The organism is Cupriavidus taiwanensis (assembly GCF_900249755.1).
Classification (GTDB): Bacteria; Pseudomonadota; Gammaproteobacteria; order Burkholderiales; family Burkholderiaceae; genus Cupriavidus; species Cupriavidus taiwanensis_D.
In genome coordinates, this window is record NZ_LT976853.1 from 759,299 (window position 1) to 814,057 (window position 54,759).

The window sequence follows — 54,759 nt, forward strand, 5'->3', positions numbered from 1 at the left end:
TGGCATACCGAATGCCCGGACTTCGCGGCTACGCCCGGCCCTCACCCCAACCCTCTCCCAAAGGGAGAGGGAGTACCCAGCCGGTTCGCAGAAACGTTATGCATGTTTTGCATGACCGGATGAACAAACGGCATTGGATTCCGACCGGCCGCCAAGCCTAAGCTTGCGCCCATCTTCCACCCCGGAAACCACCCCGATGTCTTCCGCAGCACCGACCAATATTGCTGGCCAAAAGCACGCACTCCCGTCTTACCTCAACGCCGACAACCTCGGCCCCTGGGGCATCTACCTGCAGCAAGTCGACCGCGTCACGCCCTACCTGGGTTCGCTGGCGCGCTGGGTCGAGACCCTGAAGCGTCCCAAGCGCGCCCTGGTCGTCGACGTCCCCATCGAACTCGATAACGGCACCATCGCCCACTTCGAGGGCTACCGGGTGCAGCACAACCTGTCGCGCGGCCCGGGCAAGGGCGGCGTGCGCTTCCACCAGGACGTGACCCTGTCCGAGGTGATGGCGCTGTCGGCCTGGATGTCGGTGAAGAACGCCGCGGTCAACGTGCCGTACGGCGGTGCCAAGGGCGGCATCCGCGTCGACCCGCGCACGCTGTCGCACGCCGAGCTGGAGCGCCTGACGCGCCGCTACACCAGCGAGATCAACATCATCATCGGGCCGAGCAAGGACATTCCGGCGCCGGACGTCAACACCAACGCGCAGGTGATGGCGTGGATGATGGACACCTATTCGATGAACTCGGGCAGCACCGCGACCGGCGTCGTGACCGGCAAGCCGATTTCGCTGGGCGGCTCGCTGGGCCGCCACGAGGCCACCGGCCGCGGCGTGTTCGTGGTCGGCTCCGAGGCCGCGCGCAATATCGGCCTCGAGGTCAAGGGCGCGCGCGTGGCGGTGCAGGGCTTCGGCAATGTCGGCGCGGTGGCCGCCAAGCTGTTCCATGAGGCCGGCGCCAAGGTAGTGGCGGTGCAGGACCACCGCACCACGCTGTTCGACCCGGCCGGCCTGGACGTGCCGGCGATGATGGAATATGCCTCGCACAGCGGCACCATCGACGGCTTCCGCGGCGAAGTCCTGCGTACCGAGCAGTTCTGGGAAGTCGACTGCGACATCCTGATCCCGGCCGCGCTGGAAGGCCAGATTACCGTCGACAACGCGCCGAAGATCACGGCAAAGCTGGTGATCGAGGGCGCCAACGGCCCGACCACGCCGCAGGCCGATGACATCCTGCGCGAGCGCAATATCCTGGTCTGCCCGGACGTGATCGCCAACGCCGGCGGCGTGACCGTGTCCTACTTCGAATGGGTGCAGGATTTCTCGAGCTTCTTCTGGACCGAGGAAGAGATCAACCAGCGCCTGGTACGGATCATGCAAGAAGCCTTCCGGGCAATCTGGCAGGTGGCACAGGAAAACAAGGTGACGCTGCGCACGGCGGCGTTTATCGTGGCCTGTACGCGGATCCTGCAGGCGCGCGAAATGCGCGGCCTGTACCCCTGAACGGGGCAGGCAGGGCCGGGGCGAGGCACTCGTATGGTGCGGTGCAATAATCGCCGCGGCCCCGTTTTCATGACCGTCAGACGCGGTCTCCGGCAAGCGCCGGAGACCGCGTTGTCGTATCCGGACGCGCTGCGCACGGATTGCCCCGAAGTGGGGTTCTAGGAGAAAACCCAGTTGTATTGCGGCGGATGCTGCGCAATACTGTTTCACCAGTGGGGGTTTTATTCTTAGAATCCCGCTTTCTCTTCATGGTCAAGGAGATGTTATGAATTTCGCCAAGTTGGCTGCCCTGATGATTGCCGGGGGTGTTATGTGCGGGACGGCACAGGCAGCCGAACAACTGACGGGCACGCTGAAGAAGATCAAGGACACCGGCGTCATCACGCTCGGCGTGCGCGAGTCGTCGATTCCGTTCAACTACAACCTGGGCGGCGTGCGCCAGGTCGGCTATTCCTACGATATCAACATGAAGATCGTGGAAGCCATCAAGGACCAGCTGAAGCTGCCCAACCTGCAGGTCAAGGAAATCCCGATCACCTCGCAGAACCGCATCACGCTGCTGCAGAACGGCACCATCGACATCGAGTGCGGTTCCACCACCAACAACCTGGAACGCCAGAAGCAGGTCGCGTTCACCAACTCCATCTTCATCATCGGCACCCGCATCATGGTGAAGAAGGACGCCGGCATCAAGGACTGGGCCGACCTGAAGGGCAAGAATGTCGTCACCACCGCCGGCACCACGTCGGAGCGCCTGCTGCGCAAGATGAACGACGAGCAGAAGCTGGGCGTGAACATCATCAGCACCAAGGACCATGGCCAGTCGTTCCTGACGCTGGAATCGGGCCGCGCGGTCGCGTTCATGATGGATGACGCGCTGCTGTACGGCGAGCGCGCCAAGGCCAAGAACCCGGCCGACTGGATCGTGGTGGGCAAGCCGCAATCGCGCGAGTCCTACGGCTGCATGATCCGCAAGGACGACCCGCAGTTCAAGAAGCTGTCCGACACCGTGATCTCCGGCATGATGAAGGACGGCTCGATCAACACCCTGTACACCAAGTGGTTCATGCAACCGGTTCCGCCCAAGGGCCTGAACCTGGACTTCCCGCTGTCCGAAGACATGAAGGCGCTGATCAAGGCGCCTAACGACAAGGCGCTGGACTGACCTGCCGTTGACAGCATTGCGAAACGGAAGGCTCGTCCTTCCGTTTCTTTTTGAGGACGCAACATGAACTACAACTGGCATTGGGGAGTTTTCCTCGAACAGGCCGCCCAGAACGAGACCTACCTGGACTGGATGATCTCCGGCCTGAAGGTAACGCTCGCGCTGGGGCTTTCGTCCTGGGTCATTGCCCTGGTCATCGGCTCGGTGCTCGGCGTGCTGCGAACGGTGCCGAACAAATGGCTGGCGGGCATTGCCGCCACCTATGTCGAGATTTTCCGCAACATCCCGCTGCTGGTGCAGCTGTTCATCTGGTACTTCGTCGCGCCCGAGCTGCTGCCCGGCGGCGAGGCGATCAAGCAGATGAACCCGTTCGCGCAGCAGTTCCTGGCCGCCATGCTGTGCCTGGGCACGTTCACCGCCGCGCGGGTCTGCGAGCAGGTGCGCTCGGGCATCAACTCGCTCGCGCGCGGACAGAAGAACGCCGGCCTGGCGATGGGCTTCACGCTGCCGCAGACCTACCGCCACGTGCTGCTGCCGATGGCGTTCCGCGTGATCGTGCCGCCGCTGACCTCCGAATTCCTGAACATCTTCAAGAACTCGGCGGTGGCGTCGACCATCGGCCTGCTGGAACTGGCCGCGCAGGGGCGCCAGCTGGTGGACTACACCGCGCGTCCGTATGAATCGTTCATCGCGGTCACGCTGATGTACGCGCTGATCAACGTGACGGTGATGCTGATCATGCGCTGGGTGGAAGCCCGCACGCGCGTGCCCGGCTTTATCGGCGGCAAGTAAGGGGGCGCCATGGCTTATTCCTTCGATTTCACCTCGATCAACCCGAGCACGCTGCATGTGCTGGGCGAGGGCATGATGGTCTCGCTGAAGATCACCGTCACCGCGGTGGTGGTCGGCATCGTCTGGGGCACCATCCTCGCGATGATGCGGCTGTCGTCGTTCCGGCTGCTGAACTGGTTCGCGCAGGGCTACGTGACCGTATTCCGCTCCATCCCGCTGGTGATGGTGCTGCTGTGGTTCTTCCTGATCATCCCGCAGGTGTTGCAGGGCCTGTTCAACCTGTCGCCGGCGACCGACCTGCGCATGACCTCGGCGCTGGTGGCGTTCGCGCTGTTCGAGGCGGCGTACTACTCCGAGATCATCCGCGCCGGCATCCAGAGCGTGTCGCGCGGGCAGATGTTCGCCGCGCAGGCGCTGGGCATGACCTACGGGCAGTCGATGCGGCTGGTGATTCTGCCGCAGGCGTTCCGCAACATGGTGCCGCTGCTGCTGACCCAGGGCATCATCCTGTTCCAGGATACGTCGCTGGTGTACGTCAGCGCGCTGGCCGACTTCTTCGGCCAGGCCTACGGCATCGGCGAGCGCGACGGGCGCATCGTCGAGATGCTGCTGTTCGCCGGCCTGGTGTACTTCATCATTTGTTTCTCCGCTTCGCTGCTGGTCAAGCGTTACCAGAAAAAGGTGGCTGTATGATCGAAATCAATAACGTTTCCAAGTGGTATGGCTCCTTCCAGGTGCTGACCGATTGCACGACCAAGGTCGCCAAGGGTGAAGTGGTGGTGGTGTGCGGCCCGTCGGGCTCGGGCAAGTCCACGCTGATCAAGACCGTCAACGCGCTCGAGCCGTTCCAGAAGGGCGACATCCTGGTCGACGGCACCTCGGTGGGCAACCCCAAGACCAACCTGCCCAAGCTGCGTTCGCGCGTGGGCATGGTGTTCCAGAACTTCGAGCTGTTCCCGCACCTGTCGATCACCGAGAACCTGACCATCGCGCAAGTGAAGGTGCTGGGCCGCTCCAGGGATGAAGCGATGGCCAAGGGCCTGAAGTACCTGGATCGCGTCGGCCTGCGGAATCAGGCCGACAAATACCCCGGCCAGTTGTCGGGCGGCCAGCAGCAGCGCGTGGCGATTGCCCGCGCGCTGTCGATGGACCCGATCTGCATGCTGTTCGACGAACCCACTTCGGCGCTGGACCCGGAAATGGTCAACGAAGTGCTGGACGTGATGGTGCAGCTGGCGCACGAAGGCATGACCATGATGTGCGTGACCCACGAAATGGGCTTCGCGCGCAAGGTGGCCAACCGCGTGATCTTCATGGACCAGGGCAAGATCGTCGAAGACGCCGACAAGGAAGAGTTCTTCGGCAATATCGACGCCCGTTCGGAACGCGCGCGCCAGTTCCTGTCGAAGATCCTGCATCACTGAGCGGATCGCCGCCCCATGGAAAAGGGACGCCGAGGCGTCCCTTTTTCTTTGTGCCGCAAGCGCTCAGGTGCAGGCAGTATTGGCTGCGTTCTTGGCCTGGACCTCGGGCGGGATCGGCACCGTCAGCGTCATGGTCGGGCGCCCGTGCTCGAACATGATCAGTTCGCCCGGGGCGAACTGGGTCCAGGTCTCGTTGTCGGTCAGCGGCGCGGTGGCGATCACGGCGACGCGGTCGTCCGGCGTGGTCACCTGCGCGAAGTCGATCGACAGGTCGGCGTCGATCAGGTGCGCGGTCGAGAACGGCCATTGCCGCACGATGTAGTAGAGGCGGGTCGAGCAGTGCGCGAACAGCGCCTGCCCGTTGCACAGCAGGTAGTTGAACACGCCGTGCAGCGTGATTTCGCGGGTGATGTCGGCCAGCGCGTGGCCCAGCTCGTTCAGCGGCGGCTGCGAGCCCGGGAAGCGCTTGCGCAGGCCCTGCATCAACGTGCAGAAGGCCAGTTCGCTGTCGGTGTCGCCCACCGGCTGGTAGACGCCGGACAGGAACGGGGTGAAGCCGTGCAGGTCGCCGTTATGGGCAAAGATCCAGTGCCGGCCCCACAGCTCGCGCATGAAGGGGTGGCAGTTCTCCAGCAGCACGGTGCCTTGCGTGGCCTTGCGGATATGCGAGATGACGTTCTTGGACTTGATCGGGTAGCGCTTGATCAGGTCCGCCACCGGCGAGGTGCCGGCGGACTGGTTGTCGATGAACAGGCGGCAGGCCTTGTCCTCGAAGAAGGCGACACCGAAGCCGTCGGCGTGGTGGTCGGTCAGGCCGCCGCGCGCGGCAAAGCCGGTGAAGGAGAACGTCACGTCGGTCGGCGTGGCGCAGTTCATGCCTAGCAGCTGGCACATGTCGGGGCACCGGTCGGCAGCGGGCTGCCGCTTTGCAATAGAATGCAGGCATTATCCCGCGCGCCCGCGCCGCTGCCAAGCAAGCCGCGGGCGCCCCGGCGCCACCCTACCTGCTAGCAATCCCGAGAACGATGAGCCAATACAAGATTGCCGTGATTCCCGGAGACGGAATCGGCACGGAAGTCATGCCCGAGGGCATCCGCGTGATGGACGCCGCGGCGCGCCGCTTCGGCATCGACTTCCAGTGGGATCACTTCGATTTTTCCAGCTGCGACTACTACGCCCGCCACGGCAAGATGCTGCCGGACGACTGGTTCGACACGCTGGTCAAGTACGACGCCATCTATTTCGGCGCGGTCGGCTGGCCGGATGCGGTGCCTGACCATGTCTCGCTGTGGGGCTCGCTGCTGCAGTTCCGCCGGTCGTTCGACCAGTACGTGAACCTGCGCCCGGTGCGGCTGATGCCGGGCATCAAAAGCCCGCTGGCCGGCCGCCAGCCGGGTGACATCGATTTCTACGTGGTGCGCGAGAACACCGAGGGCGAGTACTCCAGCATCGGCGGGCGCATGTTCCCCGGCACCGAGCGCGAGATCGTGGTGCAGGAAACCGTGATGAGCCGCACCGGCGTCGACCGCATCCTGAAGTTCGCCTTCGAGCTGGCCCAGAAGCGCCCGAAGAAGCACCTGACCTCGGCCACCAAATCCAACGGCATCTCGATCACGATGCCGTACTGGGACGAGCGTGTCGAGGCGATGGCGGCGAACTACCCCGGCATCAAAGTCGACAAGTACCACATCGACATCCTGACCGCGCATTTCGTCCAGCATCCGGACTGGTTCGACGTGGTGGTCGCCAGCAACCTGTTCGGCGACATCCTGTCCGACCTGGGCCCGGCCTGCACCGGCACCATCGGCATCGCGCCGTCGGGCAATATCAATCCGGACCGGACCTTCCCCAGCCTGTTCGAGCCGGTGCACGGCTCGGCCCCGGACATCGCCGGGCGCGGCGTGGCCAACCCGATCGGGCAGATCTGGTGCGGCGCCATGATGCTCGAGCACCTCGGCCATGACGAGGCCGGCGCCGCCGTGCTGGGCGCGATCGAGCAGGTGCTGGCCGCCGGGCCCGAACACGCGCCGCTGACGCGCGACATCGGCGGCAAGGCCGGCACCGCGGAGCTGGGGCGCGCCATCGCGGAGGCGCTGTGAGCGCCGCGTTTGCGGGCGACGCCCGCGCATTGCTGCTGGAGACCTTCCACGCCGCCGTGGCCGCGGCCGATCCGCTGCGGATCGTCGCACAGCACCTGCCGCCGCCGTACGCCGGCGGCCGCACGCTGGTCGTTGGCGCGGGCAAGGCCGCGGCATCGATGGCCGCGGCGGTCGAGCGCGCCTACGCCGGCAAGGCGACGCTGGAAGGGCTGGTGGTCACGCGCTATGCGCACGGGCTGCCGACCGAACAGATCCGCGTGATCGAGGCAGGCCATCCGGTGCCCGACGAGTCGGGCGAGCAGGCCGCGGCGCAGATCCTGGCCGCGGTGCAGTCGCTGACGCCGCAGGACCGGCTGCTGGTGCTGGTCTCGGGCGGCGGCTCGAGCCTGTTGTCGCTGCCGGCCGAGGGCATCCCGATGGCCGACCTGAAGGCGACCACCCGCGAATTGCTGCGCTGTGGCGCGCCGATCACCGACATGAACATCGTGCGCAAGCACATCTCGCGCATCCAGGGCGGCCGGCTGGCGCAGTCGAGCCAGGCGCCGGTGACCACGCTGATCGTCTCGGACGTGGCCGGCGACGATCCCAGCGCGATCGCCTCGGGCCCGACCGTGGCCGACCCGAGCACGTTCGATGATGCGCTGCAGATCCTGCGCCGCTACGGCGCCCGGGTGCCGGCCAGCGTGCAGTCGCACCTGGAGCGCGGCGCGCGCGGCGAGGTGCCCGAGACCCCCAAGCCCGGCGATCCGTTGTTCGAACGTGTCGACAACCTGATGATCGCCACCGCCCACGGCAGCCTCGAAGCCGCCGCCGCGCTGTTCCGCCAGCGCGGCGTCACGCCGGTGGTGCTGGGTGACACGGTGACCGGCGAGGCGCGCGAGGTGGCGCGGGTCTATGCCGCGCTGGTGCGCGAGATTCGCGCGTACAATGCGCCGTTTGCCGCGCCCGTGGCGCTGATCTCCGGAGGTGAGTGCACGGTCACTTTGCCGGCCGGCGGCGGCGCGAGCAAGGCGCGTGGCGGGCGCTGCTCGGAGTTCCTGCTGTCGCTGGCGGTCGAACTGGCAGGCATGCCCGATGTGTACGCGATCGCCGCCGACACCGACGGCATCGACGGCTCGGAAGACAATGCCGGCGCGCTGGCCGACCCGACCACGCTGGCGCGCGCCGAGGCCGCCGGCATGCCCGGCCAGCACCAGCTGGACGCGCACGACGCGTGGGGCCTGTTCGATGCCATCGGCGACCTGGTCGTCACCGGCCCGACGCGCACCAACGTCAACGACTACCGCGCCATCCTGATTCTCTGATTCCGACGAACGCCGGCCGCCGCCCGCGGCCGGCCCCAAGCTAGCCATGACCCAGAAGCTCACCATCACCCGCCCGGACGACTGGCACCTGCACCTGCGCGACGGCGCGGCGCTGGCTGCCGTGCTGCCCGACACCGCCCGCCAGTTTGCCCGCGCCATCGTCATGCCCAACCTGAAGCCGCCGGTCACCACGGTGGCGCAGGCGCAGGCCTATCGCGCCCGCATCCTGGCGGCGCTGCCGGCCGGCATGCAGTTCGAGCCGCTGATGACGCTGTACCTGACCGACAACACCAGCGCCGAGGAAATCGCGGCGGCCAAGGCCAGCGGCTTCGTGCACGGCGTCAAGCTCTATCCGGCGGGCGCAACCACCAACAGCGACGCCGGCGTGACCGATATCCGCCGCTGCTACCCGGCGCTGGAAGCGATGCAGCGCGCCGGCCTGCCGCTGCTGGTGCACGGCGAAGTCACCGACCCGGCCATCGACATCTTCGACCGCGAGGCCGTCTTCATCGAGCAGGTGATGAGCCCGCTGCGCCGCGACATGCCCGAGCTGAAGGTGGTGTTCGAGCACATCACCACCAAGGATGCGGCGCAGTACGTGCGCGACGCCAGCGGCCCGGTCGGCGCCACCATCACCGCGCACCACCTGCTCTACAACCGCAACGCCATCTTCACGGGCGGCATCCGCCCGCACTACTACTGCCTGCCGGTGCTCAAGCGCGAAACCCACCGCGAGGCGTTGGTGGCGGCCGCCACCTCGGGCAGCGAGCGCTTCTTCCTGGGCACCGACAGCGCCCCGCACGCGCGCGGCCTGAAAGAGCACGCCTGCGGCTGCGCCGGCTGCTATACCGCGCTGCATGCGATGGAGCTGTACGCCGAGGCCTTCGACGCCGCCGGCGCGCTCGACAAGCTGGAAGCCTTTGCCAGCTTCAACGGCCCGGCCTTTTACGGCCTGCCGCGCAACACCGGCACGCTGACGCTGGAGCGCGAAGACTGGGAACTGCCGGCCGAACTGCCCTACGGCGACACCACGCTGGTGCCGCTGCGCGGCGGCGAGACGCTGCGCTGGAAGGCACGCTGAAGCCTTGCGCACGCAGCAGACGGCGGCCGGCGCGCAGTTCGCCGCCGCACTGGCCGGGATCGACTGGTCCCGGCCGTGGTTCCAGCCTTTTGCCGCACAAGGCGCCGCGCTGGCCGCGGCAGTGCAGGACGGAGCCGACCTTCGCAGCGCGCTCGACGCACATGCCGCGGCACTGGACTTGCGCAATGCGCGCGGCCTGCCGCTGCGCTTCGTCGCCCAGCACGCCTTGCCGCACGGCAGCGCCTACGAAGCCCATATCCACGCCACCGGCGAAGTTCCCACCCGCGACAATCTCCACGATTTCTTCAACGCGCTGATCTGGCTGCATTTCCCGCAGGCCAAGCGCGCGCTCAACCAGATCCAGGCCGCGGTCATCGCCCGCGAGGGCGTGCAGACCGCCCGCGGCGGCGTGCGCGATGCGGCCACGCTGTTCGATGAGAACGCCGTGCTGTTCCTCAGCACCGACGCTAGCCTGGCCGCGGCGCTCAGGGGGTTTGCCTGGAAGCCGCTGTTCGTCGACGCCCGGGCCGCATGGGGAACGGACTGCGCGGTGGTGCCGTTCGGCCACGCCTTGCTCGAAAAACTGGTGCAGCCGTACAAGTCGGTGACGGCGCATGCATGGCCACTGCCGCGCGTGCCCGGCGACCCCGCGCTCGACACGGTGCTTGCCGGATCACTGCAAGCCGCGGCCGATGCCGGCGCCTTGCGCGGCGGACGCAGCTTTGCGCCGCTGCCGGTGATGGGCATCCCGGGCTGGTGCGACGACAACGCGCACTCGGACTTTTATGCCGATGCCACCGTGTTCCGTCCCGGCCGGCGCCGCGACCCGGATGCCGGCTGAAGCCCCGGCATCGGCAAGCAATCGGTGTTAGACTGCGGGCCGCAAAGCAGGCCAGGCAACCGCTGCCTGCACCGCAAGGTGCAGGGGGAGGAAAGTCCGGACTCCACAGGGCAGGGTGTTGGCTAACAGCCATCCACGGCAACGTGCGGAATAGGGCCACAGAGACGAGTCTTGCCACCGGGTTCGCCCGGCGGCAAGGGTGAAACGCGGTAACCTCCACCTGGAGCAATCCCAAATAGGCAGGCGATGAAGCGGCCCGCTGAGTCTGCGGGTAGGGAGCTGGAGCCGGCTGGTAACAGCCGGCCTAGAGGAATGGTTGTCACGCACTGCTCGCCGCAAGGCGGGCGGGGCGCACAGAATCCGGCTTATCGGCCTGCTTTGCTTCAGTCTTCGGCACGGCCCGGCGCCCGCGCGGCACACCGGGCCGGCCCATCTTCCCTCAGCCTTCGACGATTTCCAGCGTGTGCGTGATCTCGGCCGTCCTGGCCAGCATGATCGACGCCGAGCAGTATTTCTCGTGCGACAGCTTGATGGCGCGCTCGACCGTGGCGGGGTTGAGATTCTTGCCGGTCACCACAAAATGGAAGTTGATGCGGGTGAACACCTTGGGGTCTTCGCCGGCGCGCTCGGCCTGCAGCTGCACGCTGCAGCCGGTGACGTCCTGGCGGCCGCGCTTGAGGATCAGCACCACGTCATAGGCGGTGCAGCCGCCGGTGCCCAGCAGCACCATTTCCATGGGTCGCGGCGCCAGGTTGTGGCCGCCGCCCTCCGGGGCACCGTCCATCGCCACGATATGGCCGCTGCCGGTCTGGGCCACGAAGCTCATGCCGTCGGCGCCCATCCATGTTACTTTGCATTCCATTTTGTTCGTTCCTGTACCTTGTATTGTCGGTTTGCGATCACAAGCGAGTGATCTCGAATCTTGCATTTCCCAGTATATGGCAACGCCGGAGTGGGGACATCGGGGCCGATAACCCTAGGAAATCTGAGGGTTTCCTCTAGTATGACGGTTTGGTGACATGCCTGTCCCTTCTTCAAGTATTTGATTTTTAATGGAAATATGGAGATTTGTCCGTGTCCGTTAACGTTCCGTAATGCGAAATCACATTTCGCACTGCAAATTTCCCTTGCATCCGGGCAAACCCTAGGTATAATTCCAATCATTGAACGACGGCGCTGACAGCGCGCCAGAGTGCGAAAGCGAAGCCCCAGGCCAAGCCCCTCCGCACCGCCCGCAGGTTCCTCCGTCGATCTCCAAGTGTCTCCTCCACCCTCCTCCTTTGGTGGATTCAAACCCAAGCTCAAACGCTTGGGTTTTTTTTCGCCCCTGCATATTGCGCTGGCGCCAGGTGGCCGGGTGCCTCGATCGGCCCATAGCCGCGGCAATTTCGCGGCAATCCGCGGTGATCTTGACGAAAACCGCAGTCTTTGCTTGTGCGCTCGCCACGGTCCCCAGTATAATCGAGGGCTTTTCCGTCATGCCCGCGGAAGAAGAAATGCAGGACCCGGCCACCCATCTCGGGCAGCCACAAGACTTGCAGGGGCGAGCACAAGCCTTCGCGAGTCGGATTACGGGCACGAACTCATAGTCAGGAAAAATCATGAAGACCTTTTCCGCCAAGCCTCACGAGGTAAAGCGCGACTGGTACGTGATTGACGCGACGGACAAAGTCCTCGGCCGTGTCGCCAGCGAAGTGGCACGCCGTCTGCGCGGCAAGCACAAGCCGGAATTCACTCCGCACGTCGACACGGGTGATTACATCATCATCGTCAATGCAGCCAAGCTGCGTGTCACGGGTACCAAGGAAACGGACAAGAAGTACTATCGCCATTCGGGCTACCCGGGCGGTATCTACGAAACGACGTTCGGCAAGATGCAGCAGCGTTTCCCGGGCCGTGCCCTGGAAAAGGCTGTCAAGGGCATGCTGCCGAAGGGTCCGCTGGGCTACGCGATGATCAAGAAGCTGAAGGTGTACGCCGAAGCCGAGCATCCGCACGAAGCGCAGCAGCCCAAGGCGCTGGAAATCTAAGGAGGCCAATCCATGATCGGTAACTGGAATTACGGTACTGGCCGCCGCAAGAGCGCTGTGGCACGTGTCTTCATCAAGTCGGGCAAGGGCGACATCGTCGTCAACGGCAAGCCCATCAAAGAGTATTTCGCTCGCGAAACCTCGCTGATGATCGTGCGCCAGCCGCTGGAACTGACCGCTCACGCTGAAACGTTCGACATCAAGGTCAACGTCACCGGCGGCGGCGAAACCGGCCAGGCCGGCGCAGTGCGCCACGGCATCACCCGCGCCCTGATCGACTACGATGCGACTCTGAAGTCGGCCCTGTCGAAGGCTGGCTACGTCACGCGCGATGCACGTGAAGTCGAGCGTAAGAAGGTCGGCTTCCACAAGGCGCGTCGTCGCAAGCAGTTCTCGAAGCGCTGATGCGTTGTCGCGGGTCCGGCCCGGCCGGATCTGGCGAGACCAGAAAAACCGCACGCTGGCCGTGCGGTTTTTTTTCGTGTGCGGGCTACGGAAGCGGCGGGGTGTTGCCGTCATAGCGGGCAGGCCGCCATACTTTTGTGGGGTATCCGGCCGCGCGCGGCTACAATCACGCCCTGTCGCCGACGGCAAGTCCGGCTTGCCGTCGCGGTTGCGCCACGGGCAGGCCAGCCTGGCACGAACGAGAGAGGAGTGAGAGTCATGCTGTTTTCCAAGAAGAAAGGCCTTTCGATCGATACGCTGATTGGCGAAGACACCGCCATCGACGGCGACCTGGTGTTTGCCGGCGGCCTGCGCCTGGATGGCCGCGTGCGCGGCAACGTGACCGCGGCGCCGGGCAAGCCCAGCATGCTGGTGGTCAGCGAGAAGGGCATGGTCGAGGGCGAGATCAGCGTCGGCCACCTGGTGCTGAACGGCACCGTCAAGGGCCCGGTGCAGGCCGCCGACCTGCTCGAGCTGCAGCCGCAGGCGCGCGTGCTGGGCGACGTGCGCTATGCCGCGCTCGAAATGCACCAGGGCGCGCTGGTCGAGGGCCGCCTGATGCCAATGGTGCAGGGCGAGGTCAAGGCGCTGCCGAACCTGGTCGAGGCCGCGCCGGCGCAGCAAGTGACGGAGGCGGCCGATAACGACCCGGCACCCGCCGGGGAAACTCCCGCTGCCGAAGCCAGTCCCACCGAAAAGGCCGCATAGCGGCGACCCCCGCTGCCGGAAGCCCTTGAAAACACAAGGTTTCGGCACGATTTTCCAGTAGCGCTTAGAATACAGGCGTATCTAAACAGGAGAACACCCCATGAACGCAGTCGCAGAGGCACCCGTTACCGAGGACGTGCCGGCACCGTTCGTCTTTACCGACAGCGCCGCCGACAAGGTCAAGCAGTTGATCGAGGAAGAGGGCAATGCCGAGCTGAAACTGCGCGTGTTCGTGCAGGGCGGCGGCTGCTCCGGCTTCCAGTACGGCTTCACCTTCGACGAGGAAGTCAACGAAGACGACACCACCATGGTCAAGAACGGCGTCACCCTGCTGATCGACTCGATGAGCTACCAGTACCTGGTCGGCGCCGAGATCGACTACAAGGAAGACATCAACGGCGCGCAGTTCGTGATCAAGAACCCGAATGCCTCGACCACCTGCGGTTGCGGCTCGTCGTTCTCGGTCTGAGCGGTCCCGGACTCAACAAGAAACGCACCTTCGGGTGCGTTTTTTGTTGCCTGCGCCGGCTTACTGCGCGGCGCGCCAGACCACCGGAAACCAGTCTTCGCGCAGGCGCTCGCCGGTCTGCTGGCCGATGCCGGGGAACGGCGGCGAAGTCCGCCCGGGCCGCTGCATGAAGCGCACGTCGTCGCCCAGGAACCGGGCCGAAAACGCCCGCCGCCTGCCGGTGCCGGTATTGCCGGCGGCACCATGCACGGTGCGGAAGTCGAACACCACCGCATCGCCCGGTTCCAGTTCCGGGGCGAGCAGTGTGTGGCTGCCGTCTTCCACGTCCGGCATCTCCATGAAGGCATCGTCGCCGCCATAGAAGTTCTCGTTGCTGGCCCAGCGCTTGGGCCGAACCAGCCGCGGCCAGCGATGCGAGCCGGCCACCACGCGCAGCGTATTGGCCTGCGTGACCGGGTCCAGCGGAATCCAGTAGCTCGCGGTCTGGGTGCCGTCGACGCAGTAGTAGGGCAGGTCCTGGTGCCACGGCGTGGGCTTGGCGGTGCCGGGCTCCTTGACCAGGATGTGCTCGTGGAACACCTGCACCGCCTGCGACTGCATGATCTGCCCGGCGATCCCGGCCGCCGCCGACTCGCGGATAAAGGCGGCGAACGCGTCGATGCGCTGCCAGTTGCAATAGTCCTCGAAAAACCGCCCGCCTTCGCCGGCGCGGACGTTCTCGATGGCAAAGGGGCCCGGCTCGGCAAGGTTCTGCGCAAAGCCCTCGCGCAGGCGCTCGACCCAGTCGGTGAAGACGCCGCGCAGGACCAGCACGCCGTCGCGTTGATAGGTGTCGATCTGTTCCCGGGTGATGTCCATGGCGATGTCTGTGGGGGGCGATGGGCCAAGTATCCCCATGCGTCCGGGATAGGGAAAGCTTAGCTTTCCCCATGTTGCGATATGGGTACACGCAAAGCGCCGAGATCTGGCGCGGACGGGGAGCTCAGCGCGGGTAGATCGCGCCCAGTACGCGCGGCCCGGCGGCGCCGGTCACGGTGGGCACGTTGCCGGGCAGGCGCAGCAGGCACTGGCGCGCCAGCCAGGCAAAGGCGATGGCCTCGACCTGCGATACCGGCACGCCGTAGTCTTCGGATGTTTCGATGGCGACACCGGGCAGGGCTTGCGCCAGCCGCGCCATCACGAAGGCATTGCGCGCGCCGCCGCCGCAGACGATCAGCCGCCGCGCAGCGGGCGCGCCGGTGCGCACGTCGCGCGCGATGGCCTCGGCGGTCAGCGCGGCCAGGGTGGCCTGCACGTCGGCCGGCGCAAGCTGCGGCAACGCCGCCAGTTGCGCTTCCAGCCAGCCGGGATGGAACAGGTCGCGCCCGGTGCTCTTGGGCGGCGCGGCGCTGAAATAGGGCTCGGCCAGGCACTGCGCCAGCAGCGCGGCGTTGACGCGCCCGCTGGCGGCCCAGTCGCCGTTGCTGTCGAAGGCCAGGCCGCGGTGGCGGCCGATCCAGTAGTCGAGCAGCGCATTGCCCGGCCCGCAGTCGAAGCCGCTGACGGGTCCGCCTGCCGCCGGCAGGATGCTGATGTTGGAAATGCCGCCGATATTGCAGGCGACGCGGGTTTCGGTGTCGCTGCCGAACAGCGCGTGGTGCAGCGCCGGCACCAGCGGCGCGCCCTGTCCGCCGGCGGCGAGGTCGCGGCTGCGGAAGTCCGCCACCACGTCGATGCCGGCCAGTTCTGCCAGCCGCGCGGGATGCTGGCTCTGGCGGGTATAGCCGATGCCGTCGTAGAGGCCGGGCCGGTGGCGGATGGTCTGGCCGTGGGCGCCGATGGCGGCGACCGCGGCGGCGTCGACGCGGGCCTCGCGCAGCAGCGCGGCGACGCAGTCCGCGTACACCTGCGCCAGCGCGTTGGCCGCCAGCGCCTCGCGGTGGATCTCGTCGTCGCCCGGCTGCTGCAATGCGCCGAAGGCCGCGCGCAGCGTGTCGGGGAAGGGCTGGCTGGCAGCGGCCAGCACCGCCGGCCGTGCGCCGCTGAAATCGACCAGCACCGCGTCGGCACCGTCCATGCTGGTGCCGGACATGATGCCGATATAGCGTTCGCTGCCGGGCGCGGGGATCACGGTGGACGCGTTCAGTTGGCGGCGGTCAGCACGTTGTAGGTGCGCAGCGCGTTGATGCGGCTGAGTAGCCCGCTGGTGTAGGTCAGGAATTCCTGGCGCGACTTGCCGGTCAGCGGCGGCGATTCCATCAGCGTGACGGTCAGCGGGTTCTGCGGCACGTCGTTGAAGCGGAACTCGTAGTGCAGGTGCGGGCCGGTGGCCCAGCCGGTCGCGCCGACATAGCCGATCAGCTGGCCCTGGCGCACGGTCTGCCCCTGGCGCATGCCAGCAAAGCCGGACAGGTGCGCGTAGTAGGTGGAGTAGCCGTTGGGGTGCGACAGGATGACGATGTTGCCGTAGCCGTTCTGCTGGCCGACGAACTCGACCATGCCGTCGCCGGTGGCGAGCACCTTGGTGCCGGTCGGGGCGGCGAAGTCGACGCCCTTGTGCTGGGCCCAGTCGTGATGCAGCGGATGCTCGCGGCCGCCGAAGCCCGAGGACACGCGCGAGAACTCAACCGGGGAACGCAGGAACGGCCGCTTCATGCTGCGCCCGTCGAAGGTGTAGTAGGCGCCGCCGTCCTTGCTGCCCTCGGGCGCGAACCACAGCGCCTGGTGCAGCTGGTTGCGGTTGATCAGCTCCACCGCGACCACGCGGCCATTGCGCACGAAGGTGCCGTCGCGGAAGCCCGCTTCATAGATGATGCGGAAGCGGTCGCCGCCGGCGATGTCGTGGTGGAAGTCGATCACGCCGGAGAAGATCGACAGCATCTGCTGCACCACTTCGTCGGGCACGTGGGCCGCGTCCATGGCCTTGAAGAAGCCGCCCGCGGAAATCGCGCCCGAGGCCATCTCGTAGTGGACGTCGTTGTCGACGCGCTGGACCTTGGCCTTGTACGCGGCGGCGGTGTCGCCGCTGGCGGCGCGCACGCGCTCGATCACCAGCTCGCGCGAGGCCGCCGCGTCGCCGCCCAGGTTGGCCTGCAGCGACACCAGCGTGTTGCTCTCGTCGATTTCCGCCTGCACCGCCTGGCCCGGGTTCAGGTTGAACAGGCCGCGCGCGGTGGGGTTCTTGACGATGAACGCCTGCGCGTCGGCATCGTCCACGCCCAGCCGCTTGAGCAGGCTGGCAATGGTGTCGCCGCGCTGCATGCGCTCTTCGCGCACGTACACGGCCTGGCTGTCGGTGAGCTGTTCGAGCTGTTCGCGCACGTCGGGCATGCGCAGCGCCTGCTGCGTGCGCGGGGCGCGCGGATCATCGTAGGCGCTGCGCGGCGCGACACCCATGGCCGCGGCCATGCCGAGCGTGAAGATCGCACCGACCGAGGCCGTCAGTTGTTTGCGCCGCCGCGCATGCTGGGGGCTGGTCGGATCGACCAGCACCACCAGCTCACGCGCGAAAACTTCGCGGAGTCTGGACCACATCACGTAAAATTCAACCTTGGTCTGAGCCCGCTGCCGGGGACGATGTGTCTCGTCTGCCTTCCTCCCCCGAGGTGCGGCGCGTGCTGTTCAGTATTCAGTTATTTTGGTCGCCTGCCTTGCTGTGCAAACTGCTGCGCAAAGTGGCGGGTGGCGCACCGGAAAGGCTTCCGCAGGCGCCCGGAAACGCGGATTATACCAAAATCCGGCCCTGGCGGCTGTCGGCAGATTTCCTAAAATTTCAAGTATTTCAAAGACTTACGTGATGACTGAAGTTGCCTCGGCCCCACCGGCCAAATACCCCCTGACGCCCTCGGTGATGCAGGCCCTGGAGGTCTCCAAGCGCGGCTGCGACGAACTGCTGATCGAAGCGGAGTGGGCGCAGAAGCTGGCGCGCAGCGAGGCCACCGGCGTGCCGCTGCGCATCAAGCTGGGGCTGGACCCGACCGCGCCCGACATCCATATCGGCCACACCGTGGTGCTGAACAAGCTGCGCCAGCTGCAGGACCTCGGCCACCAGGTGATCTTCCTGATCGGCGACTTCACCTCGACCATCGGCGACCCGTCGGGCCGCAACAGCACGCGCCCCCCGCTCACGCGCGAGCAGATCGAGGCCAACGCCCAGACCTACTATCGCCAGGCCAGCCTGGTGCTCGACCCGGCCCGCACCGAGATCCGCTACAACAGCGAGTGGTGCGATCCGCTCGGCGCGCGCGGCATGATCCAGCTGGCGGCCAAGTACACCGTGGCGCGCATGATGGAGCGCGACGACTTCACCAAGCGCTTCCGCTCCGGCATTCCGATTTCCGTGCACGAGTTCCTCTACCCGCTGATGCAGGGTTACGACTCGGTGGCGCTGAAGTCCGACCTGGAGCTGGGCGGCACCGACCAGAAGTTCAACCTGCTGGTCGGGCGCGAGCTGCAGAAGGAGTACGGGCAGGAGCCGCAGTGCATCCTGACCATGCCGCTGCTGGTGGGCCTGGACGGCGTCGAGAAAATGTCCAAGTCCAAGGGCAACTACGTTGGCGTGACCGAGGCGCCCAACGAGATGTTCGGCAAGCTGATGAGCATCTCGGACGACCTGATGTGGCAGTACTTCACGCTGCTGTCGTTCCGCCCGATGAGCGAGATCGACCTGATGAAGCAGGAGATCGCCGCCGGCCGCAACCCGCGCGACTGCAAGGTGCTGCTGGCGCAGGAGATCGTGGCGCGCTTCCACAGCCAGGCCGATGCCGAGAAGGCGCTGGAAGACTTCAACCACCGCGCCCGCGGCGGCGTGCCGGACGATATCCCGGCAGTGAGCCTGGCCGGCGCGCCGCTGGGCATCGCGCAGCTGCTCAAGCAGGCCAACCTGGTGCCGTCGACCTCGGAAGCCAACCGCAATATCGAGCAGGGCGGCGTCAAGATCGACGGCGCCACCGTGAGCGACAAGGCCACCAAGGTGGCCGCGGGCACCTACGTCGTGCAGGTCGGCAAGCGCCGCTTCGCGCGCGTGACGCTGGCCTGAGGCGGCGATGATCGCGCTGATCCAGCGGGTGGCCCAGGCCCGTGTCACGGTCGAAGGCCGCACCACCGGCGAAATCGGTGCCGGCCTGCTGGCGCTGGTCTGCGCCGAGCGTGGCGACACCGAGGCGCAGGCCGAGCGGCTGCTGGCCAAGATGCTGTCGTACCGCGTGTTTTCCGATGCCGCGGGCAAGATGAACCTGCCGGTGCAGAACATCGATGGCAACGGCAATCCGGGCGGGCTGCTGGTGGTGTCGCAGTTCACGCTGGCGGCCGATACCAACAGCGGCACGCGGCCCAGCTTCACCCCCGCGGCGTCGCCCGAGGACGGCCGGCGCCTGTACGAGCATTTCGTCGCGCGCGCCCGCGCCGCGCATCCGCAGGTGCAGACCGGCGAGTTCGGCGCGATGATGCAGGTCAGCCTGGTCAACGACGGTCCGGTCACCTTCTGGCTGCGCGTGCCGCCGGCCTGAACCGATTCCAAGCTGCCGCGCCCCCGGCGCGGCACCAAGACAGGAGAGACAAATGAAACTCTGGAGCAAGTCCTTCCAAGACAACGCGCCGATCCCCGGCGAGTTCGCCTTCTGCGTGCCCGACGCCGCCGCCCACGTGGCCCTGTCGAACAACCGCAATCCCGACCTGCACTGGGAAGACGCGCCGGCCGAGACGCGCTCGTTCGTGCTGATCTGCCATGACCGCGACGTGCCCAGCCGGGGCGACGACGTCAACCAGGAAGGCCGCGAAGTGCCGGCCGCGCTGCCGCGCGTCGATTTCTTCCACTGGGTGCTGGTCGACATCCCGCCCGGCCTGACCTCGATCGCCGCGGGCTCGCACAGCGACGGCGTGATCGCGCGCGGCAAGCCGGGACCGGAAGCCACCGGCGGCACCGCCACCGCGGGCGGCCTGCGCCACGGCATCAACGACTACACCGGCTGGTTCGCCGGCGATGCCGACATGAAGGGCGACTACTACGGCTATGACGGCCCGTGCCCGCCGTGGAACGACGCGCTGCTGCACCACTACGTGTTCACGCTGTATGCGCTGGACCTCGACCGTCTGCCGCTGGAAGGCACCTTCACCGGCACCCAGGTGCGCGAGGCGATCCAGGGCCACGTGCTGGCGCAGGCCAGCCTGACCGGCACCTATACGCTGAACCCGAAGCTGGCCAAGTCATCGGCGGCCTGACGCCCGGCCGGTGCCGCGTTTTGCGCGGTGCCGGGCCGGCACGGCACCACACGGCCCCACGCAAGCCCCCGCAGCAACCCCGAAGGAAACGGCATGTCGCAAAGCCCCGGGCCGCATTCGCTGGCCTTTACCCACCTGATCGTGATCCGCCACGGCGAAACGGCCTGGAACCGGGAGCGCCGGCTGCAAGGCCAGCTCGATATTCCGCTGAACGAGACCGGCCATGCCCAGGCCCGCGCGCTGGCCCATGCGCTGGCGGGCGAACCGATCGATGCGGTGTATTCGAGCGACCTGTCGCGCGCGCTGGCAACGGCCCGGCCGCTGGCCGACGCGCTGGGGCTGCAGGTGCGCGCCGATGCGCGGCTGCGCGAGCGCAGCTACGGCTCGCTGCAGGGCAAGACCTACGCCGAGGTGGCCGAGCACCTGCCGGAAGACTTTGCCCGCTGGCAGGCGCGCGTGCCCGATTACGCGCCGCCCGAGGGCGAGTCGCTGCTGGGCTTCCACGAGCGCGCGGTCGATGCGGTGCTGGCGCTGTCGCGCCGGCATCCGGGCGAGCGCATCGCGCTGGTGGCGCACGGCGGCGTGCTCGATTGCCTCTACCGCGAAGCCACCGGCATGACGCTGGAAGCGCCGCGCCAGCACGAGCTGCTCAATGCCAGCGTCAACCGCCTGCGCAGCGACAGCACCCACCTGACGCTGGCGCAGTGGGGCGACGTCAGCCACCTGGACAACCTGGCGCTCGATGAAGTCGATCGCCGCGTGCCGTAGCGCCAGCGCTAGACCCTGACGCGGAACGGCGTGAAGTTGGTGTGCCGGTCGAAGTAGTCCTCGTTCTCGGCCCGCTTCAGGAAGCCCACCACCTTGTACGTTACCGGCGTCATCACCACTTCCCACCCGGTCTTCAGCACATACTGCGCCACCGCCACCTGGATCACCTGCTCCAGCGGCCAGATGCCGTAGAAGGCAATGACGTAGAACAGCGACGAGTCCACCAGCTCGCCGGCCAGCGTCGAGCCGATGGTGCGCGTCCACAGCCACCGGCCCGCCGTCCACAGCTTCATCTTGGCCAGCACGTAGCTGTTGGTAAAGCTGCCGCAGCAGAACGCAATGAGCGAGCCGAGCGCGATGCGCCAGGTGTTGCCGAACACGTCCTGCAGGCTCTTCTGGTAGTCCGCCATGAACGGCGCCACCGGCATGTTCAGCACCACCACGCTCATGAAGGTGGCGAAGGCCAGCGCGGCGAAGCCCGCCCAGACCACGCGGCGGTCGCGCCCGTAGCCGTAGACCTCGGTCAGCACGTCGCCGAAGATGTAGGAGATCGGGAAGAACAGCACGCCCGCGCCGAAGGTGACCGTGCCGATCAGCGGCAGCGTCACCTGCGCCGCCTTGGCCGCGCCGATCAGGTTCGAGCACAGCAGCACGGTGACGAACGCCACCATGACGAAGTCGTAGTAGCGGTAGACGCGGCCGGCCTGGGGTGCGCTGGCGGGGCTGGCGGGGATGGCGGACATGGGGGCTCCCGGTTCTGGGGCGCTGGCGCGCAATGTTTTGCGCGCGATTATGCCAGCGGGCCCGGCAATCCGCCGCGCCAGGCTGGCCGCCGGCAGCCCGAAATAAAAATTCCCGGCCGAAGCCGGGAATCCTGAGCAGTGCGGAAGGGACGGGCGCAACGGCCGCGTCAGATGTCCAGCTTGGTAATCTTGGAGCCGTTCACGGAGACGTCGAACATCAGCCCGGCATTGGTCTGCACGAAGCCCACCACCGGCTGCTGCGTGGTCAGCGTATCGAGCTGGCCGTTGGCGCCGACCTTGGCGATCGCCACGTTGGCGTCGGCGCCGGCGGTCCAGCCCTTGCTGGAAACAAACTTGTTGTAGGCCTCCGGGGTCATGAACATGATGATGACCGCCTTGGACTGGCCGCCGGCGGTCAGGCCGACCGAGGCCTGCGCGGTGCTGTAGTAGCCCACCGTCGAGCCCTTCGCGCGCAGCGCGCCTTCGCCATACTCGCCGCCGACCACCAGGCCGGCCGCGATCACGCGCGGGAACACCAGGATGCCCTGCGCGCGCTGGGCCAGCTCGCGCGAGCCGTTGACCGACGTGTACAACCGGTTCAGCGCGCCATCGACGCCGGCGTCGATTTCCTTGCGCTTGGCGGCCGGATCGCTCGAGGCGCTGGTGCCGGTGGTGGTGCAGCCCGCGGCCATCACGGTGGCGACGAGCAGGCCCGATCCGGCGACCCGGGTAACAAAGTGGCGACGATTCATAGGTAACCTCCTGATGGGAAAAGTACCGCGCCTGATTCAGTGGCTCAGTTTGCTGCGGCTGCCGCTGGCGCCTTGACCGTAATGGCCACGACTTCACGGTAGACGATCTTGGCCATCTGGCCTTGCTTGATGCCCTTCAGGTCGATGGCCGGGTCCTGGACCTTGACCGTGCGCAGCGTCTCGCGCGGGCCGCGGAAGGTGAGCTGGCGCTTGGCCGGGTCGACCTTGGTGATCTGTGCGGTCACCGTGGTGGTGATCTCGCGCATGATGCCGGGCTTGCCGCCTTCGGCTGCGCGCGTGGTGCGCTCGACCGATTCGCCCAGTGCCGTCGCCTTGCTGTCGACCGGCTCCAGCGCCGCGACCAGTGCGGCGCCGCGCGCCACGGTGAGGATGTCGCCCTTGCGGATCTGGCCGAAATTGCGGACTTCGTCGCCACCCACCAGTTCCACCACGTTGCCGCGCGGGCCCTGCACCAGCACCGCCTTGGTGTCCGGATCGATATCGATGATCTTGCCGCTGATGACGGCTTCCTCGGCCACGCCGACCGGTGCGGGCGGGCGCTGGGCGTTGGCGGTGCCAGCGGTGAACGCGGTCAGGGCGAAAAGTGCGGCGAGCAGGCTGGAGCACTGGCGGATCATGGCTTTCCTTGACAGGTTTGCGAAGGAGCCGTGCCCCGGCGGACACAGCCGTCGCGGCACCAGGCAGGTGCCGATGAAGCCATTGTGGACATTCGGCCACCAGCCAGCAATCCACTTCGAAAAAATTTGGGGTGGGAATCTAAAACGCTTAATTGAACGCGGCGTGTGCGCCATGGCGCACGTCGTGCAGCCGGGTCAGGCGTCGCCGAACAGTTCGCCGGCGCCGCCCGCCATGCCTTGCGGGCTGGCCAGGCCGAAATGCCGGTAGGCCGCGGCGGTCGCCACGCGCCCGCGCGGGGTGCGCTGCAGGTAGCCCTGCTGGATCAGGTAGGGTTCCAGCACGTCCTCGATGGTGTCGCGCTCTTCGCCGATGGCCGCGGCCAGGTTGTCCACGCCGACCGGGCCGCCGCCGAACTTGTGCAGCACGGCCTCGAGCAGCTTGCGGTCCATCAGGTCGAAGCCGACGCGGTCCACATCCAGCATTGCCAGCGCGGCATCCGCCATCTCGCGCGTGATGGTGCCGTCGCCCTTGACTTCGGCATAGTCGCGCACCCGGCGCAGCAGCCGGTTGGCGATGCGCGGCGTGCCGCGCGCGCGCCGGGCGATTTCCAGCGCGCCCTGCGGATCGATGCGGGCCTGCAGCAACTGGGCCGAGCGGCTGACGATGCGGGCCAGTTCGTCGGCGGTATAGAACTCCAGCCGCGCGACGATGCCGAAGCGGTCGCGCAGCGGGTTGGTCAGCATGCCGGCGCGCGTGGTGGCGCCCACCAGCGTGAACGGCTGCAGGTCCAGCTTGACCGAGCGCGCCGCCGGGCCTTCGCCGATCATGATGTCGATCTGGTAGTCCTCGAGCGCCGGGTACAGGATTTCCTCGACGACCGGCGAGAGCCGGTGGATCTCGTCGATGAAGAGGACGTCGTTGGCTTCCAGGTTGGTCAGCAGCGCGGCCAGGTCGCCCGGGCGCTCGAGCACGGGGCCGGAGGTCTGGCGCAGGTTGACGCCCATCTCGCGCGCGATGATGTGGGCCAGCGTGGTCTTGCCCAGCCCGGGCGGGCCGAACAGCAGCACGTGGTCGAGCGCCTCGCGCCGGTTGCGCGCGGCGTGCATGAAGATATCGAGCTGCCCGCGCACCTTTTCCTGGCCGACATACTCGTCCAGCAGCTTGGGCCGCAGGGCGCGCTCGAACGCCTCCTCGTGCGACGAGGCGGGGGTCGCGGCGATCACGCGGGCGGGGGCGGCAAGCTTGTCTGTTTCGATCATGGTGGTCAGGGGCCCGGACAGCGGCAACAATGCGCCATTCTACGCGCCTATGCCGGACTCAAGCCTTGGACAGCGCCTTCAGCGCCAGCTTGATGCCCTCGGACACGCCGGTGCCGGCCGGCACCTGCTTGATCGCCGCGGCGGCTTCCTTCTCCGAGTAGCCCAGCGCCAGCAGCGCATTGAGCACGTCGACGGCGCTGTCGGGCACCGCCGGCGTGCCCGGCGCATGGCCCAGTTCCGCGCCGAGCTTGCCCTTGAGCTCCAGCAGCAGCCGCTCGGCGGTCTTCTTGCCGATGCCGGGAATGCGCGTCAGGCGCCCGGCTTCCTGCAGCGTGATCGCCTGCGCCAGCTCGGGCACGGACATGCCCGACAGCACCGCCAGCGCCATGCGCGCGCCGATGCCGGTGATCTTGATCAGTTCGCGAAAGGTGTTGCGCTCGGCCGCGCTGCCGAAGCCGTACAGCAGGTGCGCATCCTCGCGCACGATCAGCTGCGTCAGCAGCGTCACCGGCTGGCCCACCGCGGGCAGGTTGTAAAACGTGCTCATCGGCACGTCGACCTCGTAGCCGACGCCGTGGCAGTCGACCAGCAGGTGCGGGGGGTTCTTCTCGATGAGGGTGCCGGCAATGCGTCCGATCATGGTGCGGGGGGAGGGAACAGGAAGTCAGGAAAGAGGCGGCCGCCAGTGTAGCGCGGCGGCCGCACGGCTCAGCGCACCGGGGTATCGACGGCGCGCCGGCCCAGCGCCGGGTCGTCGGTAAAGAAGCCGTCGATGCCGGCCGCGACGAAGGCCTGCACCTCGCGCTCCATGCCCGCCGGGCTGCGCGTGGCATCGTCGCCGCCGGTCTGCAGCGCCCTGGGCAGGAAGCTGTTTTCCGGGCGGAAGGTGTAAGGGTGGACAAACAGGCCGGCGGCATGGGCCTGCTGCACGACTGCCGTCGGCGCGGCCAGCGCGCCGTTCGCGTCGCGCGGCACCACGCTGCTTTTTTCAGGGCCGATGCCGTCGGCGTAGGCCGCGATTTCGCGCAGGCCGGTCGCGCTCAGCATATCGCCGAAGGTGCGGCCGTCGCCGGCCAGCTTCCAGTCGGCCGGGCCCTTGCGCGGGTTGCCGATCAGCTGCACCAGCCTGACGTTGTCCAGTCCCTTGCCCAGCGTGCGCCGCAGCGTGCGCAGGCTGCCGCTCTCGAAGCACTGGATAAACACCGGCGCATTGCGCAGGTACGGCTGCGCCCGCAACGCCGCGGCCAGCTTGTCCTCCAGCGGCAAGCCGATGCCGCGGAAGTAGCTGGGGTGCTTCAGCTCGGCATAGATGCCGACGGGTTTGCCGGTGCGCAGCGCGGCCTGCTCGGCCAGGCGCACGATCTCGTCGAAGGCCGGCACCTCGAACTGGTCGTTCAGGCGCGCATTGGCCGGGCGCAGGCGCGGGATCCGTTCGCGCGCGCGCAGCGTCTTCAGTTCGGCCAGCGTGAAATCCTCGGTGAACCATCCGGTCAGGCGTTCGCCGTCGATCACCTTGGTGCGCTTGCGCTCGGCAAACTGCGGCAGTTCGGCGACGTTGGTGGTGCCGGTGATGTCGTTCTCGTGGCGCGCCACCAGCACGCCGTCGCGCGTGATGACCAGGTCGGGCTCGATCGCGTCGGCGCCGTCCTCGATCGCCTTGGCATAGGCGGCCAGCGTATGTTCGGGGCGCAGCGCGCTGGCACCGCGATGCGCGATCACCAGCGGCTTGGGCTGCGGGGCCGCAGCGGCCGCAGCGCTGGCGGCAGGCGCCGGCGCCGGCGCAGCCGGCGGCGCGGCGCGCTTGGCGCGCGGCGCCGTGGCGCAGCCCGCGGCCAGCACGGCGCACGCCGCGGCGGCGGCGGCCGGCAACAGCCAGCGCCGGCAGGCGGCAACAACATGGGCGAGGCTGGCGCGCGGGCGCGGCGCGCGCAGTCGGGACTGGCTAGGCATGCAGCGTTCCTGTGGTGGGACCAAGGCCCGATTGTAAAAGACGCGACAGCGCGCCGCGCTGCGCAGCGGGCGCGCTCAGCCGACCAGGCGCCCGCGCCGCACGCGCATGCCCTTGCGCACCAGGTCCGGCGCCAGGCCGGCGAGCGTGCCCAGGGTATCGCCGCCGTTGGCATGGCAGATCGCCACGCCCAGCGCATCGGCCGCATCGCTGCCGGGCTGGCCCGGCAGCATCAGCAGCCGCGTGACCATTTCCTGCACCTGCGCCTTGTTGGCGCGGCCATAGCCGACCACCGCCACCTTCAGCTGCAGCGCGGTGTATTCGAACACCGGCAGCCCGTAGCCGACCAGCCCGCAGATCGCCGCGCCGCGGGCCTGGCCGAGCAGCAGCGTCGATTGCGGGTTGACGTTGACGAAGACCTTCTCGATCGCCGCGCAGTCGGGCGCATAGGTCCGCGACACTTCGCTGATGCCGTCGTACAGCGTTTTCAGCCGCTCCGGCAGGTTGGCATTGCCGTCGCTCTTGATCGTGCCCGAGGCGATGTAGGCAAGCTTGTTGCCCTGCTTCTCGATCACGCCGAAGCCGGTGGTGCGCAGGCCGGGGTCGATGCCTAGGATTCGCATGGGGATGGGGTAGGGAGGACGCCGACTAGTGTATTGCTTTTTGCGCGGAGGGTCGCGCGAGGCGTCGCTGCAAAGGCGGGAAAGGCAGGATTTGTCCGCTGGCGTTTGCACGACCATTTGCGTGCTCCCTCTCCCGCTTGCGGGAGAGGGTTGGGGAGAGGGCCGGAATGTCCACGAAGTACGGCTTGTGGTATACCGGCGCCTGCCCTCACCCCCGGCCCCTCTCCCGCGCGCGGGAGAGGGGAGCAAACCGATGGGATCGGACGTGCTTAATGCCGGAAATGCCGCGTGCCCGTCAGCACCATCGCAATGCCGCGCTCGTCGGCGGCTGCGATCACTTCATCATCGCGCACCGAGCCACCCGGCTGGATCACGCAGGTCGCGCCCGCATCGACCACCACGTCGAGCCCGTCGCGGAACGGGAAGAACGCGTCCGATGCCACGGCCGAGCCGGCCAGCGTCAGGCCGGCGTTCTGCGCCTTGATGCTGGCGATGCGAGCCGAATCGACGCGGCTCATCTGGCCGGCGCCGACGCCCAGCGTCATGCCGCCGCCGCAGAACACGATGGCGTTGGACTTGACGAACTTGGCCACGCGCCAGGCGAACATCAGGTCGTCCATTTCCTTCGGGGTCGGGTGGCGGCGCGTCACCACGCGCAGCTCGGACGGCTGCACGTTTTTGGCGTCCGGGCTCTGCACCAGCAGGCCGCCGCCGACGCGCTTGAAGTCATGCTGGTTGATGCCCTTGCCCAGCGGGATCTCGAGCAGGCGCACGTTCTGCTTGGCCGCGAACACCGCGCGCGCGGCGGCGCTGAACGACGGCGCGATCAGCACTTCGACGAACTGCTTGGCAACCGCCTGTGCGGCGGCCTCGTCCAGCTCGACGTTGAAGGCGATGATGCCGCCGAAGGCCGAGGTGGAATCGGTCTTGAACGCCTTGTCATACGCTTCGAGCGCATTGGCGCCCAGCGCCACGCCGCACGGGTTGGCGTGCTTGATGATGACGCAGGCGGCGCCGGCGGCGGCGTCGAACGACTTGACGCACTCCCACGCGGCGTCGGCGTCGGCGATGTTGTTGTACGACAGTTCCTTGCCCTGCAGCTGCACATAGTTGGCGAGCGCGCCGTCGACGGCTTTCAGGTCGCGGTAGAACGCCGCCGACTGGTGCGGGTTCTCGCCGTAGCGCATTTCCTGCACCTTGTCGAAGGCCAGGTTCAGCGTCTGCGGGTAGGCGCTGCGGGCCTGGTGCGACTTGTCGGCACCGAGGCTGGTCAGGTAGTTGGTGATGGCGCCGTCGTACTGCGCGGTGTGCGCGAACACCTTGGTGGCCAGGCGGAAATTGGTGTCGTAGCCGACGCTGTTGCCGTTGGCGCGCATTTCATTCAGCACCACGGCGTAGTCGGCCGGGTCGACGATCACGGTCACGTCGCGGTGGTTCTTGGCCGCCGAGCGCAGCATGGTCGGGCCGCCGATGTCGATGTTCTCGATCGCGTCGGGCAGGGTGCAGTCATCCTTGGCCACGGTCTGCTGGAACGGGTACAGGTTCACCACCAGCAGGTCGATGGTCGGGATATTGTGTTCGGCCAGCGCGGCCATGTGCTCGGGCAGGTCGCGGCGCGCCAGGATGCCGCCGTGCACCTTGGGGTGCAGCGTCTTGACGCGGCCGTCGAGCATTTCCGGGAAGCCGGTGTAGTCGGCCACCTCCGTCACGGGCAGGCCGCTGTCGGCCAGCAGCTTGGCGGTGCCGCCGGTGGAAAGCAGCGTGACGCCGAGCGCGTTCAGTTCGCGCGCGAAATCGACGATGCCGGTCTTGTCGGAAACGGAGAGTAGGGCTTGCTTGATCATGGCAGTGGGAAACGCTTCAAATTCAAAGTAAACCGTGCTGCTGCAGCTTCTTGCGCAGCGTATTGCGATTGATGCCCAGGTAGGCGGCCGCCAGCGACTGGTTGCGCTCGGCGCGCACCATCACGGCTTCCAGCAGCGGCCGTTCGACCGCCTCGAGCACCATGTTGTACATGTTCGACGGCTCTTCGCCGTCCAGGTCGCGAAAGTACGTATCCAGGCTTTCCCGGATGCACTGGTCGATAGCGTTGCGGCTCATGCGGCAAGCAACTCCCCGTCTTTGTTGTTGTTCGCTTCGTCCCGGTCTTGCCCCGCGTCGTCGACATACACCAGCCGGTCGGAAATCTGCGCCTGCTCGTCGAAGAACGCGTTGACCGCCGCCAGCTGCTCGGCGGTGCTTTCCAGCGTGTTCATGCGGTGGCGGAACAGGTTGGCGCCGCGCAGCCCGCGCGTGTACCAGGCAATGTGCTTGCGCGCGGTGCGCACGCCGGTGAACTCGCCGTAGAAGGCGTAGTGGTCTTCCAGGTGCGCATTCATGATGGCGCGGATCTCGGCCACTTCCGGCGACGGCAGCATCTCGCCGGTCTTCAGGAAGTGCTCGATCTCGCGGAACAGCCACGGCCGGCCCTGCGCCGCGCGGCCGATCATGATCGCGTCGGCGCCGGTCAGTGCCAGCACCTCTTTGGCCTTCTGCGGCGTGGTGATATCGCCGTTGGCGACCACCGGGATCGACACCGCTGCCTTGACCGCGGCAATGGTCTCGTACTCGGCGTCGCCGTGGTACAGGTCGGCGCGGGTGCGGCCGTGGATGGTCAGCATGCTGATGCCGGCGTCCTCGACCATGCGCGCGACGCGCAGCGCATTGCGGTTTTCGCGGTTCCAGCCGGTGCGGATCTTCAGCGTGACCGGCACGCGGTCACCGACCGCGCCAACCACCGCCTCGACGATGCGCACCACCAGCGGCTCGTTCTGCAGCAGCGCCGAGCCGGCGGCGACGTTGCACACCTTCTTGGCCGGACAGCCCATGTTGATGTCGATGATCTGCGCGCCGCGGTCGACGTTGTAGCGTGCGGCCTCGGCCATCATCGCCGGCTCGGCGCCGGCGATCTGCACCGCGATGGGCTCGACCTCGCCGGCGTGGTTGGCGCGGCGCATGGTCTTCTCGCTCTTCCACAGCTGGGCATTGGACGCAACCATCTCCGACACCGCGTAGCCCGCGCCCAGCTGCTTGCACAGCTGGCGGAAGGGCCGGTCGGTCACGCCCGCCATCGGGGCGACAAACAGGTTGTTGCGGAGTTGGTGAGGTCCGATCTGCACGGCGGTGGTGGCGGTTGCTGGCGGTGAAGCGGCGGTCCTGGTGGCCCGGTCCCGGCGGCCCCGGCTGCGCCGCACGCCATTGCGCCGCGACGGACCGGGGCAGCCTGCTCAAGGGCTGGAGGGGAAACAGAGACGAAACGGAAAAACATGCCCCTGCCGAAACTGCTGCCGGCGGTGGATCGGGACATGTGCGAGGGCAGGATTCTACCGCCAAATCGGTCGCCGTTGCCCAAGATTTGAGCATCCGCGGCGCAGGGCGCCACCGGCCGTGGCGCGATGCGGCGCTGCCAGTGGCGCAAGCGCCACTGGCAGCGGCAGGCCGGCCGTTCAGCGGCGCATGCCGAACATCATGTGGCGCGCCAGCGCGTGGCGCAGCGGCGGCAGGCATGCCAGCGCCGCCAGCGACGCGCCGCGGGCATGGGCGGCGAGCGGGAAGCCGACGCCGAACACGCGCGGCAGCAGGTCGGTCACGCCGATGGTGACGGCGCGGTCCAGCCGGTGCCGGCCGGCAAACGCCTGCAGCGCCTGCGGGGTGCAGGCGCCGCGCAGCGAGTCGGCCAGCGCAAAGGCATCGCGCAGGCCCAGGTTCAGCCCCTGTCCGGCCACCGGATGCAGCGTCTGCGCGGCATTGCCGACCGCCACCACGCGCCCGTTGACCGTCACCGGGGCGGCGTTCAGCCCCAGCGGGAAGGCGTGGCGCTTGCCCGCCAGCGTGAACTGGCCCATGCGGTCGCCGAAGGCGCGGCCCAGCTCGGCCGCGAATTCGGCTTCCGGCAGCGCCAGCCGGCGCGCCGCCTGCTCCGGCGGGCAGCACCACACCAGCGCGTAGCCGGGCGTGCCGTGCTCCTCGTGCGGCAGCAGCGCCAGCGGGCCTTCCTCGGTAAAGCGCTCCCAGGCCCAGCCGGGCTGCGGGCGCGAGCACGTTACGTGGGCGATCACCGCGGTCTGGCGGTAGTCGCGCGTGCGCGCGCCGCGGCCCTGGTGCGCGGCCTGTTCATGGAACAGCCCGCCCTCGGCCTGCACCGCCAGGCGCGCGGCAAACCGTGCCGCCTGGCCGTCCGGGCCCGTGCCCTCGAGCTGCACGATGCCGGCATCCGCCACGTCCGCGCCGCGCGGCACCGGATCCTGTTCGATCCGCTCGATGCGGGTTTCGAACACGCGCCGCAGCCGGCCCGCGCCGGGTGCCTGCGCGGCCTGCGCCAGCGCGCGCTCCAGCACGTTGCACAGTTCGCCGTAGCGCACCACGTAGCCGAGCGCCGGCACGCCGTAGTCGTCATGGTGCAGCCGGACATGGCCGAAGCGGCCGCGCTGCGACACATGGATATGCTCGATCGGGCTGCCCGGCACCGGCCAGGCGCCGATCTGCTCCAGCAGCTGGCGGCTGCCGTGCGACAGCGCGATCGCGCGCGGGTCGCGCGCCGCGCGCGCCGGCGTGGCGGCGTCGATCAGCACGATGCGCCAGCCGGTGGTGCGCAACAGCTGGCACGCCAGCGCCAGCCCGACCGGCCCGCCGCCAACGATGGCGAGATCGGCGGGGCCGTCGAAATCAGGCTGCGCGGCCGGCATCGTCACTGCCTCCTGCATGGTCGGCATCGGTTCCGGGCTGGGCTTCGGCGCCGCGTTTCCAGCAGATTGCGTCCGAGCGCGACTTGCCTGCCGCGGCATCGCGCAGCGCGTTGTCGAGCTTCTGCTGGTTGAAGCCCGGCAGCGCGCGCAGCTGTTCCAGCAGCGCGGCATGATTGGCGGCATCGAACGGGACCACGCAGCCCTGGCGCGAGTCCGGCTCGCCGATCAGGATCAGCCACGCGGTGCCGGCCCATGGCGCGCGGTCGGACACGCGCACCACCACGCGCTCGAGCACGTTCCACGCGATCTCTTCACGCTGGCCGTCGGGGCGATGCACCACCACGCGGTCGTCGTACAGGTTGACGATAAACGGTTCGGATGGATCGGGTCGCCGGGCGCTGCCGGCCTGGTCGCGGGCGCCATCCTGGCCCGGCAGGATCCTGCGCAGCCAGCCGATCATCGCTGGCCCCCCGCGCTGGCGCGGTCGCGCATCAGCGCCTCGATCTCGTCGGCGAGCACCGGCACGCCGCGCGTGATCAGCTCGCAGTCGCCGTCGGTGACCACGGCGTCGTCCTCGATGCGGATGCCGATGTGCCAGTAGCGCTCGGGCACGTCCTCGGCCGGGCGCACGTAGATGCCGGGTTCGATGGTCAGCACCATGCCCGGCTGCAGCGGCCGCCACGGGCGCTCGCCTTCGCCGCTGTGGCCGGCGACGCGGTATTCGCCCACGTCATGCACGTCCATGCCCAGCCAGTGGCCGGTGCGGTGCATGTAGAAGCGGCGGTAGCTGCCGCTGGCCAGCACGTCGTCGAGCGTGCCTTCCTTGTTGCGGTCGAGCAGGCCGGTATCGAGCATGCCCTGCGCCAGCACGCGCACGGCGGCGTCATGCGGCACGTTGTAGGGCACGCCGGCGCGGGTCTCGGCGATGGCGGCCTGCTGCGCGGCCACGACCAGGTCATACAGCTCGCGCTGCGCCGGCGAGAAGCGGCCCGAGACCGGGAAGGTGCGTGTGATATCCGACGCGTAGCCATCCAGCTCGCAGCCGGCGTCGATCAGGCACAGGTCGCCGTCCTTCAGCTCGGCCGGGCCGGCGCGGTAGTGCAGCACGCAGGCGTTGGGGCCGGCGGCGACGATCGAGTTGTAGGCCACGCTCTGCGCGCCATGGCGGCGGAATTCATAGAGCAGCTCGGCTTCCAGGTGGTACTCGCGCAGGCCGGCGCGGGTGGCCTGCATCGCGCGCACATGCGCGCCCGCGGAAATCGCCGCGGCGCGGCGCATGGTGGCCAGCTCGCCGGCATCCTTGAACAGGCGCATTTCATCGAGCAGGGTGCGGATATCGAGCGCCACCGACGGTGCGGCCACGCCGGCGCGGCTTTGCATGCGCACCGCGTCGAGCCAGCGGCGCATCTGCATGTCGGTGCGGATCGAATCGGCCAGCGGGTAGGCCAGCTGCGCGCGGTTGGCGAGCAGCGGCGGCAGCGTGGCGTCGATCTCTTCGACCGAATACGCTTCGTCGAAGCCGAACGCGGCGCGCGCGCCTTCGGGGCCGAAGCGGAAACCGTCCCAGATCTCGCGCTCTTCATGCCTGGGGCGGCAGAACAGGATGCTGCGGTCGGCTTCGGCCGGGTCGCCGGGCGCGCCGGCGACCAGCACCAGCACCGCTTCGGGCTCGGTAAAGCCGCTCAGGTAATAGAAATAGCTGTCGTGCCGGTACGGATAGTCGCTGTCGCGGTTGCGCATGGCTTCCGGCGCGGTGGGCAGGATCGCCACGCCGCCGCCGCCGGCGCGCAGTTGCTGCAGCACTCGGGCGCGGCGTTCGCGGCAGGCGGCGAGGAGGGCAGTGTCGGGTACGGACATGGTCTGGCCTGATAAGAAGGATCAGACCGATTCTACCGCCGCCGGCGGCGCCGCTGCGCCAGTGGCGCCAAAGTCGCGCGCTAGCGCCCTTGCGCGGCCGACAGCATGGCGTCCAGCTCGGCCAGCTGCGCCGGCGTGCCCACGTTCTCCCAGCGCCCGTCGAAGCGCTCGCCGGTGGCGGTGCCGGCGGCGATGCCGGCGTGGTAGATCGGCGTCATCGCCACCCGCGTGCCCGGCACGATATCGGTGAACAGCCGCGTGTCATACAGCCCGATATTGCCGAACGTGAGCCGCGTGCCGTTGGCCGGCTCGGCCTCGAGCGACAGCCGTCCGTGCGCGTCCAGCGCGAAATCGCCGCGCGGGTGGAACGGGGGGTTCGGCACCATCACCAGGTGCATGCGGGGTGCGGCGGCGCCCGCCAGCGCCTGCGCGCGCGGCAGCAGAGCGCGGAAATCGTAGTCGCAGAAGATGTCGCCGGACACCGCCAGGAAGATCTCGCCGCGGACCGGGTCCTGCGACAGCAGGGGCAGGGCCCTGGCGATGCCGCCTGCCGTTTCCAGCGCCTCGCCTTCGGCTGAATACGCAATGCGCACGCCGAAACGGCTGCCGTCGCCCAGCGCGGCTTCGATCTGCGCGCCGAGCCAGGCGTGGTTGATGACGATGTCGCGCAGCCCCGCGCGCGCCAGCGCTTCGATCTTCCAGGCGATCAGCGGCTTGCCGCCCACCGCCAGCAGCGGCTTGGGGCAGGCATCGGTCAGCGGACGCATGCGCTCGCCGCGGCCGGCGGCAAAGATCATCACCTTCATCGGAACAGGGCCTCCAGGGCAAGCAGCGTGGCCATGCCGCCGGCAATGGTCCAGCCCACGCTGCGGGTTCGTGCGGCAATCAGGATGGCGACCACGCCGGCCACCAGCCTGGCGTTGGTCGGGGTCAGGGCAAGCTCGCCCTGCTGCATCAGCAGGTCAGGGGCGATCAGCGCCGACAGCATCGCGGCCGGCACGAACTGCAGCGCGGTGCGAAACCACGACGGCAGCCGCACCCGGCCTTCGACGGCGATGAACGACAGGCGGATCAGGAAGGTGGCCAGGCCCGCGGCCAGGAACACCCACAGCAGCGTCAGCGCGCTCATGCGGCCTCCTTGCCGGTGGTGCCGCTGGTGCCAGAATCAGCGGCGTGGCTGGCGGCGCGCGGCCCGGGCCGGTTGCCGCGTCCCAGCACCAGCATGCCCACGGCAATGCCGCCGAGCGCGGCCACCATCAGGCCCAGCTTGTGCGGCAGGCTGTAGCACGCCACCGCCAGCACACTGGCCGCCAGCGCCGCGGCGACATGCGAGCGGTGCTTCAGGCCCGGCACGATGATGCCGATGAAGGTCAGCGGCAGGAAAAAGTCCAGCGGCCAGTCGCGCGGCACCTGCGCGCCGACCAGCACCCCGGCCAGCGTCGACAGCTGCCAGCTCGCCCACAGCGCGAAGCCGCCGCCGAAGTAGTACCAGTGGCGGTAGCGCGCGCGCGGGCCGGTATCGCCCAGCCGGTGCGTCATCGCGGCAAAGGCCTCGTCGGTCAGCAGGTAGGCGATCAGCGCCTTCCAGCGCCGCGGCAGGTGCGCCAGCGTCGGCGCGATGGTGGCCGAATACAGCGCGTGGCGCAGGTTGACCATGGCCACCGTCAGCGTGATCACCACCGCCGGGGTGCCGGCGCTCCACAGCTGGGTCAGGATCATCTGCGAGGCGCCGCCGAACACGATCGCGCTCATCGCGCAGGCCAGCCATGCGGGCATGCCGGCGCCGACCGCCAGCACGCCGTAGATCAGCCCGAACGGCACCACGCCCAGCAGCATCGGCGCGAGCGCGCGCGCCCCGGCCAGCCATTCGCCGGCGGCGGTGATGGCGGGCGCAGCGCTGTCGTCCGGACCGGAGGCGTGATCGGGCATGGCGTCAGAAGGTATAGCCGGCCGGGCTGGCCACGCCTTCGAGCGCGTCCAGCAGGCGGATCAGCTTGCGCAGTTCGGTATAGCGCCCGGCCACCTGGCGGGTGTACTTCATCACCAGCGGCAGGTTGGCCAGGTAGCCGTCCTTGCCGTCGCGGTGGTACAGGCGCGCGAAGATCCCCAGCACCTTCAGATGGCGCTGCAGCCCCATCCATTCGAAGTCGCGGTAGAACTCGCCGAAGTCGGCATTGACCGGCAGCGCGGCCTTGCGCGCGCGTTCCCAGTAGCGGATCAGCCAGTCGAGCTGCTGCTCTTCATCCCATTCGATATAGGCGTCGCGCCACAGCGAGACCGCGTCGTAGGTGATCGGGCCGGTCACGGCGTCCTGGAAGTCCAGCACGCCCGGGTTGGCGCTGCCGTCGAGCACCATCAGGTTGCGCGAGTGGAAGTCGCGGTGCACGTAGACCTGGGGCTGGGCGAGGTTGTTGGCAAGCAGCGCCTCGGTCACTTCGCGCCAGTCGGCCTGCTGCGCGTCGGACAGCGTCGCGCCGAGATGCCTGGCCACGTACCACTGCGGGAACAGGTCCAGCTCGCGCTGCAGCAGCGCGCGGTCGTAGGCGGGCAGTTCGCCGGGGCGGGTGGCGGCCTGGATGCGCACCAGCGCGGCGGCCGCGTCGGCGTACAGGCCGGGCGCGGAGGACTCGTCCAGCTTCGACAGGTAGGTCTGGCTGCCCAGGTCGGCCAGCAGCAGGAAACCCTGGTCCAGGTCCTGCGCCAGCACCGTCGGCACGTTCACGCCGGCGGCGCCGAACAGCTGGCAGACATGGATGAACGGGCGGCAGTCCTCGTGCGCGGGCGGGGCGTCCATCACGATCGCGGTGGGATGCGCGGGATGGCCGGTGCGGACGCGGAAATAGCGCCGGAAGCTGGCATCGGCCGAGGCCGGGACGCAGGAAGCGGGATCGGCGGACCATGCCGGTCCGAGTCCGGCCACCCAGGCCTTGAGCTGGTCCAGGCGCGGGTCGTGGGGAAGAGCTGCCATACAGGTACTTGTCGGAGGCACGTGTGGGGATGGGGGCGCGGGGCGGAGCGAAAGGGAAAGCCCTCGATGACGCCGCAAATGAAACCGGAAGTAAGCGGCAAGAGCACCCCGGGTTGCCCCGTATAATACCCGACCAGACCGGGGCGCCGGTGGCCTCCGGGAGGGGCCGCGTTGCCCCGCAGCCTGCCCCGGCGGGGCCTGGCGGCCTGCAGGCGAGCCGCTGTCCGTGCCGAGACTGACCACCCGTGCGAATGACCGAACCACAACGATCACCGAACAACAGGGCCTTGCCTGCGCCTGCTTCCCCCCGCGCCCCGGCCCGCGCCAGGCGCGCCGGCGGCCTGCATGCGGGCGCGCTGCGCCCGCTGGTGCTGGCCATGGCCGGCCTGTCGGCCGGTGCCCATGGCCAGATGACCGGCTCGGCGATCCCCGACCTCGACCAGGTCGAGCCGGTGTTCGAAGCCGCCCCCCCGGCGCCGCCATTGCCGGTCGAGTCCGGCGAACTGGTGCCGCGCCTGGCCGAGCCGGCCGCCCGGGGCGAGTCCGACCCCGACGCCCCCACCTTTATCGAAGCCGACCGCATGACCGGCTACAGCGAGCGCGGCGTCGCGCTGGAGGGCCATGCCGAACTGCGCCGCGACGGCGGCGTGGTCAAGGGCGACAAGCTGACCTACGACCAGGACACCGACGAGGCCTTCGCGCAGGGCAATGTGCGCATGTCGCGCGGCGGCACGCTGGCGGTCGGCCCGGAGGCGCGGCTCAAGGTCGAGGCCAACGAAGGCTATATGCTGTCGCCGGACTACTACTTCCAGCAGACCGGCGGCACCGGCAAGGCCGAGCGCATCGACTTCCTCGACCAGAACCGCAGCACGGCCCGGCAGGCGTCGTACACCACCTGTTCGCCCGACAACGCCGACTGGTATTTCAGCGCCAACCGGATCGACCTGGACAGCGACCGCCAGGTGGGCGTGGCCTACGGCGGCGTGCTGAACTTCTTCGGCGTGCCGATCGCGGCCGCGCCCGCGTTCAGCTTCCCGCTCAACGACGACCGCCGCAGCGGCTTCCTGCCGCCGCTGATGGGCTACAGCTCGAAATCGGGTTTCGACCTGACCGCGCCGTACTACGTCAATATCGCGCCCAACCGCGACCTGACCCTCTACCCGCGGCTGATGACCGAGCGCGGCCTGCAGCTCGGGGGCGAGTACCGCTACCTGAGCGAAACCTATTCCGGACGCGTGCGCGCCGAGTTCCTGCCGGACGACCGGAAGACCAACTCGAACCGCTGGGCCTACTCGCTGCAGCACACCCAGACGCTGGCGCCGGGGCTCGGCGCCTACCTGAACCTGAACCGGGTATCCGATGACCGCTACCCGGACGACTTCAACCGCAGCGTTTCGCAATCGACGCTGCGGCAGTACACGCAGGAAGGCGGCGTCACCTACAACTGGCAGGACTTCACCCTGCTGGCGCGGGTGCAGAAGTTCCAGACGCTGCGTCCCAGCGAGCCATCCTACGAGCGCGTGCCGCAGCTCAACGGCAAGTACCTGCGCTATGACCTGGGCGGCTTCGACGTGCAGATGGAAGCCGACTACACGCGCTTCCGCATTCCGCTGACGTCCACCGGCTTCCAGCAGCCGCAGGGCGAGCGCATGTATTTCCAGCCGAGCATCAGCTACCCGATCGTGCGCGCCGGCTGGTACGTGACGCCCAAGGTCTCGTTCAACGCCGCGCAGTACCAGATGGAAGCGGCCACCAACACGCCGACCGCGCAGAACAATCTGTCGCGCGCGATCCCGACCGTCAGCCTGGACTCGGGCATGACCTTCGAGCGCGATGCGCCGACCATCAGCCGCCTGTTCGGGGTCAACTATGTGCAGACGCTGGAGCCGCGCCTGTTCTACGTCTACACGCCGTTCCGCGACCAGAGCCAGTTCCCGCTGTTCGATACGGTGCAGTCCGACTTCGGCTACGGGCAGATCTTCAGCGAGAACCCGTTCACCGGTTACGACCGCATCGCCGACAACAACAAGCTGACCGGCGGCGTGACCACGCGACTGATCGAGTCCGATACCGGCATCGAGCGCTTCCGCGGCACGCTGGCGCAGCGCTATGACTTCAGCGGCCAGCGCGTGCAGCTCAACGGCACGCTGACCGATCCCAAGGCGGGCTCGTCGGACCTGCTGGCCGCCACCACCATCCAGCTGTTCCGCGGCTATTACCTGGATGCGGGGGTGCAGTTCAACCCGGATTCGGACCGGATCAACTACGGCAACGTAGCGTTCACGTACCGGCCCGAGTCGCGCAAGGTGTTCAACGCCGGCTACCGCTACCGCCGGCCCACCTCGGTGACCGACAACACTGCGATCGACCAGTTCGAGGTGTCGAGCCAGTGGCCGATCACGCGCCGCGCCTACGGCATCGCGCGCTTCGCCTTCGACCTGACCGCCAGCCAGATGGTCGATGCGCTGGCCGGGGTCGAGTACGCTGCCGACTGCTGGGTCGGGCGCGTGGTCTACCAGCGTTTCCGCAATACCACCCAGGGCTACACCGGGCGGGTCTTCCTGCAGGTGGAGTTCCGTGGCCTTTCCAAGATCGGGTCCAACCCGTTGAACATCCTGCGCCTGAACGTGCCGGGCTACGAGCCGGTCTCGGCCAAGCCGGTGCCGACGACCCAGTTCGATCACTATGAATGACGGATTACGATGAAACGTCAAGAATTCGCCGTGTTTTCCTTTTTGCTGACGTCCTGGCACCGCCTGCTGCTGCCGGCCGTGCTGGCCGCGATGGCGCTGCCCGCCGCCGCGCAACTGAAGGCACCCGGGTCGCGCGCCAGCGGCATCTTCGTGCCGCAGTCGTCCGATGTCACCGCCCCGTCCAGCCAGCCCAAGCTCGGCGTGCCGCAGGCCGGCGGGCAGAAGCGCTCGCAGCTGATCGACGAAGTGGTGGCGGTGGTCAACAACAGCGTGATCACGCGGCGCGAACTGCTTGACCGCGCCGACGAGATCGAGGGCCAGCTGCGCGCCGCCGGCCGGCCGGTGCCCGCGCGTGCCGACCTGCTGGGCGAGGTGCTCGAGCGCCTGGTGATGGAGCGCGTGCAGGCCCAGGCAGCGCAGGACGCCGGCATCCGCGTGACCGACCAGGAAGTCGACCGCGCCATCGAATCGGTGGCGCAGCAGAACCAGATGAACGCGGCCGAGCTGCGCCGCCGGGTCGAGGGCAGCGGCATGACCTGGACCAAGTACCGCGACGAGCTGCGCAAGCAGGTGCAGGTGATCCGCCTGCGCGAGCGCGAAGTCGATTCCAAGGTGCAGGTCTACGACGGCGAGATCGACAACTACCTGGCGGCGCGCGGCGGCCAGGGCGCGGCCGGCGGCCCGACCGAATACAACATGGCGCAGATTCTCGTGCGCGTGCCCGAGAATGCCTCGGACGCGCAGAAGCAGGCGCTGCGCGCCAAGGCCGAGGGGCTGCTCAAGCAGGCCGCGGACGGCGCCGACTTCGCGCAACTGGCGCAGGCCAACTCCGAAGGCCCCGAAGCGGCCCAGGGCGGCGCCATGGGCTTCCGCGAGATCGGCCGCCTGCCGGCGCTGTTCGCCAATGCCGTGGTCGACCTGCAGCCCGGCGCGGTGGCGCCGCAGGTGATCGAGAGCGCCGCCGGCTTCCATGTGGTCAAGCTGGTGGCCAAGCGCGCGGCGCCGGCCTCGGGCCCGGCCGCGGCGGGCAAGATCACGCAGACCCAGGTGCGCCATATCCTGATCCGCACCGGCCCCAACATGCCCGAGGCCGAGGCGCGCCGCCAGCTCGGCACGCTGCGCGACCGCATCACCCACGGCGGCGACTTCGCCGACGCCGCCAAACGCTTCTCGCAGGACGGTTCGGCGCAGAACGGCGGCGATCTCGGCTGGGTCTCGCCGGGCGAGCTGGTGCCCGAATTCGAGCAGGCCATGAGCCGGCTGCGCCCGAACGAGATCTCCGAGCCGGTGGTCACGCAGTTCGGCGTGCACCTGATCCAGGTGCTGAACCGCCGCGAAACCGAGCTGTCGCCCGAGAAGCAGCGCGACTTTGCCCGCGCCGAAGTCCGCGAACAGAAGCTGCGCGCCGCCTATGATGACTGGGTGCGCCAGCTGCGCTCGCAGGCGTACGTGGAGTACCGGGTCAACCGGCAGCGCTGACGCGCCGGTCCCCGTCCGTCCGACGACAAGCGCCGACCCGACATGCCCGACCCGCTAGCCCTGGCCATCACCACCGGAGAACCCGCCGGCATCGGCCCCGATATCACCATCGGGGCCTTGCTGCAGCTGGCGGGCGCCAACCATGGCGCCGACGGCGGGGCGTACCGCTTCCATGTGCTGGGCGATGCCCGCCTGCTGGCCGAACGCGCCGAGGCGCTGGGCGCGACCCATGCCTGGGAGCGGCGCATTGCCGACGGCGGCGTGGTGATCGAGGACATCCCGCTGGCGGTGGCGTGCGAGGCCGGACGGCTCGACGCGCGCAACGGCCCCTATGTGCTGAAGCTGCTCGATGCCGCCATCGACGGCTGCCGCGCGCACGGCGGCGCCGCGCCCCGGTATGCCGCGATGGTCACGGCACCGGTGCAGAAGAGCACCATCAACGACGCCGGCGTGCCCTTCACCGGCCATACCGAGTACCTCGCCGACCGCGCCGGCGTGGCGCGCGTGGTGATGATGCTGGCCGGCCCCCAGCCCGCGCACGACCACGCCATGCTGCGCGTCGCGCTGGCCACCACCCACCTGCCGCTGCGCGCGGTGCCCGACGCGCTGTCGGTGCCGCTGCTGGTGCAGACGCTGACGATCATCGATGCCGACCTGCGCCGCGGCTTCGGCATCGCGCGGCCGCGCATCCTGGTCACTGGCCTGAACCCGCACGCCGGCGAAAGCGGCCACATGGGCCGCGAAGAGATCGACATCATCACGCCCGCGCTGGCGCAGGCCAAGGATGCCGGCATCGACGCGCGCGGGCCGTTCCCGGCCGACACGCTGTTCCAGCCGCGCCACCTGCGCGATGCCGACTGCGTGCTGGCGATGTACCATGACCAGGGGCTGGCGCCGCTCAAGTACGGCACCTTCGGCCACGGCGTGAATATCACGCTGGGGCTGCCCTTCATCCGCACGTCGGTGGACCATGGCACCGCGCTCGACCTCGCCGGCACCGGCCAGGCCGAACACGGCAGCATGATCGAGGCCATCCGCACCGCGGTTATCATGTCTGGCCACGCCAATGGCCGCCGGCCCGGCAGCGCCGGCGCCACCGGCCACACCCCTACCGGCACGCAGCCGCCATGCTGAAGCCGGACTAAACCATCATGCGTTCTAACGTGCACCAGGGCCATGTGGCCCGCAAACGATTCGGGCAGAACTTCCTGGTCGACGACACCATCATTCACGGCATCGTCAATGCCATCAGCCCGCAGCCCGGCGACGTGCTGGTCGAGATCGGCCCGGGCCTGGGCGCGCTGACCGCGCCGCTGCTAGAGCGGATCGCGCAGATGCAGGTGGTCGAGCTGGACCGCGACCTGGTCGAGCGGCTGCGCCGCCGCTATGGCGACCGCCTGCAGATCCACGCCGGCGACGCGCTCGACTTCGACTTCGACAAGCTCGCCGTGCCGGGCCGTCCGCTGCGCATCGTCGGCAACCTGCCGTACAACATTTCCAGCCCGCTGCTGTTCCACCTGATGGAGTTCGCCGACCACGTCCACGACCAGCACTTCATGCTGCAGAAGGAGGTGGTCGAGCGCATGGTTGCCGAGCCCGGCAGCAAGGCCTTCGGGCGGCTGTCGATCATGCTGCAGGTGCGCTATTACATGGAGCACGTGCTGGATGTGCCGCCGGGCGCCTTCAACCCGCCGCCCAAGGTGGACTCGGCCGTGGTCCGCATGATCCCGTGGCCGCGCCACGGCGACGGCCGGCTGCGTTCGCCGCATGCCGATTGCGACATCACCGTGCTCGGCGACGTGGTCACGGCGGCGTTCTCGCAGCGGCGCAAGGTGCTGCGCAACACGCTGTCGTTCCTGCGCGACCAGGTCGACTTCGATGCCATGGGCTTCGACCTGGGCCGGCGCGCCGAGGAAGTGCCGGTCGGCGAGTATGTCGAGCTGGCCCGGCGCCTGGGCGACAAGGCTTCCGGCCAGGCCGCCTGAGCGCGCGCCGAATTCCCGCATTCCCAAGCATCCAGACTCTCCCCGCGACTATTTCCGTGCAAGACCGTCCCATGACAGCCCAAACCAGCCAAACCAACCGGCGTCCCGTGATCCTGACCGGCGACCGTCCCACCGGCCCGCTGCACCTCGGCCACTATGTCGGCTCGCTCAAGAGCCGCGTCGCGCTGCAGGATTCGCACGAGCAATACCTGCTGCTGGCCGACACCCAGGCCATGACCGACAACGCGCACGATCCCGACAAGGTGCGCCGCAACGTGCTGGAGGTGGCGCTGGACTACCTGGCCGTCGGCATCGACCCGGCCAAGACCACCATCACGGTGCAGTCGCACCTGCCCGCGCTGGCCGAGCTGACGCTGATGTACCTGAACTTCGTCACGGTGGCGCGGCTGGAGCGCAACCCGACCATCAAGGAAGAAATCCAGGCACGCGGCTTTGGCCGCGACATCCCGGCCGGCTTCCTGTGCTATCCGGCCTCGCAGGCCGCCGACATCACCGGCTTCAAGGCTGAAGTCGTGCCGGTGGGCGAGGACCAGGCGCCGCTGATCGAGCAGACCAATGAAATCGTGCGCCGCATCAACCACCAGGTCGGCCGCGAAGTGCTGCCCGAGTGCAAGGCGATGATCCCGCAGTTCGGCCGCCTGCCCGGCGTCGACGGCAAGGCCAAGATGAGCAAGTCGATGGGCAACGCGATCGCGCTGGGGGCCGCGCCCGAGCAGATCAAGGCCGCGGTGCACAGCATGTACACCGACCCCAACCACCTGCGCGTGTCCGATCCCGGCCAGGTCGAGGGCAACGTGGTGTTCACCTACCTGGATGCGTTCGATCCGAACACCGAGGAAGTGCAGGCGCTGAAGGAACACTACCAGCGCGGCGGCCTGGGCGACATGGTGCTCAAGCGCCGTATCGAGGGCGTGCTGCAGGACATGCTGGCCCCGATCCGCGAGCGCCGCGAAGCGCTGGCCAAGGACCCGGACTATGTCTTCGACATCCTGCGCGAGGGCACCGCAAAGGCGCGCGCGCTGACGCAGAAGACGCTGGAGGAAGTGCGCGACGCGCTGGGCATGTTCTCGTTCGAGGCGCGGCGGTAAACCCCGCCGCGCGGAAGAAGGAGAGCGGTGTTGGGTGCGCCCAAGCCGCTCGAGCTAGCCTGAGCAAGGTGTTCTCCCTCTCCCCTCAGCGGGAGAGGGTTGGGGTGAGGGGTGGTTTAGCTAGGAACCACATCAAGCAAGGCCAACGTCTTTGGGTGCGCCCAAGCCGCCCGAACTAGCCTAAGCAAGGTGTTCTCCCTCTCCCCTCACGGGGAGAGGGTTGGGGTGAGGGGTGGNAGGGTTGGGGTGAGGGGTGGTTTAGCTAGGAACCACATCAAGCAAGGCCAACGTCTTTGGGTGCGCCCAAGCCGCCCGAACTAGCCTAAGCAAGGTGTTCTCCCTCTCCCCTCACGGGGAGAGGGTTGGGGTGAGGGGTGGTTTAGCTAGGAACCACATCAAGCAAGGCCAACGTCTTTGGGTGCGCCCAAGCCGCCCGAACTAGCCTAAGCAAGGTGTTCTCCCTCTCCCCTCACGGGGAGAGGGTTGGGGTGAGGGGTGGTTTAGCTAGGAACCACATCAAGCAAGGCCAACGTCTTTGGGTGCGCCCAAGCCGCCCGAACTAGCCTAAGCAAGGTGTTCTCCCTCTCCCCTCACGGGGAGAGGGTTGGGGTGAGGGGTGGTTTAGCTAGGAACCACATCAAGCAAGGCCAACGTCTTTGGGTGCGCCCAAGCCGCCCGAACTAGCCTAAGCAAGGTGTTCTCCCTCTCCCCTCACGGGGAGAGGGTTGGGGTGAGGGGTGGTTTAGCTAGGAACCACATCAAGCAAGGCCAACGTCTTTGGGTGCGCCCAAGCCGCCCGAACTAGCCTAAGCAAGGTGTTCTCCCTCTCCCCTCACGGGGAGAGGGTTGGGGTGAGGGGTGGTTTAGCTAGGAACCACATCAAGCAAGGCCAACGTCTTTGGGTGCGCCCAAGCCGCCCGAACTAGCCTAAGCAAGGTGTTCTCCCTCTCCCCTCACGGGGAGAGGGTTGGGGTGAGGGGTGGTTTAGCTAGGAACCACATCAAGCAAGGCCAACGTCTTTGGGTGCGCCCAAGCCGCCCGAACTAGCCTAAGCAAGGTGTTCTCCCTCTCCCCTCACGGGGAGAGGGTTGGGGTGAGGGGTGGGCTGGCAACGAGCCACATCAAGCGAAGCCAACGGTTTCCACCCACGGGCCTCAGCCTTTGACGCTCCTGCCCTCACCCCCACCCCTCACCCCCGCCGATTCACCAGCACGATCCCCGCCAGCACCAGCACCGCCGCCACCGCAAAGCGCGGCCCCACGGCATCGTGCATCAGCACCACGCCGAAGGCGACCCCGAACAGCGGCGTCAAAAACGAAAACACCGACAGCCGCGACGCCAGGTAGCGCTGCAGCAGCCAGAACCAGGTCAGGTAGCTGGCAAAGGCAATCAGCACCGACTGGTAGAACAGGCTGGCCAGCACCACGCCGTCGAGTTGCATGGTGGCGGTCTGGCCCCCGGCCACCGCCATGGCCAGCAGCACCACCGCGGACACGGCCAGCTGGTACAGCAGCGTCTTGCTGGCCGGCGCGCTCGCCAGCGGGCTGGCGCGCACCACCACGGTGGTGGCCGCCCACAGCGCGCCGGCAAGGATGCCGAGCGCATCGCCCAGCAGCGTGCTGCCCTGCGCCGACGGCGCGGCGATGCCATCGGCAAAGGCCAGCGCCATGCCCGCGAATGCCAGTGCCACGCCCAGCCATTGCCCGGGACGCAGCCGTTCGCCCGGCACCACCGCATGCAGTCCCAGCGCGGTAAAGATCGGCGCGGTGTACAGGAACACCGCCATGCGCGAGGCCGTGGTGTGCCCCAGGCCGACGAAGATGCAGAAGAACTCGGCCCCGAACAGCAGCCCGGCCAGCAGGCCGGCGTTGAGCGTGCCGTCGCGCCGCCACAGCGGCGTGCCGCGCCACGCCGCGAAGCCGAACACCAGCAGCGCCGCCACGGCCGAGCGCACGCCGGCCTGCAGCACCGCGCCCATCAGCGGCGCGGTGACCTTGATCACCACCTGCTGCAGCCCCCAGGCGGCGCACAGCACCACCATCAGGCCGATGGCGGTGGCGTCGAGCGGCTGGCGCGCGATGCCCTGCGTGCTCACGGCGCAGGCCTTCAGGGACGGCTGGCGTCGCGGGTGGAATGGCGCTCGATCAGCTCGATCTTGTAGCCGTCCGGGTCTTCGACGAAGGCGATCACGGTGGTGCCGCCCTTGACCGGGCCGGCTTCGCGCGTGACCTTGCCGCCCGCGGCGCGGATGCGCTCGCACGCGGCCGCGGCATTGTCGGTTTCCAGCGCGATATGGCCGTAGGCGGTGCCCAGGTCGTACTTGTCGACGCCGTAGTTGTAGGTCAGCTCCAGCACCGCGGTCTCGCTCTCCGGGCCATAGCCGACAAAGGCCAGTCGGTACTTGTATTCGGGGTTGTCGCTCTCGCGCAGCAGCTGCATGCCGAGCACGCGGGTGTAGAAATCGATGGAGCGCTGCATGTCGCCGACGCGCAGCATGGTGTGGAGGAGTCGCATGGGAGGACCTTCAACTGTTATCGGTATGGGAAGGCGCCATTTTAGAGCCTTTGGCCGAAACCCACCGGGCGGGCCCCCCGGCCCTCAGAACGTCGGCAACAGCTCGGGCGGATGCGCGCGCAACTGCGCGCGGGCGTCGCGGAACTCGGGAAAGATCGACTCGACGGTTTCCCAGAAGCGCGGGCCGTGGTTCATTTCCTTCAGGTGCGCCAGTTCGTGCGCGGCGACATAGTCGATCATCGACAGCGGGAAATGCATCAGCCGCCAGTTCAGCCGGATCTTGCCGTCGGCGGTGCAGCTGCCCCAGCGCGTGGCGGCCGAGGTCAGCGCGAAGCCGGTGTGGCGCACGCCGAGCTTGCCGGCATAGAGTTCCAGCCGCTCGGCCAGCAGGCGGCGCGCCTGCTGCTGCAGCCAGCCCTGCACGCGATCCTTGATCTGCTGCTCGTCGGCGTGGGCGGGCAGCGCCAGGTGCAGCATGCGGCGGTCGGCATCGAACAGCAGCGCGCCGATCGGCGATTCCAGCGCCAGCGTCAGCGGCTGGCCCAGGAAGGGCAGGGCGGCGCCGTCGCGCCACTGGACCGTCGGCAGGATGCGGCGCGCTTCGCGGTGGCGCCACTCGCCCAGCTTGTTGAAGATCCAGCGCTGCTTTTCCAGGATGGCCGACTCGATGTCCGCCAGCGTGACCCAGCGCGGCGCCGTGATCGACAGGCCGCGGTCGTCGATGGTGAAGCCGATGGTGCGGCGCGCCGAGCGCTTGAGCGTGTAGTGCAGCGGCCGCTCGCCGATGCGCAGCAGGCGCGCGTTGGGCTGCGGCACCGGCCAGGCCGGCGCCTGCGGATGCTGCGGCTCCGGTGCCAGCGGCGCCGCCGGCTGCGGCGCATGGCCGGATTCCGCCAGCGGCAGTTCCAGCTGCGCGCCGTCGGCGTCGGAGGCGGGGCGCAGCAGCTTCATGCGGCCGACTCGCTGCGCTGCGCGGTCCGGTAGCTTTCCGGGTCGATGCGGCGCATGTCGCGTTCGATCCATTCGGCCACTTCCTGGTTGAGCTGGTCGGCGGTCTTGTTGGCCGAAGCGATCGGCGGGCCGACCGAGATCGTCACCATGCCCGGATATTTCATGAAGGAATTGCGCGGCCAGACCCGGCCGGAATTGACCGCCATCGGCAGCACCCAGGCGCCGGTTTCCACCGCCAGGCGCGCGCCGCCGCTCTTGTAGCGCGGTTTTTCCAGGCCCGAACGGGTGCGCGTGCCTTCGGGGAACATGATGATCCACGCGCCTTCGGCGAGCCGCTCGCGGCCCTGGCGCACCGCCGAGGCGAACGCGCGGGTGCCTTCCTTGCGGTTGATATGGACCATCTTCAGCATGCCCAGCGCCCAGCCGAAGAACGGCACCAGCAGCAGCTCGCGCTTGAACACGAAGCACAGCGGCCTGGGCATCAGCGCCACGTAGGCCACGGTTTCCCAGGCCGACTGGTGCTTGGACAGCAGCACCACCGGCTTGTCCAGCATGACATCCATGTGCTCATGGCCCTGGATCTGGTACTGGATGCCGCAGATGGCGCGCGCGGCCCGGATCACCATGCGGGGCCAGCCGCGCACGAAGCGAAAGCGCTGGTCGGCATTCATGAACGGGAACACCAGGAAGCAGGCGCAGGCGTAGGGCGGCGTCAGCACCAGCAGGTACAGCGCGAACAACAGGGAACGGAGGAACGTCATGCGGGGGGCGCAAAGGGAAATAATGGGTGCGGAGGGCCGGCCGCGGGCGTGGTCAGCCGGCGGCGCCATGGCCGCCAGGGGCACCATGGGCACTTTGGGCACTTTGGGCACTTTGGGCACTTTGAGGGCCCGGGGCCGGCTGGCGCTGCCCGCCGTCGTTGCCGGTCAGCCAGCGGGCGAAGGCGCGCAGGTCGTCGTGCACCTGCGTGCCGGGCGGCAGCCCGCCCTTGTCGAGCGTCTTCAGGCCCTTGCCGCTGCGCACCAGGTGCGGCACGCAGCCGACCGCGACGCCGGCTTCGAGGTCGCGCAGCGAATCGCCGACGATCGGCACGCCGCGCAGCTCGATGCCGAAGCGCTCGCTGATCTGTTCCAGCATGCCCGAGCGCGGCTTGCGGCATGCGCAGCCGTCGGCGGCGGTATGGGGGCAGAAGAACACCGCCTCGACGCGCCCGCCCAGCCGTGCCAGCGCGTTGTGCATCTTCTCGTGCATGGCGTTGAGCGCGCTCATCTCGAACAGCCCGCGGCCGATGCCGGACTGGTTGCTGGCGATGACCACGCGGTAGCCGGCCTGGTTCAGCGCGGCGATGGCTTCCAGGCTGCCGTCGATCGGCACCCATTCATCGGGGGTCTTGATGAACTGGTCGCTGTCGAGGTTGACCACCCCGTCGCGGTCCAGGATGACAAACTTGGGCGGCGTCTGCGGCATGTGCGGCTCCGTTGCTTGAGGCTTGGCTGCGGGCGCCGCTCAGGCGGCCAGCTTGGAGATGTCGGCGACGCGGTTGGCCAGCGCATGCAGCGAGGCCAGCAGCGCCAGCCGGTTGGCGCGCAGCTGCGCGTCCTCGGCCATCACCATCACGTCGTTGAAGAACTGGTCGACGGCGTCGCGCAGCTGGGCCAGGTCGCGCAGCGCGGCGGTGAAGTCGCCGCTGGCGAAGGCGGCCTCGACGGCCGGGCGCACGCGCTCGATGGCGGCATGCAGCGCGCCTTCGGCCTCTTCCCGGAACAGCGCCGGATCGACCGCGCCGACCGGCTCGGTGTTCTTGCGCAGGATGTTGGTGATGCGCTTGTTGGCGGCGGCCAGCGCCTCGGCCTCGGGCAGCGCGGCAAAGGTGCGCACGGCTTCCATGCGGCCGAGGATGTCGTGCAGCCGGTCCGGGCGCAGGCTGACCACGGCCTCGACTTCATTGGTGGTGTAGCCCTTGTCCTTCAGGTAGCCGCGCACGCGGTCGTACAGGAAGTCGAGGATGGCGTCGGGCGCCGGCTTGACCGCGGCGATGCCGGCAAAGGCCTGCTGCGTCTGCGCCAGCAGCGCCGACAGCGACAGCGCCAGCGGTTTTTCGATCAGCATGCGCAGGATGCCCAGCGCGTGGCGGCGCAGCGCGAACGGGTCTTTCTCGCCGGTGGGCTGCAGGCCGATGCCCCAGATCCCGACCAGGGTCTCGAGCTTGTCGGCCAGCGCCACCGCGGTGCTGACCGCGCCGGCCGGCAGCGCATCGCCGGCAAAGCGCGGGCGGTAGTGTTCGGAGCAGGCCAGCGCCACGTCCTCGGCTTCGTCGTCGTGGCGGGCGTAGTAGGTGCCCATGGTGCCTTGCAGCTCGGGGAACTCGCCGACCATGTCGGTCAGGAGGTCGGCCTTGGCCAGTTCGGCGCCGCGCATCGCCGCGGCCTTGTCGGTGGCCACGCCGCTGGCGTTGAGCGCATCGGCGACATGGCCGGCGATCTGCTGCAGGCGCTGCACGCGGTCCAGCTGCGTGCCGATCTTGTTGTGGTAGACCACGCTGGCCAGTTGCGGCACGCGCGACGCCAGCGTCTTCTTGCGGTCCTGGTCGAAGAAGAACTTGGCATCGGCCAGGCGCGGGCGCACCACGCGCTCGTTGCCGGTAATGATCGATTGCGGCGTCTCGGTGGCCAGGTTCGACACGATCAGGAAGCGGTTGCGCAGGTGGCCGTCGGCATCGGTCAGTGCGAAGTACTTCTGGTTGGTCTGCATGGTCAGGATCAGGCATTCCTGCGGCACCGCCAGGAAGGCTTCCTCGAAATGGCAGGCATACACCACCGGCCATTCCACCAGCGAGTTGACTTCATCGAGCAGCGCCTCGGGCATGATCACCTGGTCGGCGCCGGCCTCCTGCAGCAGCGCGCTGCGCATGCGCTCGCGGCGCTCGGCATAGCTGGCCACCACGCGGCCGGCGGACTCGAGCTGCCTGGCATAGTCATTGGCATGCGCGATCTCGATCGCGCCATGCGACAGGAAGCGGTGGCCCTGGGTCAGGTTGCTGGCCTGCAGCCCCAGCAGCGTCACCGGCAGGATTTCCGAGCCGAACAGCGCGATCAGGCTATGCGCCGGGCGCACGAAATGCACGGTGCTGCCGTCCGGGCGCTGGTAGCTCATGACCTTGGGGATCGGCAACTTCGCCACCGTGTCTTCCAGCGTGGCCTGCAGTCCGGCAGCCAGCTCGGCGCCGCGCGCGGTGTAGCGGTAGAAGAACGCCTCGGCCTTGCCGTCGGAGGCGCGCTCCAGCGACTGCCAGTCGATCTCGGCAACGCCGACGGACCTGGCCAATGCAGCCAGCTTCTTGGCCAGCGGCGCGGTCGGCTCGCCGTTGGCGTCCAGCGCCACCGACAGCGGCAGGACCTTCTCGCGCTGCTCGCGGTCCGGCGCGTTGCGGCGCACGCCGCTGACCAGCGCCGCCAGGCGGCGCGGGGTGGCGAACGGCGTCACCGTGGCGCCCGGCTCGAGCAGGTCGCGCTCGCCCAGGCCGGCGAACAGGCCCTGCGCGAAGGCGTCGCCCAGGCGCGCCAGCGCCTTGGGGGGCAGCTCTTCGGTGAACAGTTCGATCAGCAGCGAGTCGGTCATGGGTTGCGACATGAATCGTATCCAACAGGTTGAAAGCGCGCGTTGCTTGTCAGCAGCGCGGCGAAAGATTAGGTTCCACCCCGGACAGCAGCCACAGGCCGTTCTGTTGCCGGAATTGCAGCGTGGTGTAGGCGCATTGGGCGGCCGCCGCGGCGCTGGCGGCGCCATTGCCGCCGCCGCGGCTGCCGGCGGCCGGGAAGCGCGCGTCGATGCGGCGCAGGCGCTTGTCGTAGCGGATCTCGTCGATGCGCCCGCCGACCCAGAAATCGATCTTCGGCGGCAGCTGCGAGGCCGAGTAGTAGGTCTTGACCTTGCGCCGGGTGCGGCCGTTGTGGGTTTCGGTTTCGACCCAGGTCAGCGGGTAGCGGATCGCGCTTTCATAGGCGCGCAGCGGCACGCGGTGCCAGCCCAGGTCGCGCTGGCCGGACAGGTCGCACGAGAACGAGCGCACCAGCTGCGTCCACTGGTCCAGTGCGTTCAGCGACGGCCGCCACTGGCGCGCCATCGCCAGCTGCAGTGCCTGCGCGTCGGCCTCGCACACATTGCTCAGCTCGGCCGGCAGCATCAGCACCTGCGCGCTGGGAGCGGCCTGCGCGCGCGCGCCGATGGCATTGCCCGCCGCGGCCAGCGTGGCAAGGGCCAGGGCGCAGCCCAGCGCGCTGCGCGCCAGCAGCCTCATGCCTGCGCTCCGTCGCGCTTGCCGCACATCGGGAAGCCGAGGGCTTCGCGCGAGTCGTAGTAGGCCTGCGCCACCAGGCGCGACAGGTTGCGGATACGGCCGATATACGCCGCGCGCTCGGTCACCGAGATCGCGCCGCGCGCATCGAGCAGGTTGAAGGTGTGCGCGGCCTTGAGCACCTGCTCGTAGGCCGGCAGCGCCAGGCGCGTGCCGGCGTCTTTGCCGGAGTCCTGGCCAGCGTCGGCGCCTTCGCCATTGCCCATCAGCCGCCGCGCCTCGCCCTCGTGCTCGGCGAAATGGCGGAACAGGATTTCCGTGTTGCTGTGCTCGAAGTTGTAGGTGGACTGCTCCACCTCGTTCTGGTGGTACACGTCGCCGTAGGTCAGGCGGCGGGTCTCGCCGTTCTCGACCCACTCGGTCCAGACCAGGTCGTAGACGTTCTCGACCTTCTGCAGGTACATCGCCAGACGTTCGATGCCGTAGGTGATTTCGCCGGTGATGGGCTTGCAGTCGATGCCGCCCACCTGCTGGAAGTAGGTGAACTGGGTCACCTCCATGCCGTTGAGCCAGACTTCCCAGCCCAGGCCCCAGGCGCCCAGCGTGGGGTTCTCCCAGTCGTCCTCGACGAAGCGGATGTCGTTCTGCTTCAGGTCCAGGCCGAGCGCCTCGAGCGAGCCCAGGTACAGCTCCAGGATGTTCTCCGGCGCGGGCTTGAGCACCACCTGGTACTGGTAGTAGTGCTGCAGCCGGTTCGGGTTCTCGCCGTAGCGGCCGTCCTTGGGCCGTCGCGACGGCTGCACGTAGGCGGCACGCCACGGCTCGGGGCCGATCGCGCGCAGGAAGGTGTGTACGTGGGATGTGCCGGCGCCGACCTCCAGATCGATGGGTTGCAACAGCGCGCAGCCCTGCCGGTCCCAGTAGGCCTGCAGGGTCAGAATCATTTGTTGGAAGGTCAGCATAGGAAGACTAGGTAGAGGCAAGCGGAGGCAAGCCGAGGCCGCGCAGCACGTGCCGGAGCCGCCGCATACGGATTTTGCCAAACCCTGAATTCTATCGGCTTTTTGGCGCGGCGCCCCGTTTGGCGGGGCTGCATGGGGCACGCACCGATGGCCGGGCCGGCGCGCGGCGGTGCGTCAATGTCGGCCCGGCGCAACGCCTCGGGAAAATACTGACGCGGATTTCAAGTCCCGCCGCTGCTTGCCGATAACGTTTTTGTATACAGTATGAGTAAGCAACCCGTTTCAGAGCGTTGCGATTGACATTCCGTGCCGGTATGCAGGCACGGCGGCTCCCGGACCGTACCGCGGCAGCCGCTCGTCAGATATTGAATAGTGATGGGGACATACGGATCATGGCACTTCTTTCTCGCAAACCTTACCTGGTCGCAATCGCGGTCATGATCGCCGCGGCCACCGTGTCCGTGGCGACCGGACTGCTGAACTGAACCTGCCGGCGCGCAACTGGCGCGCCACCGGTACCGGGCCTGCCGCGGTGATCCGCGGCGCCCGGTGCCTGCCTGCCTTGCGCCTTCAGCCGGCCCGGCGTTCCCCGCGTTTTCGGCGCGCGCGCCACGCCGCCATCCCCAGCACCAGCGCAACCAGCGCCAGCACCGGCGCATTGCCCCAGCGGATATAAGGCGTCAGCCCCTGCATGCCCTGCACCTCGGCCGTCAGCGTGCCGACGGTGAAGGTCGGCAGGCGTTGCTGCACCGAGCCGTCCGGGCGCACCACCGCGGTCATGCCGGTATTGGTCGAGCGCAGCATCGGCCGGCGCGTTTCCAGCGCGCGCATGCGCGAGATCTGCAGGTGCTGGTCCAGCGCGATGGTGTCGCCGAACCACGCCAGGTTGGTCAGGTTGGCCAGCAGGTTGGCGGGCGCCGGCTGCTGGCGCAGCGTCTGCGCGATCTCTTCGCCGAACAAATCCTCGTAGCAGATATTGGGTGCCACGCGCACGCCCCGCACCGGCAGCGAGTCCTGGTCCAGCCCGCCGCGGCGGAAGTCGCCCAGCGGCATCTTCATCATGTCGACGAACCAGCGGAAGCCCAGCGGGATGAATTCGCCGAACGGGACCAGGTGATGCTTGTTGTAGCGGTACAGGCGCTCGGTTTCCGGGCCCAGGCCGAACACGCTGTTGGTGAAGTCGACCGGGGAATCGGCGCCGGCGGCGCCGAACAGCACCGTGGTGCCGCTGCCCAGCGCGTAGTCGCGCACGGCGATGGCCACGTCGACCGGCAGCTCCTGCAGGATCACCGGGAACGCGGTTTCGGGCGTCACCACCAGGTCGGCCGGCGCCGCGGTGATCATGTCGCGGTACAGCTCGATCGAGCGCTGGATGCCGGCGGGCTCGAACTTGATGTCCTGCGCCACGTTGCCTTGCAGCAGCCGCACCGTCAGCGGCTTGCCCGCGGGCGTGGTCCACGCCAGCGGCGCCAGCGCCGCGCCGGCGGCGGGCACCAGCAGCGCCAGCGCCAGCGCGCCCAGCGCGCGGCGCCGCTCGCCCCGGCCGAATCCCCGCACCGCGGCCGCCAGCAATGCCGCCACCGCGGCGGCGAGCGCGCCGATGCCGTACACGCCCAGCACCGGCGCGAAGCCCGCCAGCGGGCCGTCGGCGTGGGCATAGCCGCCCGACAGCCACGGGAAGCCGGTGAACACCACGCCGCGCAGCCATTCAGTGAGGCCCCACGCGGCGCCGAACGCCAGCGGCGCCAGCAGCGCGCCGGCAGGCAGGCGTGACGTCAGCCGGTGCCACAGCGCGCCGGCCAGCGCGGGATAGAGCGACAGGAAGCCCGCGAACAGCACCACCGCCAGCGCGGCCATCCACGACGGCATCTCGCCGTACACGTGCATGCTGATATAGAGCCACCAGATGCCGGACAGGAACCAGCCCAGGCCGAAGGCATAGCCGATGGCGCCGGCCGCGCGCGTGCGCGGCGCATCGGCGATCAGCGCGGCCAGGCCGGCCAGCGACAGGATCTGCAGCCACCACCAGTCATGCGGGGCGAAGGCCTGGGTATGGGCGATGCCGAGCACGCCGGCCAGCAGCAGCCGCGCCAGCGTCGCGGCGCGCGAATGCGCGCGCGTGCCGGGCACACCGGCAGCGCCGGCGTCGGCAGCGGCGCCGTTGGGGAGCGGAGCGGGAAACTTCATGCGCTGGCGGCGCTGGCGCTGTCAGCGTTGGCTTCGCGGTGCACCTGCAGCAGGTGCACCTGGCGCGCGTCGGCGCGCAGCACCTCGAAGCGGATCGGCGGCAGCGTGATCACTTCGCCGCGATGGGGCACGTGCCCCACATGGTTGGACAGCAGCCCGCCGACGGTATCGACATCGTGGTCGGAGAAGCCGGTGCCGAAGGCCTCGTTGAACTGCGCGATCTCGGTCAGGCCGTGCACGCGCCA

54 protein-coding genes and 1 other RNA gene (1 of these 55 running past the window's edge) are annotated in these 54,759 nt (G+C 68.3%); 23 read left to right on the forward strand and 32 right to left on the reverse strand.

What is annotated here, in order from left to right; genetic code table 11:
* Nucleotides 1-196 precede the first annotated feature (196 nt).
* The 5 genes from CBM2594_RS03450 to CBM2594_RS03470 all read left to right on the forward strand — a co-directional run bounded on the left by CBM2594_RS03450 (nt 197) and on the right by CBM2594_RS03470 (nt 4,885).
* A complete protein-coding gene (locus tag CBM2594_RS03450; protein ID WP_116355614.1) occupies nt 197-1,504 on the forward strand; it encodes a Glu/Leu/Phe/Val family dehydrogenase in 1,308 nt (435 codons plus the stop codon).
* 265 nt (nt 1,505-1,769) lie between these two features.
* Entirely contained in the window at nt 1,770-2,669 is a 900-nt protein-coding gene (locus tag CBM2594_RS03455; RefSeq protein WP_116355615.1) for a glutamate/aspartate ABC transporter substrate-binding protein, read from the forward strand.
* A 63-nt stretch (nt 2,670-2,732) separates the two neighbouring features.
* Nucleotides 2,733-3,461, forward strand: coding sequence for an amino acid ABC transporter permease (locus CBM2594_RS03460; RefSeq protein ID WP_116355616.1), 729 nt, complete (start codon nt 2,733-2,735; stop codon nt 3,459-3,461).
* A 9-nt stretch (nt 3,462-3,470) separates the two neighbouring features.
* The gene (gltK, locus tag CBM2594_RS03465) at nt 3,471-4,154 is read left to right on the forward strand and encodes a glutamate/aspartate ABC transporter permease GltK (RefSeq protein ID WP_116355617.1); all 684 of its coding nucleotides are present in this window, start codon (nt 3,471-3,473) and stop codon (nt 4,152-4,154) included.
* Nucleotides 4,151-4,885, forward strand: coding sequence for an amino acid ABC transporter ATP-binding protein (locus CBM2594_RS03470; protein ID WP_116355618.1), 735 nt, complete (start codon nt 4,151-4,153; stop codon nt 4,883-4,885). Before gltK ends, CBM2594_RS03470 begins: the two co-directional genes overlap by 4 nt.
* Before the next feature lie 63 nt (nt 4,886-4,948).
* On the opposite strand, the gene CBM2594_RS03475 is transcribed toward CBM2594_RS03470, so the two are convergent.
* Entirely contained in the window at nt 4,949-5,779 is an 831-nt protein-coding gene (locus CBM2594_RS03475; protein WP_062796820.1) for a class II glutamine amidotransferase, read from the reverse strand.
* A 131-nt stretch (nt 5,780-5,910) separates the two neighbouring features.
* On the opposite strand from CBM2594_RS03475, the gene CBM2594_RS03480 reads away from it, so the two are divergent.
* The 5 genes from CBM2594_RS03480 to rnpB all read left to right on the forward strand — a co-directional run bounded on the left by CBM2594_RS03480 (nt 5,911) and on the right by rnpB (nt 10,594).
* Nucleotides 5,911-6,984, forward strand: coding sequence for a tartrate dehydrogenase (locus CBM2594_RS03480; protein WP_116355619.1), 1,074 nt, complete (start codon nt 5,911-5,913; stop codon nt 6,982-6,984).
* The gene (locus CBM2594_RS03485; protein ID WP_116355620.1) at nt 6,981-8,288 is read left to right on the forward strand and encodes a glycerate kinase type-2 family protein; all 1,308 of its coding nucleotides are present in this window, start codon (nt 6,981-6,983) and stop codon (nt 8,286-8,288) included. Before CBM2594_RS03480 ends, CBM2594_RS03485 begins: the two co-directional genes overlap by 4 nt.
* Nucleotides 8,289-8,334: 46 nt before the next feature.
* The gene (gene pyrC, locus CBM2594_RS03490) at nt 8,335-9,369 is read left to right on the forward strand and encodes a dihydroorotase (protein ID WP_116355621.1); all 1,035 of its coding nucleotides are present in this window, start codon (nt 8,335-8,337) and stop codon (nt 9,367-9,369) included.
* Nucleotides 9,370-9,373: 4 nt separating this feature from the next.
* A complete protein-coding gene (locus CBM2594_RS03495; protein ID WP_116355622.1) occupies nt 9,374-10,210 on the forward strand; it encodes a DUF3025 domain-containing protein in 837 nt (278 codons plus the stop codon).
* Nucleotides 10,211-10,253: 43 nt separating this feature from the next.
* Nucleotides 10,254-10,594: RNase P RNA component class A (gene rnpB, locus CBM2594_RS03500), an RNA gene on the forward strand.
* 55 nt (nt 10,595-10,649) lie between these two features.
* On the opposite strand, the gene CBM2594_RS03505 is transcribed toward rnpB, so the two are convergent.
* Nucleotides 10,650-11,072: an OsmC family protein gene (locus CBM2594_RS03505; RefSeq protein WP_116355623.1), complete on the reverse strand. Its 423-nt coding sequence runs from the start codon at nt 11,070-11,072 to the stop codon at nt 10,650-10,652.
* Between the two features lie 739 nt (nt 11,073-11,811).
* On the opposite strand from CBM2594_RS03505, the gene rplM reads away from it, so the two are divergent.
* The 4 genes from rplM (at nt 11,812) to erpA (ending at nt 13,861) form a co-directional block, all read left to right on the forward strand.
* Nucleotides 11,812-12,240, forward strand: a complete 429-nt coding sequence (gene rplM, locus CBM2594_RS03510; RefSeq protein WP_010813907.1) for a 50S ribosomal protein L13 — start codon at nt 11,812-11,814, stop codon at nt 12,238-12,240.
* 12 nt (nt 12,241-12,252) lie between these two features.
* Nucleotides 12,253-12,645 (forward strand): 30S ribosomal protein S9, encoded by a 393-nt coding sequence (rpsI, locus tag CBM2594_RS03515; protein ID WP_012351769.1) that lies wholly within the window; start codon nt 12,253-12,255, stop codon nt 12,643-12,645.
* A gap of 258 nt (nt 12,646-12,903) precedes the next feature.
* Complete coding sequence (locus CBM2594_RS03520; RefSeq protein WP_116355624.1) at nt 12,904-13,392, forward strand: bactofilin family protein; 489 nt, start codon at nt 12,904-12,906, stop codon at nt 13,390-13,392.
* A 100-nt stretch (nt 13,393-13,492) separates the two neighbouring features.
* Nucleotides 13,493-13,861 carry an iron-sulfur cluster insertion protein ErpA gene (gene erpA, locus CBM2594_RS03525; protein WP_010813904.1) on the forward strand — a complete coding sequence of 123 codons (369 nt, stop codon included), beginning with the start codon at nt 13,493-13,495 and terminating at the stop codon, nt 13,859-13,861.
* A 60-nt stretch (nt 13,862-13,921) separates the two neighbouring features.
* On the opposite strand, the gene CBM2594_RS03530 is transcribed toward erpA, so the two are convergent.
* The 3 genes from CBM2594_RS03530 to CBM2594_RS03540 form a co-directional block, all read right to left on the reverse strand.
* Nucleotides 13,922-14,719, reverse strand: a complete 798-nt coding sequence (locus CBM2594_RS03530; protein ID WP_116355625.1) for a phytanoyl-CoA dioxygenase family protein — start codon at nt 14,717-14,719, stop codon at nt 13,922-13,924.
* Nucleotides 14,720-14,843: 124 nt separating this feature from the next.
* On the reverse strand, nt 14,844-15,971 hold the full coding sequence (locus CBM2594_RS03535; protein WP_116355626.1) for an anhydro-N-acetylmuramic acid kinase: 1,128 nt from the start codon (nt 15,969-15,971) through the stop codon (nt 14,844-14,846).
* An 11-nt stretch (nt 15,972-15,982) separates the two neighbouring features.
* On the reverse strand, nt 15,983-17,374 hold the full coding sequence (locus CBM2594_RS03540) for a M23 family metallopeptidase (RefSeq protein ID WP_116355627.1): 1,392 nt from the start codon (nt 17,372-17,374) through the stop codon (nt 15,983-15,985).
* A gap of 262 nt (nt 17,375-17,636) precedes the next feature.
* Between CBM2594_RS03540 and tyrS the strand changes: the two genes are divergently transcribed.
* The 4 genes from tyrS (at nt 17,637) to CBM2594_RS03560 (ending at nt 20,827) form a co-directional block, all read left to right on the forward strand.
* On the forward strand, nt 17,637-18,878 hold the full coding sequence (gene tyrS, locus CBM2594_RS03545; RefSeq protein WP_116355628.1) for a tyrosine--tRNA ligase: 1,242 nt from the start codon (nt 17,637-17,639) through the stop codon (nt 18,876-18,878).
* A gap of 7 nt (nt 18,879-18,885) precedes the next feature.
* Entirely contained in the window at nt 18,886-19,347 is a 462-nt protein-coding gene (gene dtd / locus CBM2594_RS03550) for a D-aminoacyl-tRNA deacylase (RefSeq protein ID WP_116355629.1), read from the forward strand.
* A gap of 52 nt (nt 19,348-19,399) precedes the next feature.
* The gene (locus CBM2594_RS03555) at nt 19,400-20,059 is read left to right on the forward strand and encodes a YbhB/YbcL family Raf kinase inhibitor-like protein (protein WP_116355630.1); all 660 of its coding nucleotides are present in this window, start codon (nt 19,400-19,402) and stop codon (nt 20,057-20,059) included.
* A gap of 93 nt (nt 20,060-20,152) precedes the next feature.
* On the forward strand, nt 20,153-20,827 hold the full coding sequence (locus CBM2594_RS03560) for a histidine phosphatase family protein (protein WP_116355631.1): 675 nt from the start codon (nt 20,153-20,155) through the stop codon (nt 20,825-20,827).
* An 8-nt stretch (nt 20,828-20,835) separates the two neighbouring features.
* On the opposite strand, the gene CBM2594_RS03565 is transcribed toward CBM2594_RS03560, so the two are convergent.
* From CBM2594_RS03565 to CBM2594_RS03645, 17 genes are all read right to left on the reverse strand, one after another.
* Nucleotides 20,836-21,570 (reverse strand): queuosine precursor transporter, encoded by a 735-nt coding sequence (locus CBM2594_RS03565; RefSeq protein ID WP_116355632.1) that lies wholly within the window; start codon nt 21,568-21,570, stop codon nt 20,836-20,838.
* Between the two features lie 167 nt (nt 21,571-21,737).
* On the reverse strand, nt 21,738-22,322 hold the full coding sequence (locus tag CBM2594_RS03570) for a BPSL1445 family SYLF domain-containing lipoprotein (protein ID WP_116355633.1): 585 nt from the start codon (nt 22,320-22,322) through the stop codon (nt 21,738-21,740).
* Nucleotides 22,323-22,366: 44 nt separating this feature from the next.
* The gene (locus CBM2594_RS03575; RefSeq protein ID WP_116355634.1) at nt 22,367-22,960 is read right to left on the reverse strand and encodes a hypothetical protein; all 594 of its coding nucleotides are present in this window, start codon (nt 22,958-22,960) and stop codon (nt 22,367-22,369) included.
* A gap of 195 nt (nt 22,961-23,155) precedes the next feature.
* Nucleotides 23,156-24,220 carry a Holliday junction branch migration DNA helicase RuvB gene (ruvB, locus tag CBM2594_RS03580; RefSeq protein WP_116357674.1) on the reverse strand — a complete coding sequence of 355 codons (1,065 nt, stop codon included), beginning with the start codon at nt 24,218-24,220 and terminating at the stop codon, nt 23,156-23,158.
* 58 nt (nt 24,221-24,278) lie between these two features.
* Nucleotides 24,279-24,860, reverse strand: a complete 582-nt coding sequence (ruvA, locus tag CBM2594_RS03585) for a Holliday junction branch migration protein RuvA (protein WP_116355635.1) — start codon at nt 24,858-24,860, stop codon at nt 24,279-24,281.
* A gap of 68 nt (nt 24,861-24,928) precedes the next feature.
* Nucleotides 24,929-26,170, reverse strand: a complete 1,242-nt coding sequence (locus CBM2594_RS03590) for a glycerophosphodiester phosphodiesterase (protein ID WP_116355636.1) — start codon at nt 26,168-26,170, stop codon at nt 24,929-24,931.
* Nucleotides 26,171-26,245: 75 nt separating this feature from the next.
* Nucleotides 26,246-26,791 (reverse strand): crossover junction endodeoxyribonuclease RuvC, encoded by a 546-nt coding sequence (gene ruvC, locus CBM2594_RS03595; RefSeq protein ID WP_012351785.1) that lies wholly within the window; start codon nt 26,789-26,791, stop codon nt 26,246-26,248.
* A gap of 269 nt (nt 26,792-27,060) precedes the next feature.
* A complete protein-coding gene (purH, locus tag CBM2594_RS03600) occupies nt 27,061-28,635 on the reverse strand; it encodes a bifunctional phosphoribosylaminoimidazolecarboxamide formyltransferase/IMP cyclohydrolase (RefSeq protein WP_116355638.1) in 1,575 nt (524 codons plus the stop codon).
* Nucleotides 28,636-28,657: 22 nt separating this feature from the next.
* Nucleotides 28,658-28,891: a Fis family transcriptional regulator gene (locus tag CBM2594_RS03605; RefSeq protein ID WP_010813887.1), complete on the reverse strand. Its 234-nt coding sequence runs from the start codon at nt 28,889-28,891 to the stop codon at nt 28,658-28,660.
* Nucleotides 28,888-29,949: a tRNA dihydrouridine synthase DusB gene (gene dusB, locus CBM2594_RS03610; RefSeq protein ID WP_116355639.1), complete on the reverse strand. Its 1,062-nt coding sequence runs from the start codon at nt 29,947-29,949 to the stop codon at nt 28,888-28,890. Before dusB ends, CBM2594_RS03605 begins: the two co-directional genes overlap by 4 nt.
* Nucleotides 29,950-30,276: 327 nt before the next feature.
* On the reverse strand, nt 30,277-31,515 hold the full coding sequence (locus CBM2594_RS03615) for a UbiH/UbiF/VisC/COQ6 family ubiquinone biosynthesis hydroxylase (RefSeq protein ID WP_116355640.1): 1,239 nt from the start codon (nt 31,513-31,515) through the stop codon (nt 30,277-30,279).
* Nucleotides 31,496-31,975, reverse strand: a complete 480-nt coding sequence (locus CBM2594_RS03620) for a hypothetical protein (RefSeq protein WP_116355641.1) — start codon at nt 31,973-31,975, stop codon at nt 31,496-31,498. The genes CBM2594_RS03615 and CBM2594_RS03620 overlap by 20 nt, the downstream gene beginning before the upstream one ends.
* The gene (locus CBM2594_RS03625; protein WP_116355642.1) at nt 31,972-33,372 is read right to left on the reverse strand and encodes an aminopeptidase P N-terminal domain-containing protein; all 1,401 of its coding nucleotides are present in this window, start codon (nt 33,370-33,372) and stop codon (nt 31,972-31,974) included. Before CBM2594_RS03625 ends, CBM2594_RS03620 begins: the two co-directional genes overlap by 4 nt.
* Nucleotides 33,373-33,452: 80 nt before the next feature.
* Complete coding sequence (murU, locus tag CBM2594_RS03630; protein WP_116355643.1) at nt 33,453-34,178, reverse strand: N-acetylmuramate alpha-1-phosphate uridylyltransferase MurU; 726 nt, start codon at nt 34,176-34,178, stop codon at nt 33,453-33,455.
* Entirely contained in the window at nt 34,175-34,501 is a 327-nt protein-coding gene (locus tag CBM2594_RS03635) for an AzlD domain-containing protein (RefSeq protein WP_012351792.1), read from the reverse strand. Before CBM2594_RS03635 ends, murU begins: the two co-directional genes overlap by 4 nt.
* The gene (locus tag CBM2594_RS03640) at nt 34,498-35,301 is read right to left on the reverse strand and encodes an AzlC family ABC transporter permease (protein ID WP_116355644.1); all 804 of its coding nucleotides are present in this window, start codon (nt 35,299-35,301) and stop codon (nt 34,498-34,500) included. The genes CBM2594_RS03635 and CBM2594_RS03640 overlap by 4 nt, the downstream gene beginning before the upstream one ends.
* A gap of 4 nt (nt 35,302-35,305) precedes the next feature.
* Nucleotides 35,306-36,340: an aminoglycoside phosphotransferase family protein gene (locus tag CBM2594_RS03645; protein WP_116355645.1), complete on the reverse strand. Its 1,035-nt coding sequence runs from the start codon at nt 36,338-36,340 to the stop codon at nt 35,306-35,308.
* A gap of 251 nt (nt 36,341-36,591) precedes the next feature.
* Here CBM2594_RS03645 and CBM2594_RS03650 point away from each other — a divergent pair, with 251 nt between their 5' ends.
* The 5 genes from CBM2594_RS03650 (at nt 36,592) to trpS (ending at nt 43,606) form a co-directional block, all read left to right on the forward strand.
* A complete protein-coding gene (locus tag CBM2594_RS03650; protein WP_116355646.1) occupies nt 36,592-39,033 on the forward strand; it encodes an LPS-assembly protein LptD in 2,442 nt (813 codons plus the stop codon).
* A 9-nt stretch (nt 39,034-39,042) separates the two neighbouring features.
* Complete coding sequence (locus tag CBM2594_RS03655) at nt 39,043-40,512, forward strand: peptidylprolyl isomerase (protein WP_116355647.1); 1,470 nt, start codon at nt 39,043-39,045, stop codon at nt 40,510-40,512.
* Nucleotides 40,513-40,554: 42 nt separating this feature from the next.
* The gene (gene pdxA, locus CBM2594_RS03660) at nt 40,555-41,646 is read left to right on the forward strand and encodes a 4-hydroxythreonine-4-phosphate dehydrogenase PdxA (RefSeq protein ID WP_116355648.1); all 1,092 of its coding nucleotides are present in this window, start codon (nt 40,555-40,557) and stop codon (nt 41,644-41,646) included.
* 17 nt (nt 41,647-41,663) lie between these two features.
* Nucleotides 41,664-42,497: a 16S rRNA (adenine(1518)-N(6)/adenine(1519)-N(6))-dimethyltransferase RsmA gene (rsmA, locus tag CBM2594_RS03665; protein ID WP_116355649.1), complete on the forward strand. Its 834-nt coding sequence runs from the start codon at nt 41,664-41,666 to the stop codon at nt 42,495-42,497.
* 71 nt (nt 42,498-42,568) lie between these two features.
* Entirely contained in the window at nt 42,569-43,606 is a 1,038-nt protein-coding gene (gene trpS / locus CBM2594_RS03670; protein WP_116355650.1) for a tryptophan--tRNA ligase, read from the forward strand.
* 1,189 nt (nt 43,607-44,795) lie between these two features.
* On the opposite strand, the gene CBM2594_RS03675 is transcribed toward trpS, so the two are convergent.
* The 10 genes from CBM2594_RS03675 to CBM2594_RS03720 all read right to left on the reverse strand — a co-directional run.
* Nucleotides 44,796-45,647, reverse strand: a complete 852-nt coding sequence (locus CBM2594_RS03675) for a DMT family transporter (protein WP_198048148.1) — start codon at nt 45,645-45,647, stop codon at nt 44,796-44,798.
* Between the two features lie 65 nt (nt 45,648-45,712).
* Nucleotides 45,713-46,120: a lactoylglutathione lyase gene (gene gloA / locus CBM2594_RS03680; protein WP_116355652.1), complete on the reverse strand. Its 408-nt coding sequence runs from the start codon at nt 46,118-46,120 to the stop codon at nt 45,713-45,715.
* Nucleotides 46,121-46,204: 84 nt separating this feature from the next.
* Nucleotides 46,205-47,071 (reverse strand): M48 family metallopeptidase, encoded by an 867-nt coding sequence (locus CBM2594_RS03685; protein ID WP_116355653.1) that lies wholly within the window; start codon nt 47,069-47,071, stop codon nt 46,205-46,207.
* Nucleotides 47,068-47,832, reverse strand: a complete 765-nt coding sequence (locus CBM2594_RS03690) for a lysophospholipid acyltransferase family protein (protein WP_116355654.1) — start codon at nt 47,830-47,832, stop codon at nt 47,068-47,070. Before CBM2594_RS03690 ends, CBM2594_RS03685 begins: the two co-directional genes overlap by 4 nt.
* Before the next feature lie 52 nt (nt 47,833-47,884).
* The gene (gene gmhB, locus CBM2594_RS03695; RefSeq protein WP_232346552.1) at nt 47,885-48,538 is read right to left on the reverse strand and encodes a D-glycero-beta-D-manno-heptose 1,7-bisphosphate 7-phosphatase; all 654 of its coding nucleotides are present in this window, start codon (nt 48,536-48,538) and stop codon (nt 47,885-47,887) included.
* Nucleotides 48,539-48,577: 39 nt separating this feature from the next.
* Nucleotides 48,578-50,701, reverse strand: coding sequence for a glycine--tRNA ligase subunit beta (gene glyS, locus CBM2594_RS03700; protein ID WP_116355655.1), 2,124 nt, complete (start codon nt 50,699-50,701; stop codon nt 48,578-48,580).
* A 37-nt stretch (nt 50,702-50,738) separates the two neighbouring features.
* Nucleotides 50,739-51,368 carry a hypothetical protein gene (locus tag CBM2594_RS03705; protein WP_116355656.1) on the reverse strand — a complete coding sequence of 210 codons (630 nt, stop codon included), beginning with the start codon at nt 51,366-51,368 and terminating at the stop codon, nt 50,739-50,741.
* Entirely contained in the window at nt 51,365-52,327 is a 963-nt protein-coding gene (gene glyQ, locus CBM2594_RS03710) for a glycine--tRNA ligase subunit alpha (RefSeq protein ID WP_116355657.1), read from the reverse strand. Before glyQ ends, CBM2594_RS03705 begins: the two co-directional genes overlap by 4 nt.
* 570 nt (nt 52,328-52,897) lie before the next feature.
* Nucleotides 52,898-54,514: an apolipoprotein N-acyltransferase gene (lnt, locus tag CBM2594_RS03715; protein WP_116355658.1), complete on the reverse strand. Its 1,617-nt coding sequence runs from the start codon at nt 54,512-54,514 to the stop codon at nt 52,898-52,900.
* A protein-coding gene (locus tag CBM2594_RS03720; protein ID WP_116355659.1) for an HlyC/CorC family transporter crosses the window boundary here: on the reverse strand, nt 54,511-54,759 show its 3' portion. The gene runs 639 nt beyond the window's last position; only the last 249 of its 888 coding nucleotides appear in the window; the start codon falls outside the window, past its right edge — the gene reads right to left on this strand; the stop codon is at nt 54,511-54,513. The genes lnt and CBM2594_RS03720 overlap by 4 nt, the downstream gene beginning before the upstream one ends.

Excerpts from the sequence above, each read along its gene's own strand:
- CBM2594_RS03450 (WP_116355614.1), top strand. The coding sequence starts at position 197 with ATGTCTTCCGCAGCACCGACCAATATTGCTGGCCAAAAGCACGCACTC.
- CBM2594_RS03455 (WP_116355615.1), top strand. The coding sequence starts at position 1,770 with ATGAATTTCGCCAAGTTGGCTGCCCTGATGATTGCCGGGGGTGTTATG.
- CBM2594_RS03460 (WP_116355616.1), top strand. The coding sequence starts at position 2,733 with ATGAACTACAACTGGCATTGGGGAGTTTTCCTCGAACAGGCCGCCCAG.
- gltK (WP_116355617.1), top strand. The coding sequence starts at position 3,471 with ATGGCTTATTCCTTCGATTTCACCTCGATCAACCCGAGCACGCTGCAT.
- CBM2594_RS03470 (WP_116355618.1), top strand. The coding sequence starts at position 4,151 with ATGATCGAAATCAATAACGTTTCCAAGTGGTATGGCTCCTTCCAGGTG.
- CBM2594_RS03475 (WP_062796820.1), bottom strand. The coding sequence starts at position 5,779 with ATGTGCCAGCTGCTAGGCATGAACTGCGCCACGCCGACCGACGTGACG.
- CBM2594_RS03480 (WP_116355619.1), top strand. The coding sequence starts at position 5,911 with ATGAGCCAATACAAGATTGCCGTGATTCCCGGAGACGGAATCGGCACG.
- pyrC (WP_116355621.1), top strand. The coding sequence starts at position 8,335 with ATGACCCAGAAGCTCACCATCACCCGCCCGGACGACTGGCACCTGCAC.
- CBM2594_RS03505 (WP_116355623.1), bottom strand. The coding sequence starts at position 11,072 with ATGGAATGCAAAGTAACATGGATGGGCGCCGACGGCATGAGCTTCGTG.
- rplM (WP_010813907.1), top strand. The coding sequence starts at position 11,812 with ATGAAGACCTTTTCCGCCAAGCCTCACGAGGTAAAGCGCGACTGGTAC.
- rpsI (WP_012351769.1), top strand. The coding sequence starts at position 12,253 with ATGATCGGTAACTGGAATTACGGTACTGGCCGCCGCAAGAGCGCTGTG.
- CBM2594_RS03520 (WP_116355624.1), top strand. The coding sequence starts at position 12,904 with ATGCTGTTTTCCAAGAAGAAAGGCCTTTCGATCGATACGCTGATTGGC.
- erpA (WP_010813904.1), top strand. The coding sequence starts at position 13,493 with ATGAACGCAGTCGCAGAGGCACCCGTTACCGAGGACGTGCCGGCACCG.
- CBM2594_RS03530 (WP_116355625.1), bottom strand. The coding sequence starts at position 14,719 with ATGGACATCACCCGGGAACAGATCGACACCTATCAACGCGACGGCGTG.
- CBM2594_RS03540 (WP_116355627.1), bottom strand. The coding sequence starts at position 17,374 with ATGTGGTCCAGACTCCGCGAAGTTTTCGCGCGTGAGCTGGTGGTGCTG.
- tyrS (WP_116355628.1), top strand. The coding sequence starts at position 17,637 with ATGACTGAAGTTGCCTCGGCCCCACCGGCCAAATACCCCCTGACGCCC.
- dtd (WP_116355629.1), top strand. The coding sequence starts at position 18,886 with ATGATCGCGCTGATCCAGCGGGTGGCCCAGGCCCGTGTCACGGTCGAA.
- CBM2594_RS03555 (WP_116355630.1), top strand. The coding sequence starts at position 19,400 with ATGAAACTCTGGAGCAAGTCCTTCCAAGACAACGCGCCGATCCCCGGC.
- CBM2594_RS03560 (WP_116355631.1), top strand. The coding sequence starts at position 20,153 with ATGTCGCAAAGCCCCGGGCCGCATTCGCTGGCCTTTACCCACCTGATC.
- CBM2594_RS03565 (WP_116355632.1), bottom strand. The coding sequence starts at position 21,570 with ATGTCCGCCATCCCCGCCAGCCCCGCCAGCGCACCCCAGGCCGGCCGC.
- CBM2594_RS03570 (WP_116355633.1), bottom strand. The coding sequence starts at position 22,322 with ATGAATCGTCGCCACTTTGTTACCCGGGTCGCCGGATCGGGCCTGCTC.
- CBM2594_RS03575 (WP_116355634.1), bottom strand. The coding sequence starts at position 22,960 with ATGATCCGCCAGTGCTCCAGCCTGCTCGCCGCACTTTTCGCCCTGACC.
- ruvB (WP_116357674.1), bottom strand. The coding sequence starts at position 24,220 with ATGATCGAAACAGACAAGCTTGCCGCCCCCGCCCGCGTGATCGCCGCG.
- ruvA (WP_116355635.1), bottom strand. The coding sequence starts at position 24,860 with ATGATCGGACGCATTGCCGGCACCCTCATCGAGAAGAACCCCCCGCAC.
- CBM2594_RS03590 (WP_116355636.1), bottom strand. The coding sequence starts at position 26,170 with ATGCCTAGCCAGTCCCGACTGCGCGCGCCGCGCCCGCGCGCCAGCCTC.
- ruvC (WP_012351785.1), bottom strand. The coding sequence starts at position 26,791 with ATGCGAATCCTAGGCATCGACCCCGGCCTGCGCACCACCGGCTTCGGC.
- purH (WP_116355638.1), bottom strand. The coding sequence starts at position 28,635 with ATGATCAAGCAAGCCCTACTCTCCGTTTCCGACAAGACCGGCATCGTC.
- CBM2594_RS03605 (WP_010813887.1), bottom strand. The coding sequence starts at position 28,891 with ATGAGCCGCAACGCTATCGACCAGTGCATCCGGGAAAGCCTGGATACG.
- CBM2594_RS03615 (WP_116355640.1), bottom strand. The coding sequence starts at position 31,515 with ATGCCGGCCGCGCAGCCTGATTTCGACGGCCCCGCCGATCTCGCCATC.
- CBM2594_RS03620 (WP_116355641.1), bottom strand. The coding sequence starts at position 31,975 with ATGATCGGCTGGCTGCGCAGGATCCTGCCGGGCCAGGATGGCGCCCGC.
- CBM2594_RS03625 (WP_116355642.1), bottom strand. The coding sequence starts at position 33,372 with ATGTCCGTACCCGACACTGCCCTCCTCGCCGCCTGCCGCGAACGCCGC.
- murU (WP_116355643.1), bottom strand. The coding sequence starts at position 34,178 with ATGAAGGTGATGATCTTTGCCGCCGGCCGCGGCGAGCGCATGCGTCCG.
- CBM2594_RS03635 (WP_012351792.1), bottom strand. The coding sequence starts at position 34,501 with ATGAGCGCGCTGACGCTGCTGTGGGTGTTCCTGGCCGCGGGCCTGGCC.
- CBM2594_RS03640 (WP_116355644.1), bottom strand. The coding sequence starts at position 35,301 with ATGCCCGATCACGCCTCCGGTCCGGACGACAGCGCTGCGCCCGCCATC.
- CBM2594_RS03645 (WP_116355645.1), bottom strand. The coding sequence starts at position 36,340 with ATGGCAGCTCTTCCCCACGACCCGCGCCTGGACCAGCTCAAGGCCTGG.
- CBM2594_RS03650 (WP_116355646.1), top strand. The coding sequence starts at position 36,592 with ATGACCGAACCACAACGATCACCGAACAACAGGGCCTTGCCTGCGCCT.
- CBM2594_RS03655 (WP_116355647.1), top strand. The coding sequence starts at position 39,043 with ATGAAACGTCAAGAATTCGCCGTGTTTTCCTTTTTGCTGACGTCCTGG.
- pdxA (WP_116355648.1), top strand. The coding sequence starts at position 40,555 with ATGCCCGACCCGCTAGCCCTGGCCATCACCACCGGAGAACCCGCCGGC.
- rsmA (WP_116355649.1), top strand. The coding sequence starts at position 41,664 with ATGCGTTCTAACGTGCACCAGGGCCATGTGGCCCGCAAACGATTCGGG.
- trpS (WP_116355650.1), top strand. The coding sequence starts at position 42,569 with ATGACAGCCCAAACCAGCCAAACCAACCGGCGTCCCGTGATCCTGACC.
- CBM2594_RS03675 (WP_198048148.1), bottom strand. The coding sequence starts at position 45,647 with ATGGTGGTGCTGTGCGCCGCCTGGGGGCTGCAGCAGGTGGTGATCAAG.
- gloA (WP_116355652.1), bottom strand. The coding sequence starts at position 46,120 with ATGCGACTCCTCCACACCATGCTGCGCGTCGGCGACATGCAGCGCTCC.
- CBM2594_RS03685 (WP_116355653.1), bottom strand. The coding sequence starts at position 47,071 with ATGAAGCTGCTGCGCCCCGCCTCCGACGCCGACGGCGCGCAGCTGGAA.
- CBM2594_RS03690 (WP_116355654.1), bottom strand. The coding sequence starts at position 47,832 with ATGACGTTCCTCCGTTCCCTGTTGTTCGCGCTGTACCTGCTGGTGCTG.
- gmhB (WP_232346552.1), bottom strand. The coding sequence starts at position 48,538 with ATGCCGCAGACGCCGCCCAAGTTTGTCATCCTGGACCGCGACGGGGTG.
- glyS (WP_116355655.1), bottom strand. The coding sequence starts at position 50,701 with ATGTCGCAACCCATGACCGACTCGCTGCTGATCGAACTGTTCACCGAA.
- CBM2594_RS03705 (WP_116355656.1), bottom strand. The coding sequence starts at position 51,368 with ATGAGGCTGCTGGCGCGCAGCGCGCTGGGCTGCGCCCTGGCCCTTGCC.
- glyQ (WP_116355657.1), bottom strand. The coding sequence starts at position 52,327 with ATGCTGACCTTCCAACAAATGATTCTGACCCTGCAGGCCTACTGGGAC.
- lnt (WP_116355658.1), bottom strand. The coding sequence starts at position 54,514 with ATGAAGTTTCCCGCTCCGCTCCCCAACGGCGCCGCTGCCGACGCCGGC.